This is a genomic window from Rhodococcus sp. JS3073, assembly GCF_026810085.1.
GTDB lineage: Bacteria > Actinomycetota > Actinomycetes > Mycobacteriales > Mycobacteriaceae > Rhodococcus_F > Rhodococcus_F wratislaviensis.
Genome location: NZ_CP113951.1, coordinates 1196596 through 1254266, shown reverse-complemented (window position 1 = coordinate 1254266; position 57671 = coordinate 1196596). Strand labels below are relative to the sequence as shown.

Annotated in this window: 29 protein-coding genes (1 of these 29 running past the window's edge); 18 read left to right on the top strand and 11 right to left on the bottom strand. The window is 68.1% G+C overall.

The window, feature by feature from the left end; genetic code table 11:
* Positions 1 to 26879, top strand: the 3' portion of a protein-coding gene (locus tag OYT95_RS06035) for a non-ribosomal peptide synthase/polyketide synthase (RefSeq protein ID WP_328286556.1). The gene continues 6847 nt to the left of window position 1, outside the view; the window shows 26879 of its 33726 coding nt (coding positions 6848–33726); the start codon falls outside the window, past its left edge; its stop codon occupies positions 26877 to 26879.
* A gap of 87 nt (positions 26880 to 26966) precedes the next feature.
* Here OYT95_RS06035 and OYT95_RS06030 read toward each other — a convergent pair whose 3' ends face one another.
* The 4 genes from OYT95_RS06030 to OYT95_RS06015 are packed head-to-tail and all read right to left on the bottom strand — an operon-like array spanning position 26967 to position 31361.
* Positions 26967 to 27926: an AurF N-oxygenase family protein gene (locus OYT95_RS06030; protein ID WP_268790980.1), complete on the bottom strand. Its 960-nt coding sequence runs from the start codon at positions 27924 to 27926 to the stop codon at positions 26967 to 26969.
* Positions 27923 to 28855, bottom strand: a complete 933-nt coding sequence (locus tag OYT95_RS06025; RefSeq protein WP_268790979.1) for a prephenate dehydrogenase/arogenate dehydrogenase family protein — start codon at positions 28853 to 28855, stop codon at positions 27923 to 27925. Before OYT95_RS06025 ends, OYT95_RS06030 begins: the two co-directional genes overlap by 4 nt.
* A complete protein-coding gene (gene pabB / locus OYT95_RS06020; RefSeq protein ID WP_037244634.1) occupies positions 28852 to 30924 on the bottom strand; it encodes an aminodeoxychorismate synthase component I in 2073 nt (690 codons plus the stop codon). Before pabB ends, OYT95_RS06025 begins: the two co-directional genes overlap by 4 nt.
* Entirely contained in the window at positions 30924 to 31361 is a 438-nt protein-coding gene (locus tag OYT95_RS06015; RefSeq protein ID WP_328286555.1) for a chorismate mutase family protein, read from the bottom strand. The genes pabB and OYT95_RS06015 overlap by 1 nt, the downstream gene beginning before the upstream one ends.
* Positions 31362 to 31592: 231 nt before the next feature.
* On the opposite strand from OYT95_RS06015, the gene OYT95_RS06010 reads away from it, so the two are divergent.
* The gene (locus OYT95_RS06010) at positions 31593 to 32528 is read left to right on the top strand and encodes an esterase/lipase family protein (protein ID WP_112302201.1); all 936 of its coding nucleotides are present in this window, start codon (positions 31593 to 31595) and stop codon (positions 32526 to 32528) included.
* Between the two features lie 15 nt (positions 32529 to 32543).
* Here OYT95_RS06010 and OYT95_RS06005 read toward each other — a convergent pair whose 3' ends face one another.
* Positions 32544 to 33239 (bottom strand): GntR family transcriptional regulator, encoded by a 696-nt coding sequence (locus tag OYT95_RS06005; RefSeq protein WP_112302202.1) that lies wholly within the window; start codon positions 33237 to 33239, stop codon positions 32544 to 32546.
* Positions 33240 to 33286: 47 nt separating this feature from the next.
* Positions 33287 to 34429, bottom strand: a complete 1143-nt coding sequence (locus OYT95_RS06000; RefSeq protein WP_037244645.1) for an acyl-CoA dehydrogenase family protein — start codon at positions 34427 to 34429, stop codon at positions 33287 to 33289.
* A gap of 158 nt (positions 34430 to 34587) precedes the next feature.
* On the opposite strand from OYT95_RS06000, the gene OYT95_RS05995 reads away from it, so the two are divergent.
* Together OYT95_RS05995 and OYT95_RS05990 are read left to right on the top strand one after the other, a co-directional pair.
* Entirely contained in the window at positions 34588 to 36120 is a 1533-nt protein-coding gene (locus tag OYT95_RS05995; RefSeq protein ID WP_268790977.1) for an aldehyde dehydrogenase family protein, read from the top strand.
* A 23-nt stretch (positions 36121 to 36143) separates the two neighbouring features.
* On the top strand, positions 36144 to 37076 hold the full coding sequence (locus OYT95_RS05990; RefSeq protein WP_268790976.1) for an oxygenase MpaB family protein: 933 nt from the start codon (positions 36144 to 36146) through the stop codon (positions 37074 to 37076).
* 38 nt (positions 37077 to 37114) lie between these two features.
* Here the strand turns inward: OYT95_RS05990 and OYT95_RS05985 are convergent, their stop codons facing one another.
* Positions 37115 to 38353, bottom strand: a complete 1239-nt coding sequence (locus OYT95_RS05985) for a TetR/AcrR family transcriptional regulator (protein ID WP_128639116.1) — start codon at positions 38351 to 38353, stop codon at positions 37115 to 37117.
* Between the two features lie 272 nt (positions 38354 to 38625).
* Between OYT95_RS05985 and OYT95_RS05980 the strand changes: the two genes are divergently transcribed.
* The 14 genes from OYT95_RS05980 to OYT95_RS05915 all read left to right on the top strand — a co-directional run bounded on the left by OYT95_RS05980 (position 38626) and on the right by OYT95_RS05915 (position 54116).
* Complete coding sequence (locus OYT95_RS05980) at positions 38626 to 39861, top strand: acetyl-CoA C-acetyltransferase (protein ID WP_268790975.1); 1236 nt, start codon at positions 38626 to 38628, stop codon at positions 39859 to 39861.
* 20 nt (positions 39862 to 39881) lie between these two features.
* Positions 39882 to 42056 (top strand): 3-hydroxyacyl-CoA dehydrogenase NAD-binding domain-containing protein, encoded by a 2175-nt coding sequence (locus OYT95_RS05975; RefSeq protein WP_268790974.1) that lies wholly within the window; start codon positions 39882 to 39884, stop codon positions 42054 to 42056.
* Position 42057: 1 nt separating this feature from the next.
* Positions 42058 to 43047 carry an NAD(P)H-dependent flavin oxidoreductase gene (locus tag OYT95_RS05970; RefSeq protein WP_268790973.1) on the top strand — a complete coding sequence of 330 codons (990 nt, stop codon included), beginning with the start codon at positions 42058 to 42060 and terminating at the stop codon, positions 43045 to 43047.
* Positions 43044 to 43835, top strand: coding sequence for an enoyl-CoA hydratase (locus OYT95_RS05965; RefSeq protein ID WP_268790972.1), 792 nt, complete (start codon positions 43044 to 43046; stop codon positions 43833 to 43835). Before OYT95_RS05970 ends, OYT95_RS05965 begins: the two co-directional genes overlap by 4 nt.
* A 126-nt stretch (positions 43836 to 43961) precedes the next feature.
* The gene (gene fadD5 / locus OYT95_RS05960; RefSeq protein ID WP_268790971.1) at positions 43962 to 45554 is read left to right on the top strand and encodes a fatty-acid--CoA ligase FadD5; all 1593 of its coding nucleotides are present in this window, start codon (positions 43962 to 43964) and stop codon (positions 45552 to 45554) included.
* A 64-nt stretch (positions 45555 to 45618) separates the two neighbouring features.
* Positions 45619 to 46428 carry an MlaE family ABC transporter permease gene (locus OYT95_RS05955; protein ID WP_005239607.1) on the top strand — a complete coding sequence of 270 codons (810 nt, stop codon included), beginning with the start codon at positions 45619 to 45621 and terminating at the stop codon, positions 46426 to 46428.
* Positions 46428 to 47288 (top strand): MlaE family ABC transporter permease, encoded by an 861-nt coding sequence (locus OYT95_RS05950; protein ID WP_037244668.1) that lies wholly within the window; start codon positions 46428 to 46430, stop codon positions 47286 to 47288. The genes OYT95_RS05955 and OYT95_RS05950 overlap by 1 nt, the downstream gene beginning before the upstream one ends.
* Entirely contained in the window at positions 47288 to 48340 is a 1053-nt protein-coding gene (locus tag OYT95_RS05945) for an MCE family protein (RefSeq protein WP_128639112.1), read from the top strand. The genes OYT95_RS05950 and OYT95_RS05945 overlap by 1 nt, the downstream gene beginning before the upstream one ends.
* Positions 48337 to 49353 carry an MCE family protein gene (locus OYT95_RS05940; protein ID WP_128639111.1) on the top strand — a complete coding sequence of 339 codons (1017 nt, stop codon included), beginning with the start codon at positions 48337 to 48339 and terminating at the stop codon, positions 49351 to 49353. The genes OYT95_RS05945 and OYT95_RS05940 overlap by 4 nt, the downstream gene beginning before the upstream one ends.
* On the top strand, positions 49350 to 50390 hold the full coding sequence (locus tag OYT95_RS05935) for an MCE family protein (RefSeq protein ID WP_268790970.1): 1041 nt from the start codon (positions 49350 to 49352) through the stop codon (positions 50388 to 50390). Before OYT95_RS05940 ends, OYT95_RS05935 begins: the two co-directional genes overlap by 4 nt.
* Positions 50387 to 51478: an MCE family protein gene (locus OYT95_RS05930; protein WP_268790969.1), complete on the top strand. Its 1092-nt coding sequence runs from the start codon at positions 50387 to 50389 to the stop codon at positions 51476 to 51478. Before OYT95_RS05935 ends, OYT95_RS05930 begins: the two co-directional genes overlap by 4 nt.
* On the top strand, positions 51475 to 52524 hold the full coding sequence (locus tag OYT95_RS05925; RefSeq protein ID WP_268790968.1) for an MCE family protein: 1050 nt from the start codon (positions 51475 to 51477) through the stop codon (positions 52522 to 52524). The genes OYT95_RS05930 and OYT95_RS05925 overlap by 4 nt, the downstream gene beginning before the upstream one ends.
* Positions 52521 to 53708: an MlaD family protein gene (locus OYT95_RS05920; RefSeq protein WP_268790967.1), complete on the top strand. Its 1188-nt coding sequence runs from the start codon at positions 52521 to 52523 to the stop codon at positions 53706 to 53708. Before OYT95_RS05925 ends, OYT95_RS05920 begins: the two co-directional genes overlap by 4 nt.
* Before the next feature lie 30 nt (positions 53709 to 53738).
* Positions 53739 to 54116 carry a hypothetical protein gene (locus tag OYT95_RS05915; protein ID WP_112302216.1) on the top strand — a complete coding sequence of 126 codons (378 nt, stop codon included), beginning with the start codon at positions 53739 to 53741 and terminating at the stop codon, positions 54114 to 54116.
* 21 nt (positions 54117 to 54137) lie between these two features.
* Here OYT95_RS05915 and OYT95_RS05910 read toward each other — a convergent pair whose 3' ends face one another.
* The 4 genes from OYT95_RS05910 to OYT95_RS05895 all read right to left on the bottom strand — a co-directional run bounded on the left by OYT95_RS05910 (position 54138) and on the right by OYT95_RS05895 (position 57528).
* Entirely contained in the window at positions 54138 to 54986 is an 849-nt protein-coding gene (locus OYT95_RS05910; RefSeq protein ID WP_128639107.1) for an ABC transporter permease, read from the bottom strand.
* Positions 54983 to 55798: an ABC transporter permease gene (locus tag OYT95_RS05905; RefSeq protein WP_112302218.1), complete on the bottom strand. Its 816-nt coding sequence runs from the start codon at positions 55796 to 55798 to the stop codon at positions 54983 to 54985. Before OYT95_RS05905 ends, OYT95_RS05910 begins: the two co-directional genes overlap by 4 nt.
* Positions 55795 to 56763, bottom strand: coding sequence for an ATP-binding cassette domain-containing protein (locus OYT95_RS05900; protein ID WP_112302219.1), 969 nt, complete (start codon positions 56761 to 56763; stop codon positions 55795 to 55797). Before OYT95_RS05900 ends, OYT95_RS05905 begins: the two co-directional genes overlap by 4 nt.
* 288 nt (positions 56764 to 57051) lie before the next feature.
* Positions 57052 to 57528 carry a hotdog fold domain-containing protein gene (locus tag OYT95_RS05895; protein ID WP_268790966.1) on the bottom strand — a complete coding sequence of 159 codons (477 nt, stop codon included), beginning with the start codon at positions 57526 to 57528 and terminating at the stop codon, positions 57052 to 57054.
* Positions 57529 to 57671: the final 143 nt, after the last annotated feature.

Sequence of the window (57671 nt, the reverse complement as noted above, 5' to 3'; positions counted from 1 at the left end):
GGGCGCCGGGTCGTCGGATGTACAACGGGTACGGGCCCACCGAGGCCACCGTCATGAGCAACGTCAGCAACCAGCTGGTGCCCGGGAGCCGGATCGAGATCGGCGGTCCCGTCTGCGGGGTCACCGTCTACGTTCTCGACGAACTGCTGCGCCCGGTACCCGTCGGCGTGGCGGGAGAGTTGTACATCGCAGGCCCCGGTCTCGCACGCGGCTACCACGACCGTCTCGGCCTCACCGCCGAACGATTCGTGGCGAACCCGTTCGGCGAGAACGGCAGCCGGATGTACCGCACGGGCGACATCGTCCGATTCGTCGTCGACCACGGGCACCGCGCCGGTTACGGCGTCGAGTACGTGGGCCGCAGCGACTTCCAGGTGAAGGTCCGCGGTTTCCGGATCGAACTCGGCGAGATCGACGCCGCGCTGGCCAAGCACCCGGATCTCGAATTCGCGGCCACCCTCGGCACGTCGATGCCGTCGGGTTCCACCGCCCTCGTGTCGTATGTCCTGCCGACCGCGGGCGCCGCGGTGGACGTCGCCGAGGTGACCCACTTCGTCGGCGACACGCTTCCGGCGCACATGGTGCCGAGCGCGGTCGTCGTCCTCGACGAGATCCCGCTCACCACCGCAGGCAAGCTCGACCGGAGGGCTCTGCCCGAGCCCGACTTCGCCGCCCTGCAGGCCGAGATGGTCGAGCCGCGCACGCCCACCGAGGAGCTGGTCGCCGGTGTCCTCGCCGACGTACTCGGGCTCGCGAAGATCAGCGTCGCCGAGTCGTTCTTCGACCTCGGCGGCAACTCGCTGGTGGCGACGAAGGCGATCGCCCGGCTCAACGCCGCCGCAGGCACCCGTCTGGGTGTGCGCGAGTTGTTCGAGGCGCCGACCGTGGAGCGGCTCGCGGTCAAGGTTGCCGAGCAGGCAGGCACCGGCTCCGGCCGGCCGGTCCTCCTGGCGCGGCCGCGCCCCGAGCGCGTTCCGCTGTCGATGGCTCAGCAGAGCATGTGGCTGATGAACCGGTTCGACACGGCGTCCTCGGCGTACAACATCCCGCTCGCCGTGCGACTGTCCGGTTCGCTCGACATCGACGCGATGTCGTCGGCCGTGTCGGATGTGCTCGCGCGGCACGAGTCTCTGCGGACCGTGTTCCCCGACTCCGGCGACGGCCCGTACCAGCAGGTCGTCGACACCGAGCAGGTTCCCGTCGACCTGACGCCCGTCCCGGTGACCGAAGCCGAACTCCACACGGCCCTCACCGAATTCGCCACCGAGGGATTCGACGTCACGGTCGCGCCCCCGCTGCGTATCCGGCTGTTCGCGACGAGCGAGAGCGAGTTCCTGCTCGTCCTCGTCGTGCACCACATCTGCGCCGACGGCGCGTCGATGTCGCCGCTCGCGCGGGACGTCATGGTCGCGTACAGCGCGCGCACCGCCGGTGCGGCTCCGCTGTGGCAGCCGCTGCCGGTGCAGTACCCCGACTTCGCGCTGTGGCAGCGCGAGGTCCTCGGTGACCCCGCCGACACCCAGTCGCTCGCGGGCAAGCAGATCGCGCACTGGGCCGACACCCTCGCCGGGGCACCCGAGCTCATCGACCTTCCGCTGGACCACGCACGCCCGGCCAGGCAGTCGATGCGGGGCGATTCGATCGACTTCGCGATCACCCCCGAGCTGCGGCGCGGCCTCGAAGCGGTCGGCAAGGAACGCGGCGCCTCGCTCTTCATGGTGACGCACGCGGCATTGACGACGCTGCTGTCGCGGCTGAGCACCAGCGACGACATCACCGTCGGCACCCCGCTCGCCGCCCGCAGCGATCAGGCGCTCGACGACCTGGTGGGCATGTTCGTCAACACCCTGGTCCTGCGCACCCACGTGCGGCCGGGGGATTCGTTCGCCGAACTCGTCGAACGGGTCCGCGAAGGCGACCTGGCGGCGTTCGGCAATTCCGACGTGCCGTTCGAGAAGATCGTGGAAGCACTGCGGATCCGGCGCTCGGCGGCGTACTCGCCGCTGTTCCAGGTGATGCTGTCGTTCCAGAACAACCGGATGGACGCGCTCGAACTGCCCGGTCTGACCGTGCGCGTGATCGAGGACATGGCGCAGGGCGCCAAGTACGACCTCACGTTGACGATCACCGAGAAAGCCGACGAGTCGGGTGAACCGGCAGGCCTCGGCGGCAGGTTCACGTTCGCCACCGACCTGTTCGAGCGGAGCACCGCGGAACGGATCTCCGAGCGGTTCGTGCGGATCCTCGAGGCCGTCGTCACCGATCCCGGTGTCGCTGTAGGCGACATCGACATTCTCACCGAACACGAGAGAGCAAAGTTGAGCCAAGCCCGACCTGCCCGCACGATGACAGTTCGCGAGCTGCCGCAGCTTCTCGCTGCAGCGGTCGAGGTCGATCCCGACGCCGTCGCCGTCGCCCACGACGGCATGCAGGTGACGTACCGCGAGTTCGACGAGCGGCTCCGCTTGATGTCCGCGCCGCTGTCGGAGCGCGGGATGGGTCCGGACGCGATCGTCTCCGTCGTGCTGTCCGGTCTGGTTCCCACGATCATGATGGTCCCGCCGTCCGAGGACGGGAAGGACGGCTTCGGCACGATCCTCGACCAGGTCATCGCGGACGCGCACGCCCTCGTCGGTGACATCGAGATCGCCGCGCCCGCACCGGAAATCGTTGCGACGCCGGAGGCGGAGGTCGCCGAAACGTCGGGATGGCCGCTCGAACTCTTCGTCACGCGCTGGCAGGAGTGGGTCGAGCGCGACCCGGAGGCCCGCGCCGTCGTGGCGGGCGGCGTCGAGACCAGCCGCGGCGAACTGAACCGCCGGGCCAACCAGCTCGCACGCGAACTGCTGTCCCGTGGTGTCCGCCCCGACGACGTCGTCGCACTCCTCACCCCCCGTTCGGTCGAATGGGTGATCGGGATGCTCGCCACCTGGAAGGTCGGCGCCGCGTACTCCCCGTTCGACCAGAAGTGGGGAATGGAGCGGATCACGGGCCTCGTCGAGGACAGCGGCACGCGGACCGTGGTGGCCACCCGGTCCTGGAGCGGGCTCACCGAGGCACCCACCGGGAACGCGGCCCTCGACGACCCGATCGTGCTCGACGACCCCGAGACGGTGCGCCACCTCGAATCGCTGGACGACACCGACTTCCCGCACGACCCGTGGTCGGACGAGCACGCCGGCAAGCGCCTGGGGCACGTCATCTCGACGTCGGGCTCGACCGGGCGGCCCAAGCCCACGATGGTGCCGATGCTGGGCCTGTCCAACAACTATCAGTCGTACCAGTGCGACCTCCGGGTGAAGGACGGCACCGGACTGCTGATCGCAAACTCCCCGCTGTTCGACCAGACCCAGAAGAACATCTGGGTGGGTCTCGCGTACGGCGGTGTGCTCCACCTCGCCGACGACGGCTTCGATCCGGGACCGATTCTCCGCATGATCGGCACGGGCGAAGTCCAGATCACGAACCTGGCACCCAGTGCGTTCGAGGTCCTCACCGAACTCGATACCGACGGCGTCCTGCCCAATCTGAAGGTCGTCCTCCTCGGCGGTGAGATGCTGCGGCCGGCCGCCTGCACGGCACTGATCGGCACCGATTCGCGTCTCCTCAACAACTACGGTCCGACCGAGGCATCGGTCACCTGCTCCTCGTACGAACTGGACCTCTCCACCGCGGACGCCGAGTCGTGGCCGGTCCCGTTCGGCGCCGCGTTCCGCGGTGTCCGGTACCACGTGCTCGACGGCCGGATGCGCCCCGTGCCGCCGGGAGTGACCGGCGACCTCTACATCGGCGGCCAGGTCCTGGCCCGTGGATACGGCAACATGTTCGGCACCACCGCGTCACGATTCGTGGCGAACCCGTTCGAGGGGCCCGGCGCCCGCATGTACCGGACCGGTGACCTCGTCCGCGAGCGTGCCGACGGCGGACTCGTGTTCGTGGGACGCAGCGACTTCCAGGTGAAGATCCGCGGTCTCCGGATCGAACTCGGAGAGATCGAATCCGCACTCAACGCGACCGACGCGGTGCAGAAGTCGGTGGTGGTCGTCCACGACAGCGAGCAGGGCCCCCGGCTCGTCGCATACGTCACCGCAACCGCAGGCGCCGAACTCGACGTCGATGCGACGCTCGACGCACTGCGGCACGTGCTGCCGTCGCACATGATCCCGGACACGGTGATGGTGCTCGACGAGATGCCGCTCAACGCGAATCTCAAAGTCGACCGCAAGGCCCTCCCGGACCCGGTCTTCGCCACGAGCACGGTCGAGTTCGTCGCACCGCGCACCCCGCTCGAGGAGGTCGTCGCCGGCATCTTCGGTGACGTGATCTCCGCGACGCGGGTGAGTGTCGACGAGTCGTTCTTCGACCTGGGCGGCAACTCGCTCAGCGCCACCCGCGTCGCTGCCCGCGTCACGTCCGCGACCGGCACCGAGGTCGGGATCCGTGATCTGTTCGACGCCCCGACCGTTGCCACCCTCGCGAAGCTCGTCGAGGACCGGGCCCACAACGGCTCCACCCGGCCGGCACTCGTCGCGGGCGAGCGCCCCCGGGAGTTGCCGCTGTCGCTCGCGCAGCAGCGGATGTGGTTCCTCAACCGTTTCGATCCGTCGTCGCCGGCGTACAACGTTCCGCTCACCGTGCGACTGCGCGGCGAACTGGACGTCGCCGCCCTGGCTGCGGCGCTCTCCGACGTCGTCGCGCGGCACGAGGTGCTGCGGACCGTGTTCCCGGACTCCGATTCCGGTGCGCACCAGGTGATCCTGCCCGCCGCAGGCATCGACCTCGCTCTCGAGCCGGTCGACGTCCGGGAGGAGGACCTGCGGGACCGGATGTTCGAGTTCGGTTCCACCGGCTTCGACGTTACCGACACGATCCCGGTCCGGGCCCGCCTGTTCCGGCTCGGCGCGACCGACCACGTGCTGGTGCTGGTCATGCACCACATCGCGTCCGACGGCGCGTCCACGCTGCCGCTGGCCCGCGACGTCATGACGGCCTATGCGTCCCATCTGGACGGAACGCAGCCCGCGTGGCCGGCGCTGCCCGTCCAGTACGCGGACTACGCGCTGTGGCAGCGGGACGTGCTCGGTTCCGAGGACGACCCCGATTCCCTGGCCGCCGCGCAGATCGACTTCTGGTCGAAGACGCTGGCTGGTGTGCCCGACGTCCTGGCCCTCCCCACCGACCGGCCCCGCCCGACGGTGCGGTCGATGGCCGGTGCCTCCGTCGGCTTCTCCGTCGACGAGGACATCCACCGTCGTCTCGGTGAGGTCGCCCGCGCACACAACGTGTCACTGTTCATGGTGCTGCACGCGTCGCTGTCCGTGCTGCTGGCGCGGCTCAGTTCGAGCACCGACATCGCCATCGGCACAGCTGTGGCCGGGCGCGGTGACGAGGCGCTCGAGAACCTCGTCGGCATGTTCGTCAACACGCTGGTGCTGCGGACCGAGGTCGAGCCCGGAACGTCCTTCGCCGAACTGCTCGAGCAGGTCCGCACCCAGGACCTCGCCGCGTTCAGCAACCAGGACGTCCCGTTCGAGCAATTGGTGGACGCCCTGAAGCCGGCCCGGTCCACGGCGTACTCGCCGCTGTTCCAGGTCGTGCTGACCCATCAGGTCAACGGCATCCCGTCGCTCGAGTTCGCCGGACTCGAGGCGACACCCGGTGCCGTGGACGTCGAGTTCAGCAAGTTCGACCTCACCGTCGACCTGCGCGAACTGTGGTCGGACGAGGGTGCGCCCACCGGGATCACCGGCGTTCTCGGGTTCGCCACCGAGATCTTCGACGCGGATACCGTGCAGGGCTTCGCGGATCGCTTCGTGCGGATCCTCGCCGCCGTCGCAGGCGGCGGAACCGACATCGCTGTGGGCGACATCCCCATCCTCGACGCCGAGGAGACCGAGGAACTGACACCGGTCCGCGGTATCGAGGGCACGTCGCCCACGACTCTCGTCGAACTGCTGTCCGCGGCGGTCGCCGCGAACCCCGACGGGGACGCGATCGTCTCGGGCGGCGACAGCATCACCTACCGCGAGCTGGACGAGCGCTCGAACCGTGTGGCGCGCATCCTGATCGAGCGCGGAGTCGGCGCGGAGACGTTCGTCGGGCTCGGCATCACCCGCTCGATCGCGTCCATCGTCGGAATCTGGGCCGTCGCCAAGAGCGGCGGCGCATACGTGCCGATCGACCCCCGGTACCCGGACGAGCGCATCGCGCACATGGTGACCGATTCCGGTGTGTCGCTCGGGCTTTCCGTGAGCTCCGAGGTCGGCCGGCTTCCCGCGGACGTCGACTGGCTGGTCCTCGACAGCGAAGACTTCGAGAACGCCTCCGCGCGTTACTCCACGGCCCCCGTCGCGGAGGCGGAGCGTCGCACGGCGGTGACACCGGCCAACAGCGCCTACGTGATCTACACGTCCGGCACCACCGGGCAGCCCAAGGGCGTCGTCGTGACCCACCGGGGTCTTGCCAACTTCGCGGCCGAACAGCGTGAGCGTTACCAGGTGACGGCGGACTCGCGGACGCTGCACTTCGCGTCGCCGAGCTTCGACGCGTCCGTTCTCGAACTGCTGCTCGCGGTCGGCGCCGGCGCCACCATGGTGATCGCTCCCACCGACGTGTACGGCGGACCCGAGTTCGCGACGTTCCTGCGCGAGCACCGCGTCACACACGGCTTCGTCACGCCTTCGGCGCTGGCGTCCGTGGATCCGTCCGGGCTGGACGACTTCCAGTTCGTGGTCGCCGGCGGCGAGGCCGTCCCGGCGGAACTCGCGGCCCGCTGGGCACCCGGACGCTCACTGTTCAACGGATACGGTCCCACCGAGACCACGATCATGACCAACATCAGCGACCCGATGGCCGCCGACGGTCCGGTCACGATCGGTGGTCCGATCCGCGGCACCAGCGCACTGGTCCTCGACGATCGACTCCGCCCCGTTCCGGTCGGCATCGCAGGTGACCTCTATCTGTCGGGTCTCGGGCTCGCCCGTGGCTACCACCGGCGCACGCCGCTGACCGCGGGACGCTTCGTCGCGAACCCGAACGGTGAGCCGGGCGACCGGATGTACCGCACCGGCGACGTCGTGCGGTGGAAGAAGGACGCGGACGGCACGCTGACCGTCGACTACGTCGGCCGCTCGGACCAGCAGGTGAAGGTCCGCGGATTCCGCATCGAACTCGGCGAGATCGACGCGGTGCTCGCCAAGCACCCCGCCGTCGACTTCGCCACGACGTCCGTGCTGCCCGGCCCCTCCGGGGATTCGGTCCTCGTGTCGTACGTTCTCCCGGTACCGGGCGCCGAGGTGGACGTCACCCGGATGCTGGACTTCGTGGGCGAGTTCGTGCCCACGTACATGGTGCCGTCGACGATCGTGACCCTCGACGCCATCCCGCTCACCCCGGTGGGCAAGCTCGACCGCCGGGCCCTGCCCGAGCCCGAGTTCCTCGCAGAGGACCGTGAGTTCCGTGCCGCGGGAACCGCTCTCGAACAGCGTGTCGCCGCGGTGTTCGCGGAAGTGCTCGGTGTCGACGTGGTCGGTGCCGACGACTCCTTCTTCACCCTCGGCGGCAACTCGCTCGCCGCCACCCGCGTGATGGCGCGGATCAACGAGGCCGTCGGTATCGACGCACCGGTGCGCGAGATCTTCGAGGCCCCCACGGTGGCGCAGCTGGCCCGCAGGCTGGAAGAACTCGGTGTGGACGGCGGCGCCCGTCCGCCCGTCACCGCCGGAGCGCGTCCGGACCGTCTGCCGCTGTCGCTGGCACAGCAGCGGATGTGGTACGCCAACCGGTTCGATCCCGAATCGGCCGAGTACAACATCCCGTTGGCGCTGCGGCTCACCGGCGCACTGGACGTCGACGCGCTGCGCTCGGCGATCGCCGACGTCGTTGCCCGGCACGAATCGCTGCGCACGGTGTACCCGGATTCCGTCGACGGCCCCTATCAGGTCGTCCTGTCCGCGTCCGACACGAAGTCCGGGCTCGACGTCGTCCGCGTGGCCGACGAGCAGGAACTGCGGGAGCGGGTCGTCGCGCTGGCATCGGCCGGCTTCGACGTCACCGCCGACGTCCCGGTTCGCGCCGCCTTGTTCGAGCTTCGGGAACGCGACCACGTCCTCGTGGTCGTGGTCCACCACATCTCGGCGGACGGCTCGTCGATGGCCCCGCTCGCACGGGACCTGTTCGGGGCCTACGGCGCTCGCGTGCAGGGGGAGGAGCCCAGCTTCTCGCCGCTGCCCGTGCAGTACCCGGACTTCGCCCTGTGGCAGCGGAATCTCCTCGGCTCCGAGGGCGACCCGGAGTCGCTCGCGGGGAAGCAGATCGCGTACTGGACGCACGCGCTCGGCGATGCACCGGAGGTCCTCGACCTCCCGGCGGACCGGCCGCGTCCGGCCGTCCGCAACCCGCAGGGTGGCCTGATCGAGTTCGAGATCGGGCAGGACGTGCACCGGTCGCTGAACGAACTCGCACAGACCCACCAGGCGTCGCTGTTCATGGTGGTGCACACCGCACTCGCCGTGCTGCTGGGACGTCTGAGCAACACCAGCGACATCTCCGTCAGCACCCCTGTCGCGGGCCGCGGTGACCGCGCGCTCGACGACCTCGTCGGGATGTTCGTCAACACGCTCGTGCTGCGCACCGATGTCGACCCGAACGCCCGCTTCAGCACGCTGCTCACGCAGGCACGCGAGGTCGATCTGAATGCATTCGGCAACGCCGACGTGCCGTTCGAGCAGATCGTCGAGGTGCTCCGTCCGTCGCGCACCGCCGCGTACGCGCCGCTCGCGCAGGTGATGCTGAGCTTCCAGAACCTCGAACGGCCGAAGCTCGAGCTCGACGGGCTGACCGTCGAGGTCCTCGAGAGCGGACTCACCACGAGCAAGACCGATCTCGGTGTCGCCGTCGAGGAACGGTTCGACGAGGGGGCCGTCGCGAACGGCATGCGGGGCTGGTTCTCCTACGCCACCGACCTCTTCGACGAGTCGACGGTCCGCGGTTTCGCCGATCGCTTCGTTCGCGTGCTCGAGGCCGTCACGGCCGACGCGGACGCCGTCGTCGGTGACATCGACATCCTGACCGAGGACGAGAAGGCCGGACTGGCCGTGCCGGACGAGGGGACGCAGTCCCTGATGTCGCACTCCATCTCGGAGGAGCTGGCGGCCACCAAGTCGCTGCCCGAACTCCTCGACGGTGCGGCGTCGATCAACCCGGACGGAATCGCGCTGTCGCACAACGGCACCGATGTCACGTACGCGCAGTTGCGGGACAAGTCGGCGGAACTCGCGCGCACGCTCGCCGGTGTGGGCGTCGGCCCGGAGGCCGCGGTCACGGTGGCCCTGTCCACCCTGCTGCCCGGACTGCTCGACGGCTCGTCGGGCGAGGGCTTCGCCGACACGTTCGCCGGTGTCCTCGCGGGCGTGATCGCCGACGCGACGTCGGCGACCTCCGCGACCGCGGCGGAGGAGCGCACCCTCGTCGACCTGTTCGACGAGCAGGTCGCGCGGACGCCGGACGCAGTGGCCCTGGTGTTCGGCGACGAACAGCTGACCTATGCCGAGTTCGACGCCAGGACCAACCGCCTGGCACGGGAACTGCTCGCACGGGGTGTCGGCCCGGAGTCCAAGGTCGCGGTCGCGCTGCGCCGCTCCCTCGAGATGATGATCGCGATCTACGCGATCGAGAAGACGGGCGCCGCCTACGTGCCGCTCGACCCGGATCATCCGGCGGCGCGCACCGCGTACGTGATCGAGAGCGCCTCCCCGGTCTGCGTGCTGACCTCGTCGGCCGATCGGGATGCCGAGACGGACGCGCCGCGGATCGAGGTGGACACCGTCGACCTCTCCGGTCACCCCGACGGTCCGATCACCGATGACGAGCGCGGGGCACCGGTCCGTCCGGATTCGACCGCCTACGTGATCTACACGTCCGGATCGACCGGTAAGCCGAAGGGCGTCGCCGTCAGTCACCGGGCGATCGTCAACCGGTTGCTGTGGATGCAGGACACCTACCCGATGGATTCCACGGACGTCGTCCTGCAGAAGACTCCCGTCACGTTCGACGTGTCCGTGTGGGAACTGTTCTGGCCGCTCGAGGTCGGAGCCAAGCTCGTCGTCGCGATCCCGGACGGGCACCGCGACCCGGCGTACCTCTCCGAGGTCATCGCCGAGCACAGCGTGACCACGATGCACTTCGTGCCGTCCATGCTGGCGGTGTTCACGGCAGGTGCGGACGCCCCGCTGTGCGGTTCACTGCGTCAGGTGTTCTGCAGTGGTGAAGCCCTTCCGCCTGCCTCCGCGGCCGCGTTCCGGGACTTTTCTTCCGCAGCGCTGCACAACCTGTACGGCCCGACGGAGGCCGCGGTCGACGTCACCTACTGGGAGTGCACCGAAGCGGACCGCACGACGGTGCCGATCGGCGCGCCCGTGTGGAACACCCAGCTGTACGTCCTCGACTCCCGGCTGCGTCCGGTGCCCGCGGGCGTGCACGGCGAGCTGTACCTGGCCGGCATCCAGCTGGCCCGCGGCTACGTCGGCCGCAGCGACCTGACGTCGGACCGGTTCGTGGCGAACCCGTTCGGCACGGCCGGGCAGCGGATGTACCGCACCGGCGACATCGTCCGTAAGCGCGCCGACGGCATCGTGGAATACATCGGGCGCCGCGACTTCCAGGTCAAGCTCCGCGGACAGCGGCTCGAGCTCGGCGAGGTCGAGTCCGCGCTTCTGGCGCACCCGTCGGTGGCGCAGGCCGTGGTCGTCGTGCACCGCAGCGAGACCACCGGCGAGAACCTGGTGGGCTACGTGATCCCGGTGGCCGATGTGGCGATCGATACCGCGTCGGTGCTGGACGCGGCAGCGGAGACGCTGCCCGCGTACATGGTGCCCGCCCGGATCCTCGTCTTGGACAGTTTCCCGCTCGGCGCCACCGGCAAATTGGACCGGGGTGCACTTCCCGAACCCGACTTCGTCAAGTCTGAGGCCGAATACGTCGCACCCCGCACCCCGGTCGAGGAGATCGTCGCCGGGGTGTTCGGCGAGGTGCTCGGCGTCGAACGCGTCGGTGCCGCCGACTCGTTCTTCGACCTCGGCGGAAACTCCATCAGCGCAACGAGGCTCACCGCCAGGCTCACCGCCGCGCTCGGCGGGAGGCTGTCGGTTCGGGAGTGCTTCGAGCACCCGACCGTCGCGGAACTCGCGGAGATGCTCGAGGCGACCGCGAGTACCGGCGAACAGCGTCCCGCGCTCGTCGCCCGTCCGCGGCCCGACCGCATCCCGCTGTCGCTGGCGCAGCAGCGGATGTGGTTCGTCAACCAGTTCGATCCGTCCTCCCCGGCGTACAACCTGCCGCTGGCGGTGCGGCTGACCGGCTCGATCGACCCGGCGGCGCTGAATGCGGCGTGGGCGGACGTCGTGGAGCGGCACGAGTCGCTGCGGACGGTATTCCCGGTCGGCGACGAGGACGCGCACCAGGTCGTGCTGCCCGCAGCCGACGTGGTGTCCGATCTGGCCCCGACCCCGGTCGCGGACGAGCAGGACCTGTACGCGCGGATGCGTGAACTCGGCGCCACCGGATTCGACGTCACCGAGACGGTGCCGGTGCGGGTCGCCTGCTTCGAGGTGAACCCCACCGACCACATCCTGATGATGGTCGTGCACCACATCTCGGCCGACGGTGCGTCGCTGGCGCCCCTGTTCACCGACATCATGACCGCCTACGCGGCGCGTGCCGCCGGCAGTGCTCCCGGCTGGGAACCGCTGCCCGTCCAGTACGCCGATTACGCGCTGTGGCAGCGTGAGTCGCTCGGTGACGAGTCCGACCCCGAATCGCTGGTCGCCCGCCAGCTCGGCTACTGGCAGCAGGCGCTCGGCGGGCTCCCCGAGGTGCTCGAGTTGCCGACCGACCGGCCCCGGCCGCCCGTGCAGTCGCTGCGCGGTGCGTCGGCACGGTTCACGATCGACGCGCAGACCCACCGCGGGCTGCTCGCGATCGCCCGAGAAACGAACTCGACCCTCTTCATGGTCGTGCACGCGGCGCTCGCCGTCCTGCTCGAGCGGCTGTCGTCGCAGACGGACGTCGCCATCGGCACGCCGGTCGCCGGCCGCGGCGAGCAGGAACTCGACAGGCTCGTCGGCATGTTCGTCAACACCCTCGTGCTCCGCGCGTCGGTGCGCCCCGACGACACCTTCGCCGACCTGCTGGCCCAGGTGCGCGCCACCGATCTGAACGCGTTCAGCCACAGCGACGTTCCGTTCGAGCGTCTCGTCGAGGTACTCGACGTCCCGCGGTCGACGGCGCACCAGCCGCTGTTCCAGGTGGCGTTGTCGTTCGACAACAACGAGTCGGTCCGGATGGAGTTCCCGGGTCTCGAGATCTCCGCACTCGACGCCCCACTCGAGGTCGCCAAATTCGACCTCCAGCTCAGCGTCGGCGAGCGCTACGTCGACGGCGCCGCTGCAGGTATCGCCGCGACGTTCAACTACTCGACCGACATCTTCGACGAGCAGACCGTCCTGAGCTTCGCGGACCGGTTCGGCCGGATCCTCCATGCCGTGTCGGCCGACCGCGACGTGGTCCTCGGCGACATCGAGATCCTCGACGCCGCGGAGAAGGCCGCGATCGCCCCGGTCCGCGGACCGCAGTCGATCGAGCCGCGCACACTGCCCGAGCTGCTGCGTTCGGGTGTCGAGATCTCGCCGGAATCGGTCGCGGTGTCCTTCGAGGGACGCGAGGTCACGTACCGGGAACTCGACGAGCGGTCGAATCAGCTGGCGCGCGTCCTGATCGATCGGGGCGTGGGACCGGAGAACTATGTCGCACTGGCGATCACGCGTTCCGTCGAATCCATCCTCGGAATCTGGTCGATCGCCAAGGCCGGCGGCGCCTACCTGCCCGTCGACCCGAAGCTTCCGTTCGAGCGGATCGGCGAGATGCTGTCCGATTCGGCGGCGGTCCTCGGACTGACGGTCGCCCGCCATCACGACGACCTTCCCGGCGCGGTGCCGTGGATCGTCCTCGACGATTCTGCGGCGGCCGAGGAGATCGGTGCCCGCGCTGCGGGCGCGGTGGAAGACACGGATCTGCGGCGCGCGCTGACGGTCGACCACCCGGCGTATCTCATCTACACCTCGGGTTCGACGGGTAAGCCGAAGGGCGTGGTGGTCACCCACCGCGGTCTGGCGAACCTCACCCGCGAGGTGCGCGAGCACTACGTCGTGTCGCCGAACTCCCGATTCCTGCACGTCGCGTCGCCGAGCTTCGACACGTCGGTCGGGGAGATGCTCGCCGCGTTCAGCGCGGGCGCCACCCTGGTGATCTCGCCCGCGGACGTCTACGGCGGCGACGAACTCGCCGACCTGATCCGCCGCGAACGGGTCAACAACGTGGTCATGACGCCGACCGCGCTGATGACCGTCGACCCGGACGGGCTCGACTCCGTCACGTCCGTCGTGGTCGGTGGCGACACCTGCACACCGGAACTCGTGGCACGGTGGGCTCCCGGCCGCGAGATGCGCAACGCGTACGGTCCCACCGAGACCACGGTCATCGTCACCATCACCGAACCGATGGTGGCGGGTGAGCGCGTGACGATCGGTTCGCCGCTGCGTGGCGTCGAATCCCTCATCCTCGATTCGCGGTTGCGTCCGGTGCCGGAGGGAGTTCCCGGGGAGCTCTACATCTGCGGTCCGTCGGTGACCCGTGGCTACCACAACCGTCCGTCGGTCACGGCGGAGCGGTTCGTGGCCAACCCGTTCGGCGAACCCGGCGCGCGCATGTACCGCACCGGCGACGTCGTGCGCTGGGCGGACGGGCATCGGGTGGAGTACGTCGGCCGGTCCGACTTCCAGGTGAAGGTCCGCGGGTTCCGCGTCGAACTCGGTGAGATCGACGCCGCCCTGGCCGCACAGCCGGACGTCGAGTTCGCCGTCACCGTGGGTCGCGAGAATCCGGCCGGGCTGACGACCCTCGTGTCGTACGTCCTGCCCGCCGACGGTGTGACGGTCGATGCGGAATCGCTGAAGTCGGTTGTCGGCGAGACGCTTCCGCCGTACATGGTGCCGTCCGTCGTGATCCTCCTCGACGAGATCCCGCTGACCGGCATCGGCAAGCTGGATCGCGCGCGGCTGCCCGAGCCCGAATTCGTCACCGCGGGCGCGGAGTTCCGCGCCCCGACGACACCCGCGGAAGAGACGATCGCAGGCATCTTCGCCGACGTGCTCGGACTCGCGCAGGTCAGCGTCGACGACAGCTTCTTCGACCTCGGCGGAAACTCGCTGAGCGCCACCCGTGTCGTGTCCCGGGCCGGGCAGGTCTTCGGGCGCCGCATCGGAGTGCGGGAACTGTTCGAGGCGCCGACGGTCGCGGGCCTGGCCGCCCGCATCGGCACCCCGGACGAGAACGTCCGACCGCGGCCCGTCCTCGCGCCGCGGGAGAGGTCTGCCTTCGTCCCGTTGTCGCTGGCGCAGTCCCGGATGTGGTTCATCAACCGCTTCGACCCGGACTCGCCCGCCTACAACATTCCCCTCGCGGTCCGGTTGACCGGTGCGCTGGACGTGGACGCGCTGCAGGCCGCCGTGTTCGACGTGCTGGAGCGTCACGAGTCGCTGCGCACGATCTACCCGGACTCGCCGGACGGCCCGCATCAGGTGATCCTTCCCGCCGACCAGGTCCGGCTGGACCTGACGCCCGCCGCAGTGTCGGACGACGAGTTGCGCGAGCAGTTGGTGGAGATGATCACCGCCGGATTCGACGTCACCGCCGACGTCCCGCCGATCCGGACGCGACTGTTCGAGGTCGGCCCGCAGGACTACGTGCTGGCACTCGTCGTGCACCACGTGTCCACCGACGGCGAATCCACGGCGCCGTTCGTGCGCGACGTCATGGTGGCGTACGCGTCGCGGGCGGCAGGCCGGGAACCCGGCTTCGCTCCCCTCCCGGTGCAGTACGCGGACTACGCGATCTGGCAGCGTGAACTCCTCGGCAGCGAGGACGACCCGGACAGCCTGATCGCCGCCCAGCTGGCCTTCTGGAAGAAGACGCTGGCCGGCGTGCCCGACCTGCTCGAGCTGCCGGTGGACCGGCCGCGACCGCCCGTGCAGTCCCTGCGCGGGTCGCGGATCGACTTCACCATCGACGCCGAGGTGCACCGCGGTCTGGCAGCACTGGCCCGCAGGCACAACGCCAGCGTGTTCATGGCCGTGCACGCCGCGTTCGCGGTGCTGCTCAGCCGCCTGTCCGGCACCGAGGACATCTCGGTGGGCACCCCGATCGCAGGCCGCGGTGAGCGCGAACTCGACGACGTCGTCGGCATGTTCGTCAACACCCTCGCGCTGCGGGTGCAGGTCGACGGGCAGCAGACGTTCGACGAGATCCTCGACCGTGCCCGGGAGGCCGACCTCGAGGCGTTCTCGCACGCCGACGTCCCGTTCGAGCGCCTGGTCGAGGTCCTGAACCCGGCACGCTCGATGGCCCATCATCCGATCTTCCAGGTGGGCTACTCGTTCCAGAACACCACGAAGGCCGAGCTGGAACTGCCCGACCTCACCGTCACACCGCTCGAGGTCGAGGGCGACACCGCGCAATTCGACCTGCATCTGATCCTGGCGGACAGCCCCGAGGGGGAGCAGATGTCGGGCGTGTTCACGTTCGCCACCGACCTGTTCGACGCCGTCACCGTGAAGCGTTTCGCGGACATGTTCCGCCGCGTCCTGGCTGCTGCGGTGGATTCGCCCGGGACCGCGGTCGGTGACCTGCCGCTCGCAGGCAGCGACGAGCGCGCGCTCGTGGTGTCCGGATGGAACGACACCGAGCGGGTGTTGCCGGAGACGACGCTCGCGGACATGTTCGCGTCCGCCGCCGCGGAGAACCCGGACGTCACCGCTCTCGTGTTCGAGGGCGAGTCGCTGACGTACGCCGATTTCTCGACGAGGGTCAACCGGTTGGCCCGGCACCTCGTCGGCCGCGGGGTCGGCCCGGAAACCGTGGTCGGCCTGGCAATTCCGCGTTCGGTGGAACTGCTGGTCGGAATGTACGCGATCGCCGCGGCCGGCGGCGCGTACCTGCCGATCGACCCGGACCATCCGGCCGACCGCACCGCGTACATCCTGGAGAGTGCGCAACCCGTCTGCGTCCTGACGACCCGCGCCGTCGCCGGGGGACTGCCGGGCGGAGTCGACCACCTCCTCCTCGACGAACTGGATCTGCGCGGAATCGACGCGTCTCCGCTGACCGACTCGGAGCGGATCGCACCGCTGCGGCCGGAGAACGCCGCGTACGTGATCTACACCTCCGGCTCGACCGGTCGCCCGAAGGGTGTGGCGATCGCGCACCGTGCGATCGCGAACCAGTTGCGCTGGAAGCAGTCGGAATACCCGCTCACCGCGGAGGACTCGGTGCTGCTCAAGACGGCGGCGACGTTCGACCTGTCGGTGTGGGAGTTCTGGTGGGCGCTGACCGCGGGCGCACGTCTGGTCGTCGCCACACCGGACGGACACCGCGACCCGTCGTACCTGGCCGCACTCGTTGCGGAGCAGCAGGTTTCGACGGTGCACTTCGTGCCTTCGCTGCTGTCGGCGTTCGTCGCGGTGGCGGAGCCGGCCCAGTTGGTATCGTTGACACGTGTGCTCTGCATCGGTGAGGCACTGCCCGCCGACACGATGCTCCGGTTCCGCGACGTCTCCGACGCGGAGATCTTCAACCTGTACGGCCCCACCGAGGCCGCTGTCAGCGTCACCCACTACCGGTGCGGCGACGAGCGCGACGGTTCGGTCCCGATCGGCAGGCCCGAATGGAATACGCAGACCTACGTTCTCGATTCGCGTCTGCACCCTGTTCCCGCCGGCGTCACAGGTGAGCTCTATCTCGCGGGCGAGCAGTTGGCGCGCGGGTACTTCGGCCGCCACGACCTCACCGCGGAACGGTTCGTCGCCAACCCGTTCGGCGCGGCCGGGCAGCGGATGTACCGCACCGGTGACCTGGTGCGATGGAACCGGGACGGCAACCTCGACTACGTCGGCCGGAGCGACTTCCAGGTCAAGGTCCGCGGTTTCCGGATCGAGCTCGGCGAGATCGAGCGGGCGCTCGTGGCGCACCCGTCGGTGGCGCAGGGCGTCGTCGTGGTCCACCACGACCGTCACACCGGGGACCGGCTCGTCGGCTACGTGGTGCCGGAGCAGGGCGACTCCGTCGACGACGCCGACGTGCTCGCGTTCGCCGGCCGGTCGGTGCCGGGCTACATGGTGCCGTCCGCGCTGATCACCCTCGACGCATTGCCGCTGAACATCAACGGCAAGCTCGACCGCAAGGCGCTCCCCGAACCCGAGTTCGGCGGCGCCGCGGACCACTACCGGGCCCCGCGTACCCCCGTCGAGGAGATCGTCGCGGGTGTCTTCGCGGACGTGCTCGGTCACGAGCGGGTCAGCGCGGACACGAGCTTCTTCGACCTCGGCGGCAACTCGCTCGTCGCGACGCGGGTGGTCGCCCGCATCAACGCCGCGCTCGACACGTCGATCGGTGTGCGCGAACTGTTCGAGGCTCCGACGGTGATCGCGCTGTCGGCTCGCGCCGAGCAGTCCGATTCGGCGGGCGCGAGCCGCCCGGCGCTGGTGCCGCAACCGCGTCCCGCCCGGATTCCGCTGTCCCCGGCACAGTCCCGCATGTGGTTCATCAACCAGTTCGACACGGCGTCGGCGGCGTACAACATTCCGCTGGCGATCAAGCTGACGGGCCACCTCGACGTCTCGGCGCTCGAACAGGCACTCGGCGACGTCGTCGAACGCCACGAGACGCTGCGCACGACGTACCCCGACACCGGCGACGGTCCGGGCCAGGTCGTGTTGTCGCGGGCCCGGAGTTTCACGTCTCTGGACGTGGAGAACGTCGCCGACGAGAACGCGCTGCGTGAGCGTGTGGTCTCTCTCGTCACCGCCGGTTTCGACGTCGCGCAGGCCGTCCCGGTCCGCGCGCGTCTCCTGCGGATCGATGCCGAGCAGCACGTGCTGGTCATCGTCGTGCACCACATCTCGTCCGACGGCGCCTCGACGGCACCGCTGGCGCGCGACGTGGTGATCGCCTACAGCGCCCGCGCCGCCGGTTCCGAACCTGCGTGGGCACCGCTCGACGTCCAGTACGCGGACTTCTCGCTCTGGCAGCACGAGTTGCTCGGCGACGAGAACGCGTCGGATTCGCTGGCGGCCAAGCAGATCGACTACTGGCGGACCACGCTCAGCGGTCTGCCGGACGTGCTGCCGTTGCCGACGGACCGGCCGCGTCCGCCCGCGCAGTCGATGCGCGGCGCGAACTTCGACTTCGAGATCGACGCGGAACTGCGCGACCGGCTCGGAGCGCTGGCGCGCGAGCACAATGCGTCGCTGTTCATGGTCGCGCACGCGGCACTGTCGGTGCTGCTCGCTCGGCTGAGCGCCACGGACGACATCGCGGTGGGTACCGCGATCGAGGGTCGTGGCGAGGCCGCGCTCGACGACCTCGTGGGCATGTTCGTCAACACGCTGGTGCTGCGCGCCCAGGTCGACGTCGACGCGACGTTCTCCGACCTCCTCGCGCAGGTCCGTCAGCACGACCTCGGTGCGTTCACGCACACCGACGTGCCGTTCGAGCGGCTGGTCGAGATCCTCCAGCCGGAACGCTCGACGGCATTCTCGCCGCTCTTCCAGGTGGCTCTCGCGTTCCAGAACATCGAGCAGGCGCACCTGGAACTGCCCGGCCTGACGGTCGAGGGGCTCGACGGTGGGATCAGTGCCGCGAAGTTCGATCTGCAGCTCACGCTCGCCGACGCAGCCGATGCGCACGGGGACGCGCCGATGCGGGGCGTCTTCACCTACGCGACGGATCTGTTCGACGAACGCACGATCGCGTCGTTCGCGTTCCGATTCCAGCGCATCCTCCAGGCGGTCACCGCCGACGCCTCGGTGCTGATCGGGGACATCGACGTCCTGAGCGAGAACGAGCACGAGGTGCTGGCACCCGTGCGCGGCGCCGACAGCGCCGCACCCGAGCTCCTGTCGAGCATCCTCGCCACCGCCGCCGCGGTGGATCCCGACGCCGTCGCCGTCGTGTGCGGCGACGAGCAGGTCACCTACCGTGAGCTCGACGAGCGCTCGAACCGTCTCGCCCGCGTCCTGATCGGCAGGGGCATCGGGGCCGACGACTTCGTCGCGCTGGCGCTGACGCGTTCCGTCGAATCCATCCTCTCGATCTGGGCGGTCGCGAAGACCGGCGCGGCCTTCGTCCCCGTCGACCCGAGCTACCCGTTCGACCGGATCCTGCACATGGTCACGGACTCCCGTGTGGAGGTCGGTCTCACCACCGGCGCCCACGTCGGCGAGCTGCCCGACACCGTGCGGTGGCTGGTGCTCGGTGAGGACGAGATGGACGGCGACTGCGCGTCCGTGTCGCCCGAGGCCGTCACGGACGCCGATCGCATCCGCCCGACCCGGGTCGACGACGCGGCCTATGTCATCTACACGTCGGGCTCGACGGGTCTGCCCAAGGGCGTCGTCGTCACCCACACCGGGCTGGCGAACGTCACGACCGAGCAGATCGAGCGGCTCCGGCTCACCCCGCAGTCGCGGGTGCTGCATTTCGCCTCGCCGAGCTTCGACGCATCCGTCTTCGAGTTGCTGCACGCCGTGGCCGCCGCGTCGACGATGGTCATCGCGTCCGGCGTCGTGTACGGCGGCGACGAACTCGCCCGGTTGCTGAAGAAGCAGAAGGTCACACACGCGTTCATCACGCCCGCGGCTCTCACCACGGTCGACCCGGCCGGGTTGAACGGCATCGAGGTGCTGTCGGTGGCCGGCGAGGCGTGCCCGCCGGAACTCATGCAGAAGTGGGCACCGGGCCGGCGCATGTTCAACCTGTACGGCCCGTCCGAGGCGACGATCTGGAGCACGTCGAGCAACCCGATGAAGGCGGATCAGCCCGTCACCATCGGTGGTCCCACCCGGGGCGTCGACGTGGTCGTGCTCGACTCCCGGCTCACGCCCGTCCCGGTGGGGGTCGCGGGTGAGCTGTACGTGGCGGGCCCGAGCGTGGCACGCGGCTATCACAACCGATTCGCCCTGACGGCGGAGCGATTCGTCGCCAACCCGTTCGGCGGTCCCGGTGAGCGGCTCTACCGCACCGGCGACGTCGTCCGCTGGGTGCACGACGGGGAGACCGGCGACCTCGTCCTCGACTACGTCGGCCGGTCCGACTTCCAGGTGAAGGTCCGCGGGTTCCGCATCGAACTCGGCGAGATCGACGCCGAACTCGGCAGCCACCCGAGCGTGGACTTCGCGGTCACACTGGGCCACCACCGCGAGCAGACCGGTCAGACCGTGCTGGTGTCGTACGTGATGCCGGCTCCGAGCGCGTCGATCGACGTCGCGGAACTGTCGGCGTTCGTGTCCGAGACCCTGCCCGGGTACATGGTGCCGTCGTCGATCATGGCGATCGACTCGGTGCCGCTGACGCCCGCCGGGAAGCTCGATCGCAAGGCGCTTCCCGAGCCGCAGTTCGTGTCGGCGGCCGGCGAGTACTGCGCGCCGTCGACGCCGATGGAGAAGGCCATCGCCGACGTCTTCGCGCAGGTACTCGGTGTGGACCGCGTCAGCGTCGACGACTCGTTCTTCGCCCTCGGCGGCGACAGCATCGTGTCCATCCAGCTGACGACCCGCGCGAAGAACGCCGGGGTGCTGTTCACGGCGCGGGACGTCTTCGAGCGCAAGACCGTCTCGGCGCTGGCCGACGTGGCCGCCTGGGCCACCGACGTCGAGTCGGTCAAACTCGAGGAGCTGCCGGGCGGCGGCGTCGGATCGATTCCGCTCACACCCATCGCGCACTGGCTGGTGGAGACGGCAGGGACCTTCGAGAAGTTCTCCCAGGCGGTTCTGCTGACCACCCCGCCCGCGGTCACGCGGGATCAGCTCGTGGCCACGGTGGATGCGATCCTGGACCGCCACGACATCCTGCGGTCCCGGCTCACCCGGACCGGGGACGACTGGGCGTTCGAGGTTCTCTCCACCGAAGAGGCATTCGGTGCGGCGGATCTGATCGAGCAGATCGAGTTCACCGACAAGCCGGGAACGGACGGATTCGAGCGGCTGGCACGCGCGGCTCTCGACCGTGCGGCGGAACGGCTGGATCCGGCGTCGGGCCGGATGACGCAGTTCGTGTGGTTCGCTCCCGCGGCGTCGTTGCCGGGGCAGAGCGGCCGCCTGCTGGTGCTCGCGCACCACCTCGTCGTCGACGGGGTGTCCTGGCGAGTGCTGTTGCCGGACTTCGCGACCGCGGGTTCACAGATCACGGCGGGACAGCCGGCGCAGCTCGAAGCGGTCGGCTCCTCGGTCCGGGCCTGGGCACACGGACTGGTCGCGGAGGCGAAGTCGCCGCACCGCGTGGCGGAACTCGACTTCTGGCGCGGGATGCTCGCGGGCACCGATCCGCTGATCGGACAGCGTGCGTTCGATCCCGCACGCGACGTGATCGCCCGGACCGACCGCCTGAGCATGACGTTCTCGACGCAGGTGACGCAGGCGCTGCTCACCACGATCCCGCAGTCCGTGAACGGCGGTGTCAACGACGGCCTGCTCGCGGCTCTCGCACTCGCGGTCGCGCGCTGGCGTGGACTCCGCAACGGGACCGAGGATCGCTCGGTGCTGATCAACCTCGAGGGACACGGCAGGGAAGAGGCGACCGTGCCCGGTGCCGACCTGTCCCGGACGGTGGGCTGGTTCACCAGCCTGTACCCGGTGCGCTTGGACGTCTCCCGCGCCGATCTCGCCGACGCGTTCGACGGCGGGGCGTCGACGGGCGCGGCACTGAAGGCTGTCAAGGAACAGTTGCTTGCCGTGCCCGACAAGGGCATCGGCTACGGGTTGCTTCGCTACCTGAACGAGGAGACCGCTCCGGCTCTGGCCTCGCTGCCGACTCCGCAGATCGGGTTCAACTACCTCGGTCGCGCGGGCTCGGTGGAACTGCCCGCCGAGATCCGGGATCTCGGCTGGATCCCCGACAGCGATTCGGGTGAGTTCGGTGGTGCCATGGACGACGAGATGGTGGCACCGGCGGTGCTCAGCATCAACGCGGTGACGTCGGAGACGGCGTCCGGTCCCCAGATCGAAGCCAAGATCGCGTTCGCCACCGAGATTCTCGACGAGGCGGACGTGTGGGAGCTCGCCGAACTGTGGCACGCCGCGGCGACCGCGCTGGCCGAGCACGCCTCCGGGCCGAACGGCGGCGGTCTCACGCCGTCCGACGTTCCGCTGGTGTCCGTGACGCAGGACGACCTCGAGGCGCTCGAGCGGCGCTACCCCGACGCCACCGACGTGTGGCCGCTCGCCCCGCTGCAGTCCGGAATGTTCTTCCATTCCGTTCTCGCCGAGGACGCGGTGGACGTCTACACCGCTCAGGTGGTCCTGGACTTCCAGGGCACGGTCGACGTCCGTCGGCTCCGCGGTGCGGCGGAGGCGTTGATCGCACGTCACGCGAACCTGCGCACGGCCTTCGTCCCCGACGATTCGGGGACCGCGGTCCAGGTGGTCGTCGACCGCGTCGCACTGCCGTGGGAAGAGCTCGACCTCTCCGGGCTGTCCGGGGCCGAACGCGAGGAGCGGATGAGTTCCGTTCTGAGCGAACATCGTTCGGCGCGGTTCGACATGAGCCGTCCGCCCCTGATGCGGTTCCTGCTGATCCGCACGGGCGAGAACAGCTACCGGTTCTCCATCAGCAACCACCACATCCTGCTCGACGGATGGTCGATGCCGTTGCTGATGAAGGATCTGCTGGTGCTGTACGCGACCCGCGGAGACGGTTCGGTGCTGCCGCGTGTGCGTGGCTACCGCGACTTCCTCGGCTGGCTGTCCGAACGCGACACCGACGCATCACGGAGCGCCTGGGCGCACGCACTGGCGGGACTGGACGGTCCGACCGTCCTGGCCCCGGCACCGACCAGCGAGGACCGCCCCGAGCCGGCCGAGTTCGCGCTGCACCTAGGTGAGGTGGTGAGCGAGAACCTGGCGCGCATCGCCCGGGACCGTGGCCTGACGATGAACACGATCGTCCAGGCTGCGTGGGGTCTGCTGCTGGCCCGGATGACGGCCTCGGACGACGTCGTCTTCGGCGCCACCGTGTCGGGTCGCCCGCCGGAGGTCGCGGGCATCGAGTCGATGGTGGGCCTGTTCATCAACACCATCCCGATTCGGGTGCGTATCGATCCCCGAGAATCGCTCCTCGGACTGCTCGAGCGGCTGCAGGCGGAACAGTCGACGTTGTTCGACCACCACCACATCGGTCTTCCGGAGATCCAGCAGATCGCCGGAATCGGTGGGCTGTTCGACACGTTGACGGTGTTCGAGTCGTACCCGGTGGACCGCGCAGGTCTCACCGAGGACAGCGACATCGACGGGCTCCGGGTCGCCGGGGTACAGATCAGCGATGCCTCGCACTACCCGCTGAGCCTGCTGGCCCAGTCGGACAGCGAGCTGCAGCTGGTCCTGAAGTACCTCCCGGACGTATTCGGCGCCGACACCGTCGAGCGGCTCGGATCCCGGCTGAACCGGATTCTGCAGACCATCGCGGCCGGCAGTTCCACGCTGGTGGGCGACCTCGATCTGCTGACCGGCGACGAACGCGAACTCGTCCTGTCCGGGTGGAACGACTCGGCGCACGACGTCGCCGACGAATCCGTGGTGTCGATGTTCGGCGCCCAGGTCGCACGCACGCCGGATCGAACGGCTGTGGTGGCGGACCATGTGCGCCTCACCTACGCCGAGTTCGATGCGCGGGTGAATCGTCTGGCGCGGCACCTGATGTCGATGGGTGTGGGGCCGGACTCGGTGGTGGGCATCGCGATGCGACGCTCGCTCGACATGGTGATCAGCCTCTACGCCGTCCACGCGGCGGGCGGGGCGTACGTGCCGATCGACCCGGAGCATCCTGCGGACCGCACCTCGTACGTGGTCGATAGTGCCATGCCGACGTGTGTGCTGAGCCTGGCCGACGACATCGCGAATCTCGATGTGGACGTGCCGGTGTATCTGGTCGAGGACTTCGACGTGTCCGAGTACGCGGACGGCCCGGTCGAGGATTCCGAGCGGCTCGCCGAGTTGCGCCCGGACAACCTGGCCTACGCGCTGTACACGTCGGGTTCGACGGGACGTCCGAAGGGCGTGGCGATCCCGCACTCGGCGCTCGCCAACCAGCTGGCGTGGATGCGGGACGTCTACGGCATCGGCGCGCAGGACGTGGTGCTGCAGAAGACACCGTTCACGTTCGACGCCTCGGTGTGGGAGCTGTTCCTGCCGTTGGTGGTCGGTGGCACCCTCGTGATCGCGTCGCCGGACGGTCACCGCGACCCCGAGTACATGGCAGCGACCGTGGGCACGGAAGCGGTGACGGTGATCCAGTTCGTCCCGTCCGTGCTGACCATGTTCCTCGACGCCGCGACGGCCGACCGGTGCGGTTCGCTGCGCCTGGTCTTCGCGGGCGGTGAGCCGCTGCCGCAGTCGGCAGCGGAGCGGGTCGCCGGTCTCGGTTCCGCGGAATTGGTGAACCTGTACGGCCCCACCGAGGTGACCATCAACTCGACAGCCCACGTGGTGGAGCAGACGGGCACGGCGCCGATCGCGCCGATCGGTTCGCCGGCCTGGAACACGCGGGCCTACGTCCTCGACGCTCATCTGAACCCGGCGCCGGTCGGTGTTCCCGGTGAGCTGTACCTCGACGGCGCGCAACTCGCTCGCGGATACGTCAACAGTTCGGCGCTGAGTGCGGAACGGTTCGTCGCGAACCCGTTCGGCGATTCGGGTGCGCGGATGTACCGCACCGGCGACCTCGTCCGGTGGAACGAGAACGGCGTCCTCGAGTTCGTGGGCCGCACCGACTTCCAGGTGAAGGTGCGCGGACTGCGTATCGAGCTCGGCGAGATCGAGGAGGCGTTCGTCCGGTACCGCGACGTGGCGCAGGCCGCCGTCATCGTCCACAACAGCGAGGTGGGTGCGCGGCTCGTCGCCTACGTCGTGCCGAAACAGGATGCGACTCTCGACTCGGCGGCGCTGAACGGATTTGTCGCGGAATTGCTGCCCGAATACATGATTCCGGACTCCGTAATGGTGCTCGCCGAACTTCCGCTGGGTACCAGCGGCAAGCTCGACCGGCGCGCGCTGCCGGTGCCGGACTTCGCGTCGGCGGCCGATTTCCGGGCGCCTGGCACCGACACCGAACGTGCACTCGCGACCGTGTTCGGCGAACTGCTCGGCCGGGAGAGCGTTGGAATCGACGATTCATTCTTCGAACTCGGCGGCGACAGCATCGTGTCCATCCAGTTGGTGGCGCGGGCACGTGCGGCCGGTATCCACTTCACCGCGCGAGATGTGTTCGAGCGGCGCACCGTTGCCGAACTGGCCGCGGTGGCCGACTCGGGCGAGTCCGCGGCGGCCGTGCTGCAGGAGTACGAGGGTGGTGGCGTCGGAACGGTGCCGCTCACCCCGGTCGCCCGCAAGATGGTCGAGCGCGGCGGCGACTTCGACCGGTTCGTCATGCCGTTGCTGCTGACACTGCCCGCCGGGATCGGACGCGAGCAGGTGATCGCGACGATCACCGCCGTCGTCGACAAGCACGACGTGCTGCGGTCGACCCTCGTCACGTCCGGCGTGGAGGACGCGCTCGAGATCGCACCCGCGGGCAGCGTCGACATCGACGCCACCGTGCAGCGGGTGGAGATCGCGGCAGGCGACGAACCCGGTTCGCCGGAGTTCGATGCCGTGGCGAGTGCCGCCTTCGACGCGGCGCTGGATCGTCTCGATCCGCGCACCGGGTCGATGCTCCAGTTCGTCTGGTTCGATCCCGCCGAGGCGGATCGGCGCGGACGGCTCCTCGTGTTGCCGCACCACCTCGTCATCGACTCCGTGTCGTGGCGGATCCTGGTGCCGGACTTCGCGACCGCAGGCGCCCAGATCGCCGGCGGAACGGCGCCGTCACTCGAGCCGGTCGGAACGTCGCTGCGGCGCTGGACCGACGGTCTGCTGGAGGCGGCGGCGAGGCCGGAGCGGGTGGCCGAACTCGAGGTGTGGGAACACATGCTCACCGGCCCGGATCCGCTGCTCGGATCGCGTGAGCTGGACCTGGAAACCGATCTGATCAGCACGCTGGAACGGACCCGGGTGGATGTCCCCGCACCGGTCACCGAGGCACTGCTGGGGGGCACGCCGGGCGCGCTCGACGGTGAGATCGGCGACGTCCTCGCGGCTGCCCTCGCGTTGGCGGTGGCCGCATGGCGGCGCGACCGCGGAGTCGACGCTTCGTCGACGGTGGTCACCCTCGAGGGCCACGGACGTGAAGAGTCCACGGTGCCGGGTGCGGATCTGTCGCGGACGGTCGGCTGGTTCACCACGATGTACCCGGCGCGTCTCGATCTCGCCGGGGTCGACATCGCCGATGCCCTGCGGGGCGGCGCGGGCGCGGCGGACGCCGTGCATGCGGTGCGGGATCAGCTGAGCGCGATCCCGGACCGGGGAATCGGGTACGGGCTGCTCCGGTACCTGAACCCCGACACGTCGGCGGTCATGAGGAACTGGCCGGAACCGCAGATCGTGTTCAACTACATCGGACGCGTCAGCGCGGCCGAGGTCCCCGAGGCCGTGCGCGGACTCGACTGGCTGCCCGATTTCGAATCGCCCGTCACGGGTGGATTCGCGAAGAGCGCGATGCCCGCCCAGGCCGCCCTCGACATCCAGTCGGTGATCTCGGAAACCGAGGAGGGCCTGCAGTTGTCGGCGTTCATGTCCTTCCCGCCCGGCATCCTCTCGACGCCGGACGTGGACCGGTTCGGGGAGTTCTGGGTGGCCGCACTCACCGCGCTCGTGGCTCAGGCCGAGGAGCGATTCGGGCGCTGATCTCCACGGCCCGTGGTGGGAAGGCACCGAGCCTTCCCACCATGCGGCCCCGTCTGTTCCTGTCGCCCGGTTCCCGTCGCCGCGGGGTCAGGCCCACTCGAAGGACATCTCGCCCGCGACGCCGAGGTGCTTGCACAGTTTGTGGATGCCACTGAAATCCTGAACCAGTGCGGATCGGCGGGTGTCGTGTTCGGCGTCGTCGATCATCGCCTGACCGCCGCCCAGATCCATGAGTTCGACGATGGTGTGCCACGTCGAGTAGTCGTTGCTGCTGAATGCGGTCATCGCGTCGACGAGCCCGTCCAGGAAATGGCGGCGGTCGTCGGGGCTCAGAGTGTCGTAAACGACGCCGGCGATGTCGTCGGCGATCGAGGCGTGACAGTACTCGTCGCGGTTGTGGAGGCGGACCGTCGCCCGGTTGACCGGCTGGATGACGTCGTTCTCGGAAATCAGGTCGAGGTAGGAGCTGATCGAGATCTCGGCCACCGTCATGAAGGCGAACGTCGTGATCGCCCGCTTCCTCGGGTCGGCGGCATCGGCAGTCGCCGCGCGTTGACGGCGCAACGTGAGGACGTCGGGAAGGGCATTGTTCGGCATCGCCCAACCGCGTTGCCTGCGCGTGACCGCGCTCGCGTTCAGGTGCATGAGGGTGTGGTACTGCTCGTCGACCATCGCCTGGTGGACGGCCACGGCGAACGTGTCTCCGAGCCCGGTGTCCAGGGCGTCGTGCGCGACGAGGTCGAACCCGGGATTGACCACGTACTGCTCGATGTCCATGACATTCTTGTTGAATGCGATCCAGGCCCACGCCCGGAGCCGGTTCCGTTGCTCCTCGCTCATGCCCAGGAACCGATCGTGATCGGCGAAGGGCAGCAACTCGTTCGGGTAGTCCTGCTTGGCGAGGTCGAACAGTGCGTCGAGGTCCGGTTCCGGCTTCTTCACGGTCGCCCGTTGTCCCCAGTTCCGGGCGAGCCGGGACACGACGGCGCTCTCCACCGGATCAGCCGGGTCGTACTCCGGGAGCGAGGGAGTCTTCTGGGGCGTCATGACGAATCTCCGTTCCTGTCCCACGACCGCGGCTGTCTGTGAACGAGATCGGTGAAGAGGTCGGCGCACAGCCGGGCGAGGGGTTCGCTCCGGTCGCCGAGCGCCGACGTCGAGCGGGACATGAGCGAGGCGAAGTCGTCCTCCGAGCCCTGCTCGACGGTTTCCGTGAGAGTGGTCAGCGCCGCGGCGAGCGCGCGGCGGGCCTCGCCCGCGAAGGGATTGCCCGCCTGGATGTCCCGGTAGACCTCCGGGACGCCTCCACCGACCCGGGCGAGGAGCGCGAGCGACACGAGATGAGGAGGGGTCCCCACCGCGGTGAGTTCGGCGCCGTCGACACCGAGGTCCGCGAGCGCGAGGCCGAAGGCGAGGACGCCGGCGTGGGTCAGCGCCTGGGTCGCTGCCGTCAGCCGGTCGTGGTGTTCGGCGTCCAGGCGGACGACCGACGACCCCCAGCCGGACAGCACCGACAAGAACCACTCGACCTCACCGCTGTCCCGGTAGGTCACCGCCGCGACCGGGCGGCCCTCCGGTCCGAGGGAGGGCGCGAACATCGGATTGATGCCGACCGCGCCGTTGCGCAGCGCACTGTCACGCAGGGCGGCGTCGAATCGGGACTTCACCGACAGCGTGTCGACCAGCAGGGCGTGTTCGGACAACTCCGCCACCGCGAACGGAATCGCCTCCAGCGCGGCACTTTCGGGGATCGCGAGGATCACCGCGTCGGCGGCGTTCACCACCGCCCGCAGCTCGGGCGACGGGTCGGTGACGTCGCCCTTCACCTGATCCGGATCAGACCGATCGGTGAACCGGATGTCGATGGTGCGCACCGTGTTTCCGTCGGCGCGCAGCCGGGTCGCCAGCATCCGGCCGACATCGCCGGAACCGCCGATCAGCGCGACGGTCCGGGCGGATGCGGCCGGGACGTTCACGGCCCGATCTCGTTCGGCCGGTCTGCCGTCACGGTCAGTGCCCGCAACATGGTGGCGGCCTTGACCATCGCCTCGTCGAATTCCTCCTCCGGGTCGGAGAGTGCCGTGATCGCCCCGCCGATACCGAACGTCACCTCGCTGTCCGTGGCGACGATCGTGCGGATGACGATCGACAGGTCTGCCGTCCCCGTCAGCGAGAAGTAGCCGATCGAACCGGAATACACACCGCGCGGCCCGGACTCGAGCCGGTCGATGATCTCCATGGTCCGGATCTTCGGGGCGCCCGTCATCGATCCGCCCGGGAAGGCGGCGCGAACACACTCGACGACGGAGGCATCGGCGCTGAGGGTGCCGCGCACGGTCGACACGAGTTGATGCACCGCCGCGTACGTCTCGACATCGAAGAGTTTGGGAACGTGCACCGATCCGGGAACGCACACCCGGGCCAGATCATTACGCGTCAGGTCGACGATCATCAGGTTCTCGGCGCGGTCCTTCTCGCTGTCGAGCAGGTCCTGCCGAAGCGCCGCGTCCTTGGCGGGGGTGGCGCCGCGTGGACGCGTCCCCTTGATGGGTTTGGACTCCACCACCCGGTCCGCGCCGATCCTGAGGAACCGTTCGGGGGAGGCGCTGAGAACCGACAGTCCGGCGAACTGGAGGTACGCGCTGTACGGGGTGGGGCTGATGGAACGCAGCAACTCGAACGTGTGCAGGGGATCGATCGACTGGTCCACCGTCGCCATGTTGGTCAGGCACACCTCGTAGGACTCGCCGGTCCGGATCTCACCGAGCGAGGTTGCGATGTGTTCGAGGTACTTGTCGTGTTCGTGGCGCAGGGCGAGTTCGGCGGACTCCGGCTTCCGGATCGGCGATACCGCGGTCGGCGGGTTGTCCGGCTCGGCCAGCCGATGCAGCGCCACCTCCATCTCGTCGAGCCAGCGGCGCAACTCCGGATCGTCCTGGTGATCGCTCAGGCACAGCGCGTAGGTGCGCTCGCCGGAATGGTCGATGACGACGGCGCGGTCGGCGAACACCAGCGCGGCGTCGGGGGTGGGCGACTTGTGGGCCGCCGTGCCGCCGGTCTCGGCCTTCAGTTCGTAGCCGAGGTACCCCACGTAGCCGAGGCCGAACGGCACACCCGGGAGGCCGGGCACCGACCGGGCCTGCAGCTGCCGCTCGAGGTAGTCGAAGAACGGTGCGTGCACCTGTTCGACCGGCAATCCCTCGCGGGTGATCCGGACGATCGATTCGCTGACGTCGTACGTGATGTACTCCGCGCGAGGGCCGGAACAATTGCCCATGATGGTGAATCGCGAATTCGGTTCCGATGCCGACGTCCCGTCCAGCCAGAACGCGTTGGGCCCGGATGCGAAGAGATCCTCGAACGTGGTGCGGGGGTCGACTTCGTGGTCGACGCGCACCTGCTGGACCACGTACGGCGCGTGGGGAATCGGGATTCTCAGCATCGAACCGTGCGTGGGTGTCCCGGAATGCGTCTGCGTGAGATCGCGGAAGTTCGCGAGCAGTTCGTGACCGAAGGCGGTGCTGATCGATTCGGGGTGGAACTGGACGCCCCACAGCGGACGCGTGCGGTGCCGGACACCCATCAGCAGGCCGTCGGCGGTCCAGGCGGTGGCCTCGAGGTCGTCGGGGAGATCCTCGACGATCAGCGAGTGGTAGCGGACCGTCGGGAACGGTGACGGAATGCCGGCGAAGAGTTCGGAACCGTCGTGTTCGACGAGGGACACGCGGCCGTGCATCGGTTCGGGTGCGAGAACCACACTGCCCCCGAACAGCTGGCACAGACCCTGGTGACCGAGGCACACGCCGAGGACGGGGAGTTCTGTCTCGGTGATGACGCGCGCACTGATGCCGAAGTCGCGTTGCCGCTCCGGGCGTCCGGGGCCGGGGGAGATGACGATGTTGTCGAAGTCGGACCAGGGGATCGAATCCCACTCCACATCGTTGTGCACGACCGTGGGGGGCTCACCGTTCACCTCGGCCAGCAGAGTGAACAGGTTATAGGTGAAGGAATCGTAATTGTCGATCAACAGCGTCCGGGTACTCATCACGACTCGACATTCGCAGATGGCACGGAACTGTGACGAACGTGGTGGTTGTCACGGTGGTCGTGGTGTCCGTTGTGGCGGGCGCCCTCGTCGGCGGGCTCCGCGTTGATGACGAGGTCCTCGAGCCGGCACGTCTCGGCGATGAGAAGGTCGTAGAGCGAGTCGAAGAACTCCGGGGACAGTGAGTGGCTGTCCGCGTACTGTCGCGCCCGCTCGTGGACGATGTGGATCCGGCCTGGCTGCATCATGGCGATGTGCTCGCGTCGCTTCAGTTCGCCGATGCGCAGGCACACCTCCAGGCGATGCCGGACCGCTTCGAGCAGGGTCGCGTCGACTGCGTCGAGTTCCGCGCGCAGACCCTCGAGTGCCTGCTGCGCCGAGGCGTCAGAATGCTCTCCGGAATCGTCGCCGTTCCGCTGTCCTACGGAGAAGTACATAGTCGCCCCACTCACTCGATCGGCAGTAGCTTTCTCATCCCGACTATCGTGTGTCGTTGGTGGTTCGTTTCCATGAGCCCTTCCGGATGGCCGGAAGGGGTGTGTTCGAACGGCCGAATACGAACCAGGTGGGTTATCACCCCCAGAGTCTCGATCTCGAGTTGAGACTTTGATGGACGGTTGGCTAACGTAACCTGAAGTCTATTTCCGCTAACCCAGGATACGAGGAATATGCGTATATCGTTGGCCAGTAGGGCCCTGTTGTTCGTGCTGGCAGGCATCGTGATGCTGTGCAGTGCGGCACCAGCGGCAGCGGATCCCGTGGAAGCGGAACCCGCACCCGCGGCCGACCTGTCGGTGCTGCCGGGGGCGAATGACTGGAGCTGTAAGCCGTCCGCGGCGCATCCGCGTCCCGTCGTGCTGGTGCACGGCACGTGGACCGGCATGGTGGGAACATGGAAGGACCTCGCGCCGGCGCTCACGGCGGAGGGATACTGCGTGTTCGCCCTCAATTACGGACAGGCCACCGGTCTGACCGAGGGCAACCTGATGCGCATGTTCGGTGGCGCCGACATCGCGGAGTCCGCTCAGCAGCTCGCCGGATTCGTCGACCAGGTCCGCACCACCACCGGCGCTTCGCAGGTCGACATGATCGGGCATTCGCTCGGTGGCACGGTCTCCCGCCAGTACCTGCGGTTCGACGGCGGCGCCGACCGCACGAACCCCGCGCTGAACAAGGTGCACTCGCTCGTCACACTCGGCGCCACCAACCACGGCACCAGCTTCGGGGACGTCCAGTCGCTCGGTGCGATCGCGCAGGCACTGGGTGTGCCGGTCATGACGCTCGCCGGTGTCGCGGTCGGACCGTCCTACATCCAGCAGATGGTGGGCTCACCCTTCCTGCAAGTCCTCAACGCCAGCGGCGACACCGACCCGGGCATCGAGTACACGGTGGTCGCCAGCCGCAGCGACACCGTGTCGACCCCGCCGGAGAACACGTTCCTGACGGCCGGTCCCGGTGCCGTCGTGCACAACATCTGGCTCCAGGACGGCTGCGAGACGAACACGTCCGAACACATCCAGCTGACCACCGATGCGCGGGCCGTATACATCATCCAGCGGGCTCTGGACCCCACCTACGGAGATCGCAACCCCGCACCGTGCTGACACCGGTGGCGCCGGTCAGTCCCAGATGCCGACCTCGTCGAGATGCGCGACCAGCCGCTGGGCGCCGTCGATGAAGTGGGCCTTGTTCTCCGCACCCACTACGTCGGCCTTCCCGTCGGCGAGCGCGGCGATGAGCCGGCGATGGCTCTCGACCGCCGACTCACCCCAGGCCGGATCGGACGAATAGAACTGCACCGGGGTGTACCGGGTGGCGCTGAGCAGGAACCACGACAGCTTGCTCGCGTCGGCAAGCCGGTTGATGACCCGGTGAAACGAGAACTCGAGGTCCTCGATGCGGTCGGCGTCGCCGTCCTCGACGGCGCGCCGCAGCTTCTCGTTGATCGCGGTCAGCTCCTCCACGGCCTCCGGGGTGGCCGACCGCGTCGCGCGGACCGCGAGTTCCTCGGCGATCTGCCCCTGCAGCCAGAAGAGGTCGTGGATGTCGTCCCGGCTGAGCGGTGCGACGACGTACCCGCGGTGGGGAACCAGCTCGACGAGGCCCTCGCCGCGAAGGGTCAGGAGCGCCTCACGGACAGGTGTGACGCTGACCCCCAGGTCCGCCGCGGTCTCGTCGAGGCGGATGAAGTCACCCGGGCGAACGCCCCCGGACATGATCAGGTTGCGGACGTGCACGGCGACGTCGTCCGACAGCTGGGGTCGGCGGCGCAGGGTGCGGCCCGCTGGGGATCGTGACACGGAGGGCGATGCCATGGAGAACTCCTTCGATGCGGCAAACCAGCATAAACCGCAGGGGGTGATTACAAGCCGTAGGTCTTGCCGATGATGTCGCGCTGAATCTCGTTGGTACCGCCGTAGATGGTCGACACGATGGTGGAGCGGACGTGCTTCTCCATGTCGAACTCGGTGGCGTAGCCGTACCCGCCCATCATCTGCATGCCCTCGAGTGCGACCTTCTTCGCCGTCTCCGTGACCTTCAGTTTGGCCATCGACGCCTCGCGGGCCAGCATCTTGTCCGGGTTCGCGTCGACGTCCTCGGCGACGCTGTAGACGAGCAGCTTGCAGCACTCGATCTCCGTCGCGAGATCGGCGATACGGTGGCGCAGCGCCTGGAACGATCCGACGGGCCGCCCGAACTGCTTGCGCTGGGTGACGAAGTCGAGGGTGTCGGCGAACGCGCGCTGAGCGGTGCCGAGCATCATGGCGGCGAGGATCAGGCGTTCGAAGTTCAGGCCGGTCATCAGCTGGCGCCAGCCGTTGCCGACCTCGCCCACCACCGCGTCCTCGGGCAGGACGCAGTCGGTGAAGTAGAGATCATTGACCTCCTTGCCGCCCATCGTGTCGATGCCGCTGATCTTCAGCCCGGCGGTATCTGCGGGGACGTGGAACATCGTGAGGCCTTCGTGCTTGCCGTCGCCGCGCCCGGTGCGGGCCACGAGCAGGATGTTGTCGGCGAAGTGCGCGTTGGAGCACCACGTCTTCTGTCCGTTGATCACCCAGCCGTCGGCGGTCTTCTCCGCGCGGGTGCTGAGATTGCCGACATCGGAACCGGCTTCCGGCTCGGACATCGAGATGGACTGTGATCGGCCCGCCACGATGCCGCGCAACACGACATCCTTCTGTGCGTCTGTTCCGAACTTCGCGTAAGCGCCGCCCGTGATCAGGGTGGGCCCGATTCCGCCGATGGGTGCCATCCCCTTGGCGGCCTCCTCGAGCAGGATGCACATGTCGACGTGGCTGGCGGCCGAGCCGTCGTACTCCTCGGGAATGGTGATGCCCAGCCAGCCCAGCTTGGCCATCTTCTCGTAGACGTCCTGGTTGTGGTTGTGCTCGCCGTGATTCGTCAGCCTGTCGCGCTGCTCGCGGGTGCCGCTCTCGCGCTTGCAGAAATCGGCGATCGCCGCTGCGAAGTCCTTCTGTTCACTGGTGAATTCGACGCTCATGTCCGGGGGACTCCTCATGGTTGATTGGGCCGGCGAATCGGTCGGCCGGAGGTGACTGTGTGGGGCTTGCCGCGATGGGGTCGGCCGCATACTGTGATGTCCACTACATTACATCACATCACATATATTTGATGTGATCTCGAGGGAGGACATCGACCATGCCACAGCAGGCGGAGACGACCGAGACGACGGCCGGCGAGCAGCCCGAGGCCCGGACGGAGCAGGCGCCGAAGACGTTCGCGTCCCTGGACCCCCGCAACGGCAACGTCCTGGCCGAGTACCCGATCCAGGGGGAGCAGGAGGTGCGCGCCGCCGTCGACGCGGCCCGTGCGGCCGCGCAGTGGTGGAACGCTCTCGGGTTCGACGGCCGCAAGCAATGGCTCCTCGACTGGAAGAAGTCGATGGCCCGCGACGGCGAGCAGCTCGCCGCGCTCGTCGCCGCCGAAACCGGCAAGCCGTGCGACGACGCGCTCCTCGAAGTGATGCTCGCCATCGAGCATCTCGACTGGGCCGCGAAGAACGCGGGCAAGGTTCTGAAGCGGCGCAAGGTGCCGTCGGGCCTGGTCAGCGCGAACCAGGCCAGCAGCGTCGGATACGAGCCGATGGGTGTGGTCGGTGTCATCGGGCCGTGGAACTACCCCGTGTACACGCCGATGGGGTCGATCTCCTATGCGCTCGCGGCGGGCAACACCGTCGTCTTCAAGCCCAGCGAGCTGACCCCCGGGGTCGCGGTGTGGCTCGCCGACAAGTGGAAGGCGCTCGTCCCCAACCAACCCGTGCTGCAGGTGGTCACCGGAGACGGGTCGACCGGCGCGGCTCTCGTCTCGGCCGGGGTCGACAAGATCGCCTTCACCGGATCCGCCGCCACCGGCAAGCGCGTCATGGCGGCGTGTGCCGAAACGCTGACCCCCCTCGTCGTCGAGGCGGGCGGCAAGGACGCCATGCTCGTCGACGCCGACGCGAATCTGGACGAGGCGGCCGGCTTCGCGGTGTTCGGGGCGATGGGCAACGCTGGACAGACGTGCGCCGGCGTCGAGCGCATCTACGTCGTCGACTCGGCCTACGACGAGTTCGTCCGACTGGTTGCCGAGAAGTCGAAGGTCCTGCGCCCCGGCCCCCGGGACGCCGCCTACGGGCCAATGACGATGACCAGTCAGTCCGACGTCGTCCGCGGCCACGTCCAGGACGCACTCGACAAGGGCGGATCGGCGGTGGTGGGCGGACTCGACTCCATCAAGGACGGCTACGTCGGGCCGATCGTGCTGACCGGCGTTCCCGAGGACAGCACCGCGATCCGCGAGGAGACGTTCGGCCCCACCGTCGTCATCAACAAGGTCGCCAGCCTCGACGAAGCGGTCACGAAGGCCAACGGCACCACGTTCGGACTCGGCGCATCCATCTTCACCAAGGATGCGACGAAGGCGATGCAGGTTGCCGACAAGCTCAGGGCCGGCGTCGTGACGATCGGCTCGGTGCTCGGGTTCGCCGGCGTGGCGGCGCTACCGTTCGGCGGGGTCGGGGATTCGGGCTTCGGCCGCATCCACGGCGCGGACGGTCTGCGTGAATTCAGCCGGGTCAAATCCATCGCCCGGCAGAGGTTCGCGGCTCCGCTGAACCTGCTCACCATGCAGCGCAAGTCGCGGGACATGAAGATCTCGGCCTGGATGTTGAAGAACCGGCACGGACGCTGAGCACACGGCAGGAGGGTATTCACATGCTGATGAAGACCAAGCGCGCCGACACCGGCGCGCCGGGCGGGGTTCCGCGGGGCAGGCACGGCTGGCAGCGGCGCATCGAGGAACTCGACCCGGTCCGGGATCACCAGGAGATCCATCGCATCACGGCGGGCTACGAGTTTCCGTGGGACTACCAGCGGTCCCTCGAGTTCGCGCTGTTCCGGACGTACTGCGTCCCCACCATTTCGGAACTGTTGCAGCGCACCGGTGAGTTCGAGAAACGACCGCAGAAGCGGTATGACGACACCGCTCTGCTGATGGCCGAACTCGTCGAGCACGGCTACGACTCCGAGCGCGGCATCGAATCGCTGCGCGTCGTGAATCGCATGCACGGCAAGTACGACATCGACAACGACGACATGCTGTACGTGCTGACCACCTTCATCTATGAGCCGATCGACTGGATCGACCGCTTCGGTTGGCGGCGGCTGACTCCGAACGAGCGTCTCGCGTGTTTCCACTTCTACCGTCAGGTGGGAATCCGAATGGGAATCAAGAACATTCCCGAGAGTTTCGAGGACTTCTACCGGTTCAAGGCCGAGTACGAGCGGAAGCATTTCCGGTACACCGACGATAACCATCGTGTCGGCACGTACACGCTGAAGCTGTTCTGTTCCTGGTTTCCGGCACCACTCCGGCCGCTCGTCGCGCAGGGGGTCTACGCCCACCTCGACCCGATGATGCTGTCAGCGTTCGGGTTTCCCGCTGCCCCGATCTGGCTGCAGAACGCGTCCCGCCGTGCGCTGGGGGCCCGTGCGAGGTTCGTGCGGTTCCTGCCGCCACGCCGGGAGTCCAAGGCCGCACGGGATCGGCGCAACCGGAGCTACCCCGGATACCCGGTGGGCTACCGTCCCCGTGACCTGGGAGCGGACAACGACAATCATCGCGGAGCCCGTCGACGGGCGGCGTGACGGCTGTGTCCCTGGGCGATTCGTCCAGGGACACGGCCTCAGTGGCCCAGTAGTACCGCCGTCATCAGGGTGTGGAGACGCGCACGCGACTCCTCGCGGGTGTCGAAGTGGACCAGTCGGCCGATGTCGAGAACCAGACCCAGCGCCGCGTGTACCAGGAACCGCGCCTCCGGAGCCGAGAGTTCGGTGCGCACGGCGGTCACCAGGTGGACCCACTCCTCGACGTGCAGGCGCTGCACGTTGCGGAGATTGGTCCGCTCGTTCTTCGGGAGGTTCCCGATCTCCGCGAAGTACACCGACAGCACTTCCGGGTTCCCGAACGAGAGTTCCAGGTAGGACTCGGCGAGTTTGCGGAGCGCATCCTCGGGGCCGGTGGCGGTGGACAGCGCCGCCGAGGTGGCCACGGCCAGCCGGTCGGACGCGCGGTAGAACACCGCTGCGAGAAGGTCGGCCTTGCTGGGGAAGTGGCGGTACACGCTCGACGCGTTGATGCCTGCCGCGGCGCCGATTTCTTCGATGCTCGAGTCGTGGTAGCCGTGCCGGTCGAAGATCTTCACGGCCTCGTTGATCAGCAACTCGCGCTTGGACGTCACCGCCAGGCCGCGTACCGCACCTGCGCCCGCGTTCTTTCCTTCGGTCGGGACGGCGGGAGGCAGTGTCGCGCGCAGGATCGATTCGCACGCAGACTTCAGAAGCGCGTCGAGTCGGCGCGTCGCGAGAGTGGTGCGATGTGCGCTGATGCTCCCCATCACGCTCAGCGTCGACGCCCCCAGCGTCGTCGCGTCGACGGACGTGAGTTCGGGGCGCAGTTCCCGCAGGGGGCCTGCCACGCACTGGGTGACGTGAACGAAGACGTCGCGGATGCGCGTGCGATCCTCGGCCTCGAGGTACCGGCCCTCCCAGCGGTAGAGTCCGGCGACCTTGCGGTTCTCGATGGTGTTCGCGACGAGTGCGGAGATCAGATGATCGAGTCGGTCTCCGGGCTCGAGTTCGGCAACGCCGTCCAGCGCGCCGTCCGCTGCCGCCTGCAGTGCGTCGGCAGTCGTGGTGGCGGCGTGTACGAGCAGGGCGTACTTGTTGGGGTAGTGCCGGTAGAGAGCGGGGCCGGAGATCCCGATGGTGGCAGCGATCTCGTCGACGCCGACCGCGTGGTAGCCGCGCTCGCTGAAGGCCTCGGCGGCGACGTTCGCGATCTGGGCCTTGCGATTCTTCGGGCGACGGCGGATCGGCCGCTCGGTGGCGGCACCGGCCGCCGTGCTGGTCCGAGCCACGGTCACCTCCAGTAATCGGCAGTCATCTGCCAGTTTAACTGTCGATGATCTTAACCGAGACTTTCGCATCGTCGGGTCGGCTGAGGGTTGCGTGCGGTGAAAGCGTCACGCCACATTCGCGGAAATTGCCGGTGAATCTGGTTGCGGCGTCGTCGTAGAGGTATTGACACGTGAGGAACGCGCAGAATAAGTTAACCGCAATTCGCATGTGTCCGCGGTCTCCTGACGGTCGTGCGCTCCTGGATGTCACATTTCGAACTATCGGAGGTAGCTGGATCATGAGTGCAACCCGGCAGAGCGGGCAGGCATTGATCTTCGACGCGATCAGAACCCCTCGTGGACGGGGCAAGAGCAACGGTGCCCTCCACGGCACCAAGCCCATCGACCTGGCGGTCGGGTTGATCGAGGAGATCCAGGTCCGGAATCCGAATCTGGACCCGGCACTGATCGACGACATCGTGCTCGGCATCGTGTCGCCGCTGGGTGAACAGGGCGGCGTGTTTCCGCGGGTCGCGGCGCTGGCTGCCGGACTGCCCGAGACCGTCGCGGGTGTCCAGATCAACCGCTTCTGCGCCTCCGGGCTCGAGGCCGTCAACCTCGCCGCACAGAAAGTGGCCTCCGGCTGGGAAGACTTCGTTCTCGCGGGTGGCGTCGAATCCATGTCGAAGGTTCCCATGGGATCGGACGGCGGTGCATGGGGACTCGATCCGGCGACCAACTACGACACGTACATGGTGCCGCAGGGGATCGGCGCCGACCTCATCGCGACCCTCGAGGGGTTCGGTCGCACCCAGGTCGACGAGTTCGCGGTTCGCTCACAGGAACTGGCGGCCGACGCCTGGGCTGACGGACGGTTCGACCGTTCGGTCGTTCCGGTGCGGGATCGCAACGGTGTCGTCGTCCTCGACCGGGACGAGCACATGCGGCCCGGCGCCACCGTCGAGGGCCTGTCGGCGCTGACGCCGTCGTTCGCCGCGCTCGGGGAGCAGGGCGGATTCTCCGCCGTGGCACTGCAGAAATATCACTGGGTGGAGCGGATCGACCATGTCCACCACGCCGGCAACTCGTCCGGGATCGTCGACGGTGCCTCCCTGATGCTCATCGGTAGCGCCGAAGCCGGTGAGCGCGCGGGCCTCGCGCCGCGCGGCCGGATCGTGTCCACGGCAGTCATCGGCTCCGAGTCGACGATCATGCTCACCGGTCCCGCGCCGTCGGCGCGCAAAGCGCTGGCGAAGGCCGGACTCGACGTCTCCGAGATCGATCTGTTCGAGATCAACGAGGCCTTCGCCTCCGTGGCGCTGAAGTTCGCCAAGGACCTCGAGATCCCGCTCGACAAGGTGAACGTGAACGGTGGCGCCATCGCGATGGGCCACCCCCTGGGCGCTACCGGCGCAATGATCCTCGGCACGTTGCTCGACGAACTCGAACGCCGGGGCAAGCGTTACGGCCTGGCCACCCTGTGCGTCGGCGCGGGCATGGGCATCGCGACCGTCGTCGAACGCATCCAGCACTGACCACAGGAGAAGCGAACAGCATGACTGACAGCACAATTCGGTACGAGAAGGACGCCGACGGAATCGTCACCCTCGTTCTCGACGACCCCGCCCAGTCCGCGAACACGATGAACGAGGGGTTCATCGTGTCCCTGGGCGAGGTCGTCGACCGCTTGACCACCGAGCGCGACACCATCGCCGGGGTCGTGGTGACCTCCGCGAAGAAGACCTTCTTCGCCGGCGGCGACCTCAACGACATCCTGAAGTCCCGCGCGGGACAGGCCGAGGCGGTGATGGCGAACGTCGACCGCATCAAGGAACCACTGCGCAGGCTGGAGACGCTGGGCAGGCCCGTCGTCGCGGCCATCGGTGGCGCCGCCCTCGGCGGCGGACTCGAGATCGTACTCGCCACCCACCATCGGATCGCGCTGAATGCCGCAGGCGTGCAGATCGGGCTCCCCGAGGTGACGCTCGGTCTCCTTCCCGGCGGGGGCGGCGTGGTCCGGACGGTGCGCCTGCTCGGAGTCGTCCCCGCTCTCACCCAGGTTCTCCTGCAGGGACAGCGCCACACAGCGGAGAAGGCGCACGGTCTCGGCCTGATCGACGAACTCGTGGACGACGTCGATCACCTGGTGCCGGCGGCGAAGAAGTGGATCGCCGACAACCCCGACGCAGTGCAGCCGTGGGACGTGAAGGGGTACCGGATTCCGGGTGGAACTCCCGCATCCCCGGCACTGGCCGCAAATCTTCCCGCCTTCCCCGCCAATTTGCGGAAACAGCTCAAAGGCGCGCCCTATCCGGCTCCGATCGCGATCATGAGCGCTGCCGTCGAAGGCGCGCTCGTCGACTTCGACACGGCTCAGAAGATCGAGAACCGCTACTTCGCCGGGCTGGCGACGGGGCAGATCTCGAAGAACATGATCCGCGCGTTCTTCTTCGACCTGCAGAAGGCCAACAGTCTGGTGAAGCGGTACGGCGGAGCCGGCCGCGCACCTGTCGGCACGGTCGCGGTGCTCGGCGCGGGGATGATGGGTGCCGCCATCGCGTACGTGTGTGCCGAGTCGGGCATGAACGTGGTGCTGAAGGACGTGAGCCCGGCCGCGGCCGAGAACGGCAAGGCGTACTCGAAGACTCTTCTGGACAAGGCTGTCGCCAAGGGCCGGACGTCCCCCGAGAAGGCCGAATCGATCCTCGCGCGGATCCTCCCTACCGACAGGCCCGAGGACACCGCGGGCGCCCAGCTGGTCATCGAGGCCGTGTTCGAGGACCCGGCCGTGAAGAACACGGTGTTCGCCGAGATCGACGGCTTCATCGCACCCGACGCACTGCTCTGCTCCAACACGTCGACATTGCCGATCACCCTCCTCGGCGAAAACGTCTCGCGCACCGAGGACTTCATCGGCCTGCACTTCTTCTCGCCGGTCGACAAGATGCCCCTCGTCGAGATCATCAAGGGGGAGAAGACGAGTGACGAGGCTCTCGGACGCGCGCTCGCCGTGGTCCGGCAGATCGGCAAGACTCCGATCGTCGTCAACGACAGCCGCGGGTTCTTCACCAGCCGCGTCATCGGTACCTTCACCAACGAGGGCATCGCGATGCTCGGCGAGGGCGTCTCCCCGGTGTCGATCGAGCAGGCGGCGTCGCAGGCCGGATATCCCGCTCCCGTCCTCGCGTTGATGGACGAACTCACGCTCACTCTGCCCCGCAAGATCCGCGAGGAGACGAAGGCCGCGGTACTTGCCGAAGGGAAGACCTGGGAGCCACATCCGGCGGATGCCGTCGTCGATCGCATGATCGACGAATTCGGCCGCAAAGGCCGCTCCACAGGCGCCGGCTTCTACGAGTACGCGGACGGTAGACGGATCGGATTGTGGTCCGGGCTCGAGACGTTCCGGCGCGACGGTGCGCACACCGAGATTCCGTTCGAGGACATCAAGGAGCGAATGCTGTTCATCGAGGCCGTCGAGACGGTCCGCTGCCTGGAAGAGGGGGTCCTCGAATCGACCACCGAGGCCAATGTCGGTTCCATCCTCGGCATCGGCTATCCGGGCTGGACCGGTGGCGTGGCCCGCTACATCGACCAATACCCGGGTGGGATCCAGGGATTCGTCTCGCGTGCGCAGCTGCTGGCTGCGCGGTACGGGGACCGATTCCTCCCACCCCAGCTACTGCTGGACAAGGCCGCCGCGGGCGGCACGTTCGAAGAGGTGAACTGACATGAGGACGAAATTCACCGAGGCCTTCGGTGTCGAGCACCCGATCGTCCAGGGTGGCATGATGTGGGTCGGCCGTGCCGAACTCGTCGCGGCCGTCGCCGATTCGGGGGCGCTCGGATTTCTCACCGCGCTCACCCAGCCGACTCCCGAAGATCTCGTCGCGGAGATCGCCCGCACGCGGGAGCTCACCGACAAACCGTTCGGCGTGAATCTCACCATCCTCCCGTCGATCAATCCGCCGCCGTACGCCGAGTACCGCCAGGCGATCATCGATTCCGGAATCGGCATCGTCGAGACCGCCGGCTCCAATCCGGTGGACCACCTCCCGCACCTCAAGGACGCGGGGATCAAGGTGATCCACAAGTGCACCAGCGTGCGGCACGCGGTGAAGGCGGAACAGGTCGGTGTCGACGCCGTCAGCATCGACGGCTTCGAATGCGCAGGCCACCCCGGTGAGGACGACGTCGCGGGCCTGATCCTGATCCCGGCCGCCACCCGAAAGCTCACGATCCCCGTGATCGCGTCCGGCGGTATCGCGGATGCGCGCGGTCTCGTCGCAGCGCTCGCACTCGGCGCCGACGGCGTGAACATGGGCACCCGATTCAACTGCACCGTCGAATCCCCGGTTGCACACGCCGTCAAGGAACAGATCGTCGCCAACACCGAACGCGACACCGAACTCATCTTCCGTTCCCTTCGCAACACCGCCCGCGTCGCGACCAACGCGGTCAGTACCGAGGTGGTCGACATCGAGTCCCGTGGCTGCGAATTCGCCGACATCCAGCATCTCGTCGCCGGAGCCCGGGGGCGCACGGTGTTCGAAGCGGGCGATCTCGACGCCGGAATCTGGACCGCGGGACAGAGTCAGGGCCTGATCGACGACATCCCGACCGTGCGCGAGCTCGTGACCCGGATGGTCACGGAGGCGGAATCGATCATCACCGGACGGCTCGCGCGCACGGTCGACTCGCGCATCGGAGCAGTGTCGTGACCGCCCCGGCGGTCGACGGGCTGCGCGTCGTCAACGAGGCCGGGATCCTCCGGATCACGATCGACCGCCCCGACCGGATGAATGCCCTCGACCTGGCACACATGACGGCGCTGGGCGACGTGCTGACCGCAGCCGCCACGGACTCCACTGTTCGCGTCGTGGTCATCGCGGGCGCGGGCAAGGCGTTCAGCACGGGCGCGGACCTCGCGGCGGCCGCCGCGGCCGGAGGCCGGGAAGCACCCGCGGAGGTGGTGATGGACTCCGCGAACAGGGTGGTTCGTGCCATCGTCGAGTTGCCGGTTCCGGTCATCGCGCAGGTGAACGGGGCGGCCGCGGGGGTCGGGGCGTCCATCGCTCTGACTGCCGATCTGACGTATGCCTCCGAGACCGCGTATCTACTCCTCGCGTTCGTCAACATCGGGCTGATGCCCGACGGCGGTTCCAGCGCGCTGATCGCGGCGTCCATCGGCCGGGCGCGGGCCACCCGGATGGCTCTCCTCGGCGAGCGCCTACAAGCCGCGGAGGCGGAGCGGGAGGGCCTGATCGCGGGTGTCCTCCCTCCCGACGAACTCGGCACGCACGTCGATGCCGTGGCGGCCCGGCTGGCTAATGGTCCGAGGCGGGCCATCGAACTCACCAAGCGGGCACTCACCGCAGCGACGCTGACAGCTCTGGATGCAGCACTCGACCGCGAGAAGGCGGGCCAGGCGGAACTGCTGCACGCCCCCGACTTCGTCGAAGGGGTTACCGCCATGCTCGCGAAACGCGCTCCGAACTTCCGGAACTGATGCGAATTGCGGTTAACAAGACTGTTCCGATAGACGTCGAGATCTGTAATACTCGTCACAGCTCGGTGCAGGTCCGAACAGGCACACGGGCGCCGGGCACGAGTACAGCGAAGGGACCACCACCACATGTCGTCACGTAGCGAGCTGCTGGAGCAGCCACTGCAATCCCGCCGCAACCACTGGAACAACTGGGTTGCGTCACACGCGGAGATGAAGCCCGATCAGGCCGCGTTCCGCTTTCTCGGCCACAGTACGACCTGGCGCGAATTGCACGACCGATCAGAGGCGCTCGCCGGCGCACTGTCCCGGCGCGGTGTGAACTTCGGCGACCGTGTCCTGCTGCTCACCCTCAACCGCACCGAGTTCTTCGAAGCGGTTCTCGCGATCAATGCCCTCGGTGCCATCGCGGTCCCCATCAACTTCCGGCTCACCCCGCCCGAGGTCGCGTTCATCGCCCGCGACTCGGGGGCCCGTGCGGTGTTCACCGAGCCCGCGCTCGCGCCGCTGGTCGCCGCGGTGCGTCAGGACGTTCCCGAACTGAGCCTGGTCGTGAACATCGGCGCCGACACGGAAGCCGACGTGCTCGGTTACGAAGAACTCGTGTCGGAGGCCGGCCCGGCGTATGCGCCCGTCGATCTGCCCGAGGACACACCGTCCCTGATTCTCTACACGTCCGGAACGACGGGTACACCCAAGGGTGCGGTGTTGTCGCACTCGAACATGGTCGGACAATCCATCACCTGCATCCGCGCGATGCGCTACGACCGCGGCGACGACATCGGATTCCTCGCGTCCCCCGTGTTCCACGTGGCCGCACTCGGTTCCGTCGCCCCGATGCTGATGCTCGGCAGCACCACGGTGATTCACCCGCTCAAGGCGTTCAACCCCACCGAGATGCTCGACGTGTGGGAGCAGGAGCGGATCACGACGGTGTTCCTCGTGCCGGTGCAGTGGCAGGCCGTCTGCGCCGACCCGACCGTCCGGGGTCGCGATCTCGCCCTCCGCGTCATCAGCTGGGGTGCGGCGCCCGCCTCGGATACGGTGCTGCGCACCATGGCGGACACGTTCCCGCAGGCGCTCATCGTCGCGGTGTTCGGGCAGACCGAGATGTCGCCCATCACCTGCGTGCTCGACGGGGACGACGCGATCCGCAAGCTGGGTTCGGTGGGCAAGCCGATCCCGACGATCCAGACGCGCGTCGTCGACGACGACATGAACGACGTCGCGCCCGGGACCGTCGGCGAAATCGTCTACCGCGGACCGACGATGATGCTCGAGTACTGGCAGAACCCGGCCGCCACGGCGGACGCATTCGCCGGTGGGTGGTTCCACTCCGGAGATCTCGTGCGGCAGGACGACGAAGGATTCGTCTACGTCGTCGACAGAAAGAAGGACATGATCATCTCCGGCGGCGAGAACATCTACTGCGCCGAGGTGGAGAACGTCCTGTTCGGACACCCGCGGATCCGGGAGGCCGCCGTCGTCGGCCGGCCCGATCCCAAGTGGACCGAGGTGCCCGTCGCCGTCGTCGCACTCGACGACGAGGGATCCGACCTGACCGTGGACGAACTCGCGGCGTGGCTCGACGGCAAGCTCGCCCGGTACAAGCACCCGAAAGACGTCGTGATCGTCGACGCACTTCCCCGCAACGCCAGCGGCAAGGTCGTCAAAGGCGAACTCCGAAAGGCCCACGGCGCAACCGGCGTCGCGGTCGTCTGACCCCGTATCGAACATCTCGAGGCCGGTCGCCGCTCAGCGGTGACCGGCACCGGGGGAGGACCGCGTGACATTCGAGTTGCCACCCGCCAAAGGGCCCGTGAGTCATTTCGCCAACGAAGTCGGCGCACTCATCGGATTCTCGATCGCGACTACGGTGGCCGCGGTGCGAGTTCTGGTGCGGCGCAAACTGGCCTGGCGGGAACTGCTGGACCAGGCCTGGCGGATCGCGTCGGTCACCTCGGCGCCCGCCCTGCTGTTGATGATCCCCATCGGAGTCCTCATTGCCGTCACGATCGGTAGCCTCGCCGGTCAGCTCGGCGCCGAGGGGTACACCGGGGCGGTCGTGGGGTTCGTGATCGTCGGGCAGGCGTCCGCCCTGGTCTGCGCGCTGATGCTGGCCGGCGTCGGAGGGTCCGCGATCTGCGCCGACCTCGGCTCGCGGACGATCCGCGAAGAGGTCGAGGCCATGGAGGTACTCGGGCTCAACGTGATCGAGCGGCTGGTGGTCCCGCGAGTGCTCGCAGCGGTGATCGTCGGCGTCGCACTGTGCGCGATGGTCACCGCCGTCGGAGTGTCGGCCTGCTTCCTCTTCCAGGTGGTCGTCCAGAACAGTTCGGCGGGAAGCTTTCTCACCGCATTGTCCCAGTACACGCGGTTGTCGGACTTCGTGGTCGCCCTCGTCAAATCGATGGCGTTCGCGGTGACGTCGGCGCTCGTCGCCAGCTTCAAGGGGCTGCACGCCAAGGGCGGGCCCAGCGGTGTCGCCGACGCCGTCAACGAGGCCGTGGTCCTGGCCTTCATCCTGGTCTTCATCGTCAACACGGTGCTCAGTCAGCTCTATTCCGTTCTCGTCGTCCCGGTAGGTGGTTACTGATGGTCGTGAGCACCAGATGGCCCGCCGTGCACTGGGTGCGGGCCCGGTCCCGCCAGCCCCTCGACCTGATGACGGGGCTGGGCCGGGAATTCACGTTCTACGGCAGCGTGATCGCCGGAGTTCCCCTCGCGATCGTGAAGTACTGGCGGCACATCATGCGTCAGATCGGCGACATCAGTTTCGGCGGTGCCACGCTGCTCGCCGGCGGCGGAGCGATCGGCGTCGTCTTCGCGATGTCCGCCGTCGCCGCGACGCAGGTGGGCATCGAGGGGCTGCGCGGACTGGACCTGCTCGGCATGGGATCCCTGTCCGGACTTCTGTCAGCGATCCTCAACACCCGCGAACTGGCGCCCGTGATCGCCAGCATCGCGCTCGCGGCGAAGGTCGGAACCGGGTTCACCGCCCAGCTCGGAGCCATGCGCATCTCGGAGGAGATCAGCGCGCTGGACGCGATGGCGATCCGGTCGCTGCCGTTCCTCGCGAGCACACGACTCGTCTCGTGCCTGATCTGTGTGATCCCGTTGTACATCGTCGGCCTGCTGTCGTCGTACCTGGCTTCGCGGCTGGTGATCGTCACGTTCGGCGGGCAGTCGGCCGGAACCTACGACTACTACTTCCATCTCATGCTCACACCCACCGACGTCGTGTACTCGTTCGTCAAGGCTGTCGTGTTCGCGACGATCATCGCGCTCGTCCACTGCTCGTACGGGTACCACGCGTACGGCGGCCCGGAGGGCGTCGGCCGTGCGGCCGGACGCGCCTTGCGGACCAGCATCCTCGCCATCGGCATCGTCGACCTGCTGCTGACACTCTCACTGTGGGGACTCGTCCCGTCCGCCCCCGCCCTGGGGTTGCCGTGATGCGCGGCCGCCCGGGGGGACCGGGCAACGGCGCACTCGCCGTGCGGGGGGTGATCGGAGTGGCCGTCCTGATCCTGGGATCGGCATTGCTGGTCGGTTTCGGCACCGGTGCGATCGTCACCGATCCAGTGGTGACAGCGACGCTACCGGCCGACGCCGGTGCAGTGAAGTCGCACACCACGGTGTCCTACAAGGGGGCGACCGTGGGGACCGTGTCGAGTGTCGACCCCGGAATGAACGAGACGGGTATGGACATCAGTCTCCGTCCGGAACAGATGCGTCACATCCCGGCGTCCGTCCAGGTGCGGGTCGTGCCCCGCACGCTGTTCGGCGACCAGACCGTCGAGCTGGTGTCGACCGCCGGAACCGGGGGCGCCCGACTCGAGGCCGGCGCGCGGCTGCAACCCGACACCTCGGCAGAGACCGTGCAGATGTACGACCTGTACTCGAAGGTCTACGACATGCTGTCGCGGGTGAAGCCCGAGCAGATGCAGGCCGCACTCAGCGCCGTCGCGGACGCGTTACGCGGCCGCGGCGAGCAGTTGGGGCACACCATCGACAGCCTCCACACGGTGGCGACATCGACCGCGCCGCTCGTCGAGTCGGTCGCGGAGCGGGCGCCGCAGATCGCCCGGATCAGTGAGCAGCTGGCCGCGGCCGCACCGGACGTCCTCGCCACCATGGACGCGGCGGTGTCCCTGTCGAGCACTCTCGTCGAGAACACCGACAGCTTCACCGGTTTCCTCGCCGCCTCACTCGTCGTGTCGAGGAACTCAGGCGACGTACTGGAACAGAACGCGGACAACATGATCGCGGTGGCCCTGAACGTCGCGCCGACCCTGGGCACCATGGCCAGCAAGTCCGATCTGCTGCGGGCCACCCTCGACGAGGCAGGCCCGTTCGGCGAGGCCGGCGCCGCCGTCTTCTCCACCGGCAAGTTCGCGGTCCGCGTTGCCGCGGACCTGTCCAACCCGCGGCCCTACACGTCGGCCGACTGCCCGCGGTATCCCGGCGTGGACGGACCGAACTGCGGGGGAGGTGGCGGAGGATGAGCGTCCGGAACTCGGCAATCAAACTGGCGATCTTCGCCGTTCTCGGCATCCTCTCGGCCGTGCTCGTGGTGAACACTCTGCGGGTGCCGGTCGAGGGGCAGACCGTGACGTACAAGGCGTTGTTCACCGACGCCCAGGGGGTCACTCCCGGCAGCGACGTCACGATCGCCGGCGTGCGGGTGGGACGCGTCGATTCGATCGACATCGTCGACGGCGACGCCGGAAGTGCTACCGCCCTGGTGGACTTCGAGGTCCAGCGCGATCAGGAACTGCCCGCCGACACCACCGTCGCCATCCGATACGGCGACCTGCTGGGGGTCCGGTATCTCGATCTCGCGGCCGGGCCGTCGGGCGAGGGCACGCTCGGGGAGGGCGACACGATCCCGCTCGACCGAACGTCGCCCGCACTCGATCTCACCAGTCTCTTCAACGGATTCAAGCCACTGTTCGACGCCATCGACCCGAAACAGGTCAACGCACTCGCCACCGAAGTCGTCGCCGTGTTCGACGGCAGGAAGACGAGCATGGAAACCCTGCTGCGCAGGGTGGCCGACGTCACCGGCAACCTGGCGAATCACGACCAGCTGATCGGCGATCTCATCCGAAACCTCGAGGTGGTGGTGGGCACGGCGGCGGCGCGGGGTCCCGAGCTGTCCCACCTCGTCGACAGCCTCACCCAGTTCACCGGAATGCTCGCCGAGAACAACGAGGTTCTCATGGACACCCTCGATCAGAGTGCGGCGGTGAGCCGCTCGGCGCTGCAGATCGTGGACGGGCGCGTCCCGGAACTCAGCCGCACCGTGCAACAGCTCCATTCGCTGACGGGGGCGATGCTGGGCGCCAACCCGGAATTCGATCACCTGATGGTGGCCATGCCGCAATTCTTCTCGTCCGTCGACCGCTCGGGCTCGTACGGCTCGTGGCTCAACATCTACCTGTGCACCTTCATCGTCAACGTCGACGGTCGCGAAGGCGCCCTCGGTCCCGACCTGCATTCGAGGTACTGCCAATGAGTGTCACCGAAAAGGTGCGCGACGTCTGGGACTCGCTGGCCGGAAATCAGCGAGTGCGGCCCGTCAACCCGCTGATCGTCGGGATCGCAGGAATTCTCGCGGCAACACTGGCGCTGGCGCTGGTTCTGGTGATCCCGCGGGTGAGCTTCGCCGTGCGGACCGACGGCTACACGGCCGAACTCGCGAACGCGGCGGGCCTGACCGATTCGGACTACGTGTACGTGGCGGGTGTCCCCGCCGGCCGGGTCACCGGAGTGGACCTGGCGGGCGATCACGTGGTCGTCCACTTCCGGCTCGACGGTGAACGTCACCTCGGATCGACGACGTCCGCGGGGGTGAAGCTGTCGACCATCCTCGGCAAGCGATATCTGGACGTGGCACCGTCGGGGCCGGGAGACCTCGAGGACGACGGGGTGATTCCACTCCGCCGCACCAGCGTTCCGTACTCACTCGACGACATCGGGTCGTCCGCGATCGAGACGGCGGACGAACTGGATCTCGGGGGACTGCAGAAGATGCTCGCTGTCGTGACGGACACGTTGCCGCAGGACGCGAACCTCAACCGGGAGGCACTGGCGGGTGTGAGTGCGGCGTCCGCGATCCTGGCGAAGAACGCCGATCAGGTCACGCAGCTACTCGACAGCTCGCGGACCCTCACTGACGTGCTGGTCGGTCAGCAGGATCAGCTCACCACCCTGCTCGGCAACGCGGACGTCGTGATGAACACGCTCGCCACCCGGCGTGCGGCCATCCGCCAGATGGTCGACGATCTCCAGGCGCTCGTCGCACAGGCATCCCAGTTCCTGGGCGAGAACACCGCCGAGCTGGATTCACTGCTCGCGAACGCGAGACAGGTGACGGACCGGCTGCAGGCCAACCTCGCGAACCTCGACGCGCTCCTGACCACGGGTGCGCCGGCCGCGAGGGCACTCGTGAACGCGACCGGGACCGGTGACTGGGCCGACGTCTCGGCGCCGTCGGCCGTGATCGCCGACAACCTGCTCTGCGTCGTCGGGCTGATCACGGGGTGCTCGTGAACGCGGGCATCGCGCGCAGGGCCGCCGGGATCGGCGGCGTGCTCGCCCTCGTGGTGGCGATCGTCGTGGCCGGCTGGCTGCTGATCTTCCGCACCTCGTCCACCGTCGTGCATTCCGAATTCGCCTACGTCAACGGCGTGTTCCCCGGCACCAAGGTCTCGGTGCTCGGTGTTCCGGTGGGCACCGTCGAGGCGGTCGAGCCGAGAGGTGCGACCGTGATGGTCACGATGTCCGTCGCGTCGGACGTCGTGCTGCCCGCGGACGCGAACGCGTACGTGCTGGTGACGTCCGCGATCGGTGAGCGCTTCGTGGAACTCGGTCCCGCGTACACCGGCGGCCCGGTGTTCGAGAGTGGGCAGACCATTCCACCCGAACGCAGTCATTCGCCCATCACCTGGGACCAGTTGATGGACAGCGTCGACACCGTCGTCGAGGCGCTCGGCCCGGACGGAGGCGACGCCGGCGCCGCGATCTCCGCTGCCGCCGCGTCCACGGACGGCCTCGGTCCCGCGATGAACGACGCCATCCGCACACTGTCGCAGGCGAGTTCGGTGATCGCAGGCAACAGCGCGGACGTCGGCGCGCTCGTCGACAACCTCGAGGTGCTCGTGAACACGATCTCGTCGCGTCAGGCGCAGGTCGATTCACTCGCCGGTTCGCTCACCGCGATCGGGGACGAGTTCGCCGGCCAGCAGTTCGCGATCGGCGACACGGTGAACCAGTTGTCCGCGCTGCTGAACCAGATCGACCAACTCGTGTCCGCCAGGGGCGGCGACGTCGCCGCAGGCATCGACAACCTCGCCGGAGTGAGCGAGGTGCTGCAGAGGCACGACACCGACCTCGCCGAGATCATGGATCTGGTGCCCTTGCTGATCGACAACATTCAGCGCGCGGTCACCCCGGACCAGCGCGCCCGCATCCGGCTGAACATCTCCACCAACCTGGCGCAGGCCGAGCCGACGTCCCCGCTCTGCGCGGTAGTCGATCCGATCCTCTGCCGCGGAGCGGGAATCACCAACCCGATTCAATTTCCGCCCAGCATGTCCGACCCGTTCGGGTTGCGCGAACTCATGGTCGGAGGACGATGACGATCCGGACGAAAACGAAGTCGCTGACGGCGGCGCTGATCGTCGGTGTGACGCTGCCCGCCGCAGGGTGTTCGCTGAGCCTGCAGGATCTGTCGGTGGGCCGTTCGCCGGACGGTCCGTCGTATCAGATCTCCGCGCAGTTCGGCGGAGTCGATCGCGTGGTCCCAGGCGCCGAGGTCCGGGTGGGTCAGGAGGTGGTGGGCCGCGTCTCGGACGTGTCGACCCGGGACTTCACCGCTCACATCGAGATGCGGATCCGCGACGACGTCCCGATACCGCGGGATGCGACGGCCCGGATCGAATTGCCCACGGCCCTCGGCAATCCCTTCGTCCGGCTCGACGTCGGGCACGCGGCGGGCGCGCCGATGAGCGAGGGCGACACCATCCCCTTGGATCGGACGTCGCGCGGTCCCGACATCGAGAGCGGCCTGGCCGCGCTGGCCACCGTGCTGAACGGCAGCGGCATCGACCAGATGCACGCCATCATGAACGAATTGACCGTCGCCTTCACGGGCCGCTCGGACAAGGTCCGGGAACTGGTGGACATGCTGAACGACACACTGGGCGTCGTCGACGACCATCGGGACGAACTCGACCGGGCGATGGTGGCGTCCAACGCCTTCGCGGCGGAACTCGCCGCGGGGCAACCGACCCTCGATCGGGCAATGACCGGCCTCGCGCCTGCAGTGGATCTCCTGGTCTCGCAACGAGATCAGATCGTCGCGCTGATGGGGGAGGCGTCCCGTCTCAGTCGCGAGGCACAGCACGTCCTCGGCAGCGCCGGATCCGAACTGTCGGCCGAGATCAGCGACGCGGGAGCCGTGCTCACGGCACTCGACGGGTTCGAGTCACAACTCGCGCCGACGTTGAATTCGGTGGCGACGTTCCTCGGCGGATTCGCCGCGGCCACACCCGGCGACTACACGACGTTCGACGGAACGTTCGACGTCACCGCCGTCATCGCCAAGTTGCTCACCGGATCGGCTCCGCTCGAGGTGCCGGAAGCCCGCACGCTGCCCGAGGTACTCGGCGGAGGCGTCCGATGATGACACGTCACGTGGTGGCGCAGTTGGTCCTGTTCCTCGTGATCTCGATCGCCGCGATGCTGTTCGGGCTGCGGTACGTCGCCGGCCCGGACACGTTCGAAAGTCCCATTCACCTGAGTGCCCGGCTCGACCACGCCGCCGGCCTCGCCCAGGGAGCGTCCGTCAATTATCGCGGCGTCGGAGTGGGCACGATCAGCTCAGTCGACGTGAACCCCGAAGGGACGGGCGTCGTCCTCGGCATCGAACTGCATCCCGGAACCCGGGTGCCTGCCGGTTCGACCGCGAAGATCACCACCGAGAACGCGATCGGCATCCAGGCGCTCGACATCATGCCCGACGGCGCGGACCCGCCGTACCTCGCGGACGGCGACGTCGTCGAGGTTCCGGAGGAAGGAATCCCGCGCTCGCTCGACGCGACCCTCGTCGAAACCACCAACCTCGTGAACTCGATGGACGTCACCGCTCTGTCGTCGCTGGCCGACACGTTCGGCACCGCCTTCGGGGGCACGGGACCCGACCTGCAGAACCTGCTCGACGGTTCCGCCGAGATCGCCCGGACACTCGAAACCCGCACCGACGCATTGTCGACCATCGTGAACAAGGGCATGCCGCTCCTGGACACCGCGGACGGCCTCACCGCCGCTCTGCCGGAATCGGCGAGCACCGCCCGGAGCGTCCTCGAACAGTTGCGGGCCCACGACTCCGCGCTCGTCGACCTGCTCGGGCGCTCGCCGCAGACGATGGCCAGCCTGGACTCGTTGCTGTCGGGAAATCGGGACTCACTGGGCGCCCTGATGGCGAATCTGGTTCTCCCCACCCGGATCGTCGGTGACCGCACACCCTCCCTCGAGTACGGCCTGACGATCATGCCCGGCGCGCTGCCGAAGATCGCGTCGATCGAGAAGGGCGGACTCGCCGACCTTCTCCTGGTCGGAACGCAGGGGCCGATGTGCGTGTACGACGCCCCGCGCCGTCTGGTGACCGACGCGGAACCGAGTCAGCCCGCCCTGGATTGGACGTGCCAGTCGCAGCAGTACCTGGAGCAGCGGGGCGCCGTGAACGTTCCACGACCGGACGACCTGGGTCAGGAGAACGCGACGAGGAACGGCGGCGTCTACGGACCGCCGGCCGCGGACGATCCGCTGGTGATCGAACCCCCACTCACGGGGCACACCCCGCGCTAGGTCCGCGCACGAGCCGAGGAGAGAACATCGATGAGTAGACCGACGGGTGACGCGGCGGCCGGCGTCGACACGGCCGGCCGTATCAGGAGACTCACCCAGGCCGCACTCAATGCCGACGTCACGATCGGCCGCGTCGACGGGGTGGCACACGAGATCGGGACGTCCCTCGACGAATTCGCCCGCGTGCTGGGCAGGTTCGACGCGTTGCTGGACAGGTTCGCCGACGGCCTCGACACCTTCGCCGGCACGGTCCGGTCGGTGGACGGCGTCGTCGGGTCGCTGGCGGCAACGGAGCAGGACCTCGACGAGCTACTGCTGCGCGTCGGCAGGATCGTCGAGACGGTCGACTGGCTGCTGACGCCTGCAACGGCGGTACGTCACCGGTTGGCGGGCATCAGACTCTTCTGAACTCGGGGGGATGAGAGGGGGCTACGCCGGGTTGCCCGCGGCCCGGCGATAGCCGCGCACCGCGGGGTAGGTGAAGATCAGCAGCCCGGCAAGCGACCATGCGACGGTCTTGAGCAGTGGTTCCGCGACGGGTCCGCCCATCGACAGTCCCTTCATCGCGTCGATTGCGCACGACATCGGCTGGTTCTCCACGAACGGCTGAAGCCAGGTGGGGTAGGCGCCGGTGGGTACGAATCCCGAGTTGAAGAACAGCAGAAGCGTGCACAGCAGGGAGAGGAGTTCGACGAGCGGCGCCTTCGCCGCGTTGACGGCGAGTGCGGTCACCATCGTCGCGAAACTCACCCCGAACAGCAGCGGCAGCAGCATCAAGGCGATACCGGCGAGAATCCCCTGATCGAACCGGAACCCGATGGCGAAACCGACGGCGATGATCAGCACCGTGGTGAGCACGATCCGCACGGATTCGGCCATCAGACGGCTCAGCAGGCCCGACGCGCGGTGGACGGGCAGCACCCAGAACCGGCTCAGAAGCCCGTCCGCCCATTCCTTCTTCAGCGACAGACCGCCCGCGATGGATCCGAACATCGCGCCGACGAGCGTGATCATCGGAACGGTCCCGTACACGCTGTTGACCCCGGTGGCCTTGGTGATCGAGATCCCGAGCACCGCCCAGAACATCAGCAACATCAACGACGGGTACACGATCGCCTGAAGCATGGTGTACGGGTCGCGCGCCCAGCGGAGAAGAAGTCGTCTGGTCTGCAGCAGGCTGTGTGAGAAGAGCGCGGCGAAGGAGTTCTCCGGGTGGGGTTCGAGCACCTCGGGGAATGTCACCGTCGCCGGTGTGTCGGATCGGTACTCGGTGGTCATCCGCGCCTCACATTCGACCAGATCGACAACGGAATGAAGACCAGTGCCAGCCCTCCGCACCACAACAGGGTGGGTGTCAGCTGCTGGAACGTGATCGTGCCTTCCGTCATGGCACGCATGGACGAGGAGAACTGCGAGATGGGCTGATTCCGCACGAAGCCCTGTGCCCACTCCGGGAACTGCGTCACCGGAACGAAACCCGAGGAGAACATGCCGAGGATCAACTGGGGGAGTGTCAACGCCTGACTGGTGACCTCGGGGCTCCGGGTCAGGGTGCCGAGTGCGTCGGCGCCCGTCGTGAGCGTGAACCCGATCAGCATCGCCAGACCGCAGAACGCCGCGGTCAGCGCGAAGCCGCCTGCGAACCGGAAGCCGATCGCATATCCGTATCCGATCGCGGCGACCAGAGAGATCGTCGAGTGCACGAGGCACGCGGTCATGCGCGATGCCAGTGGGACCGCCGCCCCGACCGGCATCGTCTGGAACCGGGCGTTCATTCCGTTCGACGCCTCGGTGGCCGCGCGGTGCGCCGCCGAGATCGCGGTGAACGCCATGGCCTGCAGGACGATGATCGGCATGACGAACTGCGCGTAGTCGATGCCCTGGAACTTCATCACCAGGCGCAGCGGTAGGTAGAAGCCGATGGTGAAGATCAACGGCGCCAATACCGCGATGAAGAACTGACCGAATACCCACATCGTGTGCAGGTTCCGCTGGGACAGCGCAATCCACTGCTGGACGGTCGAGGGATGTGGTCGCCGGTGCCTGCCCTCGAGGGCACTCTCGAATCCGAGCTGGGCGGGCGCCGTCACGACGGCAGGCTCTCGTCGACGCGGACGTGACCGGTGAGGGAGAGGAAGACGTCGTCGAGGGACGGGCGCCGCAGGGCGATGTCGGCGAGTGTGACCCCGGCGAGGTCGAGGCGGCGCAGAACCTCGGCGAGGGTCTGGGCGCCGTGTTCGGCGGGAATCGACAACCGGTCGGTGCCTTCTTCGATGACCCGGCCGGGTGGGCACAGGCTCGTGAGGATCTCCCGGACGCGCGGCAGGTCGTCGAGACTCACCGGGACGACCTCGCAATAGCTTCCGCCGGTCCGGGCCTTCAGTTCGTCGGCCGTGCCCTCGGCGATCACGGTGCCCTTGTCGATGACGACGATGTTGTCGCTCAGCAGGTCGGCCTCTTCGAGGTACTGCGTGGTCAGCAGGATCGTGATGCCCTGCTCCTTCAGCGCGGACACGAGGGACCACACGCCCTGACGGCTGCGGGGGTCGAGGCCGGTGGTGGGCTCGTCGAGGAACACCACCTCGGGGCGGATCACCAGGCCACAGGCGATGTCGACCCGCCGGCGCATACCTCCGGAATATCCGGACACCTTCCGGTCGCCGGCCTCGATCAGATCGAACTGTGTCAGTAGGTCCTGCGCGCGCGATTTCGCGGACGCCTTGGGCAGGCCCATCAGGCGGCCGAAGAGCACCAGATTCTCGCGGCCGGTCAGCGACTCGTCGAGTGCGGCGTACTGGCCCGTCATCATGATGCTGCGACGGACGTTCGCCGACTCCTCGACGACGTCGTGGCCGGCGACGAACGCGCGGCCCGCATCGGGTCGCAGCAGAGTGGACAGCACGTTGACGGTGGTGGTCTTCCCTGCGCCGTTGGGGCCCAGGATGCCCAGGACCGTGCCGCGGGGCACCTCGAAGCTCACACCCCGCAACGCTGCTACGTCACCGAAGGATTTCTCGATTCCCTCGACAAGAACGGCGGTGTCAGCTGCTGGCATGTCCCGAGTATGTCACGCGAAGAGGGTGATCAAGGCAGACCGGGGAACACCTTCGCGTCCGAGGAACGGGAGGGGAAATCTTCTGTAACGCGTGAAGACAGGTACGCGATGAATGCCGGACGTCTGTACCACTTCGGCCTCGGCGAGCACCGCGGAAACCCGTCCCGTCCGGCCGGAAGGTCGTGCTGTGCCGCGACGTTCCGGCTCCGGGGATGTGCCACACGGCAATTCGGGTCGCTTCCGCGAACTCCAGGACGAATGTGACCTTCGACATGCGCCTTTCGCGTTCTACCGCGGCGTGACCCACGTCGTGATGTCGGCGTGGACCACTTCTACCCCTTGTCCGTCGAAAATGCGCACCGGCACGACGACGTCGGCGCCCGCGGTGATCGCGGTGAAGTCCGGCAGGTCCGGCAGTTCCGCGACGGCGCGCAGCGTTCCGTTCGCCTTGGCGAGGTAGTCGACCGTCATCGATTTCGGGATCCACCGGTGGGTCGAGGGCACGGTCGCCTCGGACAGCATGCCCATGGCGGCCTCGGCGAGATTGCACGCCGCGATCGCGTGGAACGTGCCCAGGTGGTTGCGGACGCCCCACCATTTCGGGGCGCGGACCTCGCAGCGGCCGGGCCGCATCTCGACGACGCGGGGGAGTACCGAGCCGAAGTAGGGGACGCGGAGACACATGCCGACGGAGAAGAGGGCATGTCCGAGCGCGTTGTCGGGGAGCTTCTGCCACGCGGCGTACGTGGGACTCGAGGTCGTCATCGCCACATCTTACTTCAGAGTAAGTTCGGGCGATGGCGGGAGGGATGGAGCCCGGTTTGAAGTCTCCCGCCTGGTACGGCATACTGGTCGGGTTGCCTTGTCTGGGACGCGATCGTTTGCGGCCCGAAACAGGTGGGGTGAAA

Coding starts and splice junctions, on each gene's coding strand:
- OYT95_RS05975 (WP_268790974.1), top strand. CDS start 39,882: ATGACTGACAGCACAATTCGGTACGAGAAGGACGCCGACGGAATCGTC.
- OYT95_RS05935 (WP_268790970.1), top strand. CDS start 49,350: ATGAGTGTCACCGAAAAGGTGCGCGACGTCTGGGACTCGCTGGCCGGA.
- fadD5 (WP_268790971.1), top strand. CDS start 43,962: ATGTCGTCACGTAGCGAGCTGCTGGAGCAGCCACTGCAATCCCGCCGC.
- OYT95_RS05925 (WP_268790968.1), top strand. CDS start 51,475: ATGACGATCCGGACGAAAACGAAGTCGCTGACGGCGGCGCTGATCGTC.
- OYT95_RS05945 (WP_128639112.1), top strand. CDS start 47,288: ATGCGCGGCCGCCCGGGGGGACCGGGCAACGGCGCACTCGCCGTGCGG.
- OYT95_RS05920 (WP_268790967.1), top strand. CDS start 52,521: ATGATGACACGTCACGTGGTGGCGCAGTTGGTCCTGTTCCTCGTGATC.
- OYT95_RS05940 (WP_128639111.1), top strand. CDS start 48,337: ATGAGCGTCCGGAACTCGGCAATCAAACTGGCGATCTTCGCCGTTCTC.
- OYT95_RS05895 (WP_268790966.1), bottom strand. CDS start 57,528: ATGACGACCTCGAGTCCCACGTACGCCGCGTGGCAGAAGCTCCCCGAC.
- OYT95_RS05910 (WP_128639107.1), bottom strand. CDS start 54,986: ATGACCACCGAGTACCGATCCGACACACCGGCGACGGTGACATTCCCC.
- OYT95_RS06000 (WP_037244645.1), bottom strand. CDS start 34,429: ATGAGCGTCGAATTCACCAGTGAACAGAAGGACTTCGCAGCGGCGATC.
- OYT95_RS06030 (WP_268790980.1), bottom strand. CDS start 27,926: ATGACGCCCCAGAAGACTCCCTCGCTCCCGGAGTACGACCCGGCTGAT.
- OYT95_RS05970 (WP_268790973.1), top strand. CDS start 42,058: ATGAGGACGAAATTCACCGAGGCCTTCGGTGTCGAGCACCCGATCGTC.
- OYT95_RS05915 (WP_112302216.1), top strand. CDS start 53,739: ATGAGTAGACCGACGGGTGACGCGGCGGCCGGCGTCGACACGGCCGGC.
- OYT95_RS05900 (WP_112302219.1), bottom strand. CDS start 56,763: ATGCCAGCAGCTGACACCGCCGTTCTTGTCGAGGGAATCGAGAAATCC.
- OYT95_RS06010 (WP_112302201.1), top strand. CDS start 31,593: ATGCGTATATCGTTGGCCAGTAGGGCCCTGTTGTTCGTGCTGGCAGGC.
- pabB (WP_037244634.1), bottom strand. CDS start 30,924: ATGAGTACCCGGACGCTGTTGATCGACAATTACGATTCCTTCACCTAT.
- OYT95_RS06015 (WP_328286555.1), bottom strand. CDS start 31,361: ATGTACTTCTCCGTAGGACAGCGGAACGGCGACGATTCCGGAGAGCAT.
- OYT95_RS05980 (WP_268790975.1), top strand. CDS start 38,626: ATGAGTGCAACCCGGCAGAGCGGGCAGGCATTGATCTTCGACGCGATC.
- OYT95_RS05995 (WP_268790977.1), top strand. CDS start 34,588: ATGCCACAGCAGGCGGAGACGACCGAGACGACGGCCGGCGAGCAGCCC.
- OYT95_RS05950 (WP_037244668.1), top strand. CDS start 46,428: ATGGTCGTGAGCACCAGATGGCCCGCCGTGCACTGGGTGCGGGCCCGG.
- OYT95_RS06005 (WP_112302202.1), bottom strand. CDS start 33,239: ATGGCATCGCCCTCCGTGTCACGATCCCCAGCGGGCCGCACCCTGCGC.
- OYT95_RS05990 (WP_268790976.1), top strand. CDS start 36,144: ATGCTGATGAAGACCAAGCGCGCCGACACCGGCGCGCCGGGCGGGGTT.